Consider the following 56,005-nt stretch of genomic DNA (forward strand, 5'->3'; position numbering starts at 1 on the left):
TGGCACGCTGTTGAGTTCTCAAGGAACGGACGCTTCCTTCGAGCCGCCTTCCAGCGGGCCCTCCGGGCGCTTCGTTCTTTCGTGTTTCGAGCTTACCAGATCCGTTTTCCGGTTCTTAACCGGCGCTTTTCGCATCCGAAATCTGATGTTAACCGCCGACTCGCGGCGACTCGACCAACCATAGCGGGTCCCCGGCCGGAGCGCGAATCGACCCACGCCGGGCGTCACCCGGCCGGACGCGTGATTTGTTGCTCTCGCGAGCATATACAGCAATGGTCCCGATTCGCCAAGATGCCTGTAGAGTGCGGCGCATCGGCCAAGAGGACTAGACCAGTAGTGGTCGGCAAGATGGCCGGCCGGGGAGGGCGGCGGCACTGCCGAACGCCCGGGAATGTCAACGGATGTCCGAAGTTGACATGATTTAGGCTTCAGTCGATCGCCCAGCCGCGTTCGCGGCCGCTCGTCTGTACTGCGCACTTGGGAGGCTCAACCATGACCACTGTGACGTCGCCGCTGACCGGCAAGGTCGTCGGGCTCGCCGGCGTGCCGGACCCCGTCTTCTCGGGTGCGATGGTCGGCCCGGGCACCGCGATCGACCCCGTGCGTGAGCAGACCGAGGCCGTTGCTCCGGTCGACGGCGTGGTCGTGTCCATGCACCCGCACGCGTTCGTCGTCGTCGACGCGGACGGGCACGGCGTCCTGACCCACCTCGGCATCGACACCGTTCAGCTGAACGGCGAGGGCTTCGAACTGCTCGTCAGCAAGGGCGACACCGTCACCCGCGGCCAGGCCGTCATCAAGTGGGACCCGGCCGCCGTCGAGGCCGCCGGCAAGTCGCCGATCTCCCCGATCGTCGCCCTGGAGGCCTCGGCCGACGCGCTGGGCGAGGTTCTGGAGAGCGGGGAGGTCGCCGTCGGCGACGCCCTGTTCAGCTGGAGCTGACCTCTCCCCTCTTCTTTACCCGACACATCCGCCCCACCGCTCCGGTCGGGGCGGCCCGGCACACAGCGGTACCCGGCGGGGCCGCTTCGTCTACGGAGAGCAGGCATGGAGAAGACGCTGCGCGGCGTGGGTGTCAGCCACGGGGTCGCGATCGGCCAGGTGCGGCACATGGGGACGGCGGTGCTGGAGCCCCCGGCCACCCAGATCCCGACCGAGGACGCTCCGCGTGAGCAGGCCCGCGCCCAGGCGGCCGTCGAGGCGGTGGCCGCGGACCTGATCGCCCGCGGCAACCTGGCCGGTGGCGAGGCCCAGGCCGTGCTGGAGGCCCAGGCGCTGATGGCGCAGGACCCGGAGCTGATGGCCGACGTCTCCCGCCGGATCGCCGTCGGCAGCAGCGCCGAGCGCGGCGTCTACGACGCGTTCGCCGCCTACCGGGCGCTGCTCGCCTCCGCCGGGGAGTACCTGGCGGGCCGGGTGGCCGACCTGGACGATGTCCGCAACCGCATCGTCGCCCGGCTGCTGGGTGTGCCGATGCCGGGTGTGCCGGACAGCGACGAGCCGTACGTGCTGTTCGCCCGGGACCTCGCGCCGGCCGACACCGCGCTGCTGGACCCGACGCTGGTGCTCGGCTTCGTGACCGAGGAAGGCGGGCCGACCAGCCACAGCGCCATCCTGGCGCGGGCCATGGGCGTGCCGGCCGTGGTCGCGCTGCCGGGGGCGACCGAGGTCGCCGAGGGCACGGTCGTCGCCGTGGACGGCAGCTCCGGTGACGTGCTGGTCGAGCCGAGCGAGGAGAAGACGGAGGAGCTGCGCCGGGTCGCCGCCGAGCGCAAGGCCGCGCTCGCCGCCTCCTCGGGCCCGGGTTCGACCTCCGACGGGCACAAGGTGCCGCTGCTGGCCAACATCGGCGGTCCGGCCGACCTGCCGTCCGCCCTGGAGGCGGGCGCCGAGGGTGTCGGGCTGTTCCGCACCGAGTTCCTCTTCCTGGACGACTCGGCGAAGGCGCCGAGCGAGGAGAAGCAGGTCGAGGCGTACCGCAAGGTACTGGAGGCGTTCCCGGAGAACCGGGTCGTCGTCCGGGTTCTCGACGCGGGTGCGGACAAGCCGCTGGACTTCCTGACCCCTGCCGACGAGCCCAACCCGGCGCTGGGCGTGCGCGGTCTGCGCACCCTGCTGGAGCACCCGGACGTGCTGCGGACCCAGCTGCGGGCGCTGGCGAAGGCCGCCGAGGGCCTGCCGGTGCACCTTGAGGTGATGGCCCCGATGGTGGCCGACCGCAAGGACGCCAAGGAGTTCGCCGCGGCGTGTCGCGAGGCGGGGCTGAGCGCCAAGTTCGGCGCGATGGTGGAGATCCCCTCGGCCGCGCTGCGGGCGCGCTCGATCCTCCAGGAGGTCGAGTTCCTGTCCCTGGGCACCAACGACCTCGCCCAGTACACCTTCGCCGCCGACCGGCAGGTCGGTGCGCTGGCCCGGCTCCAGGACCCGTGGCAGCCGGCGCTGCTCGACCTGATCTCGGCCGCCGCCGAGGCCGCGCAGGCCGAGGGAAAGAGCTGCGGCGTCTGCGGCGAGGCCGCCGCGGACCCGCTGCTGGCCGTGGTGCTGACCGGTCTCGGTGTCACCAGCCTGTCGATGGGCGCGGCGTCGATCCCCTATGTGCGGACCGCGCTGGCCAAGTACACACTGGCGCAGTGCCGCCGGGCCGCCGAGGCGGCGCGGGCGGCGGACAGCGCCGAGGAGGCGCGGGCCGCGGCGCAGCAGGTGCTGTCGGGCGAGTGACCGCCTGACACCCGCCGTCGGGGAAGACGGAGTAGACGGAGAACATCCCGAGGGGCCCTTCCACTGTGGCTGTGGAAGGGCCCCTCCGGTGTGTCCCTCCGGTGTGGCGGCGGCTACTTGGCGGCGGCGCGGTCGCGGCGCAGCTGCTCGAACCAGCGCAGGTGGTCGAGGTTGTCGACGGAGCCGGGGTTGACGGCCTGGTCGAGCGGGGTGCCGGAGAGCAGGCGCTTCACCGGGACCTCGATGCGCTTGCCGGTCAGGGTGTGCGGCAGGCCGCGGACGGCGATGACCTCGTCCGGCACGTGGCGCGGGGAGAGTTCGGTGCGCAGCGAAGTGCGGATGCGGCCGATGAGGTCGTCGTCGAGTTCGGCGCCGGGGGTGAGGACGACGAACAGCGGCATCCAGTAGCCGCCGTCGGGCTCCTCGAGGCCGATGACGAGGGACTCGGCGATCTCGGGGAGACGCTCGACGACCTCGTAGATGTCCGAGGAGCCCATCCGGACGCCCTGGCGGTTGAGGGTGGAGTCGGAGCGGCCGTGGATGACGACGGTGCCGCGGGAGGTGACGGTGATCCAGTCGCCGTGGCGCCAGACTCCGGGGTACATGTCGAAGTAGCTGTCGTGGTAGCGCGTTCCCTCGGGGTCGTTCCAGAAGCCGGTGGGCATCGAGGGGATGGGCTTGGTGACGACGAGTTCGCCGACCTCGTCGGTGAGCGGCCGGCCGTTGACGTCCCAGGACTCCACGGCGGCGCCGAGGCAGGGGGCCTGGATCTCGCCGAGGTGGACGGGGAGGGTGGGGACGCCGCCGACGAAGCAGGAGCAGACGTCGGTGCCGCCGCTGACGGAGGCGAGCCAGACGTCCTCCTTCACCTCGTCGTAGATCCAGCGGAAGCCGTCGGGCGGCAGCGGGGAGCCGGTGGTGCCGATGCAGCGGACGGCGGAGAGGTCGAGGTCGCGGCCGGGGTGCAGGTCGGCCTTGCGGCTGGCGATGACGTAGGCGGCGGAGGTGCCGAGGACGGTGGCGCCGGTGCGGGCGGCGACGGACCAGAGGGCGCCGGTGACGGGATGGCCGGGGCTGCCGTCGTAGGTGACGATCGTGGATCCGACGAGGAGGCCGGCGATGAGGAAGTTCCACATCATCCAGCCGGTGGAGGTGTACCAGAGGAAGCGGTCGTCGGGGCCGAGGTCGAGGTGGAGGCCGGCCTGCTTGAGGTGCTCGACGAGGATGCCGCCCTGGCTCTGCACGATGGCCTTGGGCAGGCCGGTGGTGCCGGAGGAGTAGAGGACCCAGAGCGGGTGGTCGAAGGGGACCGGCTCGAACACCGGCTCGGTGTGGTCGGCGACCAGGTCGTCCCAGGTCAGCGCTCCCTCGGGGGCGGGGCCGCCGAGCAGGGGGACGTGCACGACGGTGCGCAGCGAGGGGAGTTCGCGGCGGAGTTCGGCGACCACCCCGGTGCGGTCGTGGTCCTTGCCGCCGTAGTGGTAACCGTCGACGGCGAAGAGGACGACGGGCTCGATCTGCTGGAGGCGGTCGAGGACGCTGCGGGCTCCGAAGTCGGGGGCGCAGCTGGTCCAGACGGCGCCGACGGCGGCGGTGGCGAGGAGGGCGACGGCGGCCTGCGGGATGTTGGGCAGGTAGGCGCCGACCCGGTCGCCGGGGCGCACGCCGCGTGCCCGGAGGGCGGCGGCGAGGGAGCCGACCTGGCGGCGGAGCTCGGCCCAGGTGAGGACGACGGGCTCGTCGGTGGTCTCGTCGAGGTGGAGGATCGCGGGGCGGTCGGCCTTGGCGGCGTCCTCGCCGGCGCGCAGGGCGTGTTCGGCGTAGTTGAGGCGGGCGCCGGGGAACCAGCGGGCGCCGGGCATCGCGGGGTCGGCGAGGACGGCGTCGGGTGCCTCGGTGAAGCGGACGTCGTACCACTGGGTGACGGCGGTCCAGAAGCGGTCGAGGTCCTCGACCGACCAGGCGTGCAGGGCGGCGTAGCGGGCGGCGGCCTGCTCGTCGTCGGCGGCGGGTGCGAGCGGCGCGGCCGGGGCGCCGTGGTGCTCGGCGGCCCAGGCCTGGAAGGCCACGATCCCGGTGCCGGCGGCACGAGCGGGGTTGGGGCGCCAGAGCGGCTGGTCCTGGGGTGGGGTGCTCACGGTGGTGGTCTCCCGGCCGGTGATGAGGGCGGACGGGGGTGCTTGTGGCAGGGCCCGCGTCCGGTTGGGGGCTGTTGGAGCAGACCCTGCCATGTGATCGGCCGGTGCGCCAGGGTCTTCCCGGTGCTCGGAAGCGGCCCGGGCGCCTGGTCAGAGACGGGCGAACTCGCCGTTGAACCAGGAGCGGGAGACACGGGTGTGGAAGGGGAAGGCGAGCGGGGTCTCGGGGGTGGCGAGCTGCCAGCCGTCGGTCTCGTCGGTGGGGACGGAGGGCGGGAGGAGGGTGAGCGGGCGGGCGGGGAGCAGGCCGAAGAGGCAGAGGAAGCCGCCGTGGGTGTCGGAGTCGGTGGCGACCAGGGTGATGTCCGCGGCCTCGGCGAGGATGCCGGTCTCCTCGCGCAGTTCGCGCACGCAGGCCTGCTGCCAGCTCTCGCCGTAGTCGATGTAGCCGCCGGGGAGGGCGAGTTCGCCGTAGCCGGGTTCGATGGTGCGGCGGATCACCACCAGGCTCGGGGCGGTGTCGGCGGTGGTGACCGGGAGGAGGGTGACGACGACGGGCAGCGGGTTGCGGTAGCTGATCTCGGTGCAGCGGGGGCACGTCCGGGGCCAGGCGGAGGTGCCGGGCGGGTAGGGGGTGCCGCAGAAGTGGCAGTGGGAGTTGGCTTGGTGGCGCACCGTGCCGGCCTCGTAAGTCGTCATGGCCGGATGGTAGTGCGGCTGGGTGGGGCAGGGGTCGCGGTCGGCGATCGCGGTCAGGGACTGCGGTCAGGGACTGGGGTCGGGGTCGCTGCGGGTGGGGCGGAGCAGGGCGGGGTGGAGCAGGCGGGCGTCGCCGGCGTGGTAGGTGCGGGCGCGGGGGCCTCCGCGGGCGCCGCCGCGGTCGGTGGTGGTGCCGGTGCCCTCGACGAAGCCGGGGACGGAGAGCACCTTGCGGTGGAAGTTGCCGGGGTGGAGCTTCTCGTCCCAGACGGCCTCGTAGACGGCCCGCAGCTCGGGGATGGTGAAGTCGTGGTGGAGGAAGGCGGTGGCCAGCGGGCTGTACTCGATCTTGGCGCGGGCGCGGTCGAGGCCGTCGGCGAGTATCCGGGCGTGGTCGAAGGCGAGCTCGATCGGGGTGAGGTCCGCCGGTTCGGTCGGCTCGGACGGCGCCGCGGGCTCGGTGGGGCCGGTGCGCCCGCCGACGCCACCCCCGTGGGTGTCGGCGGGCGCACAGGCGGTCTCGGACCGGCCCGGGGGCCGGAGGTCGAGGGCGGTGACGGGGTGCCAGGCGGCGTGCGCCGCGTCGGTGCCGGCCCGCGGGTCGGGCAGGTCCGGGGCGAAGGCGAGGTAGGCGACGGAGACCACGTGCATCCGCGGGTCGCGCTCGGGGGTGCCGTAGCTGCCGAGCTGTTCGAGGTGGATGCGGCTGAGGCCGGCCTCGGCGCCGACGGTGCCGTGCAGGCCGGTCTCCTCGGCGAACTCGCGGGCGGCGGCCTCCTCGAGGCTCTCCTCGCCGGCCCGCAGGAAGCCGCCGGGCAGCGCCCAGCGGCCCTGGTAGGGCGGGAGGGCGCGCTCGACGAGCAGGACGTGCAGGCGGCCGTGGCGCAGGGTGAGGGCGACCACGTCGACCGTGACGGCGACCGGGGCGTAGGCGCGCGGATCGTAGGCGGCGAGCCATTCCTGCTCGGTGGTGTCCATGTGCGCGCTCCTCTCACCCGGTGCGGCCGGTCGGGCGTCCTTCTCGGATTGAGCACAACGTAGCGACCCGTTGACTCCGCGGCAAATCATTTTCCGGCCACTCCCCCGCACTCCCCCGCGCACCGGCTCCTAGGCTGTGAGCAGGACGTTCGCCCGAGGAGGCCCCGATGGACGCACCGGACGCACCGGACGCCCCCGGCGCACCCGCCGCACCGGGCTTCGCCGCCGCGTTGGCGGCCGGGCCGCTGGTACTGGACGGCGGGCTCTCCGAGCAGCTGGCGGCGGGCGGGTACGACCTGACGGGCGCGCTGTGGTCGGCGCGGCTGCTGGCGGACGCGCCGGAGGCGGTCCGGGCGGCGCACCGGGCGTACTTCGCGGCGGGCGCGCGGGTCGCGATCACCGCGAGCTACCAGGCGAGCTTCGCCGGCTTCGCCCGGCGCGGGATCGGCCGCGCCGGGGCGGCCCGGCTGCTGGCGCGCAGCGTGGAGCTGGCGCGGGAGGCGGCGCGCGGGCTGCCTGGGCCGCGCCGGTGGGTGGCGGCGTCGGTCGGACCGTACGGGGCGGTGCTGGCGGACGGGTCGGAGTACCGGGGCCGGTACGGGCTGACGGCGGCCGAGCTGGAGGCCTTCCACCGGCCCCGGCTGGAGGTGCTGGCGGCGGCCGGCCCGGACGTGCTGGCGCTGGAGACGGTGCCGGACGTCGAGGAGGCGCGGGTGCTGCTGCGGGCGGTGCGCGGGCTGGGGGTGCCGGCCTGGCTGTCGTTCGGCGCGGCGGGCGGGCTGACCCGGGCCGGGCAGCCGCTGGCGGAGGCGTTCGCGCTGGCCGCGGAGGTGGACGAGGTGGTGGCGGTGGGGGTGAACTGCTGCACGCCCGAGGACGCGGACCGGGCGGTGGGCCTGGCGGCGCGGGTGTCCGGCAAGCCGGTGGTGGTCTATCCGAACAGCGGCGAGGGCTGGGACACGGCGAACGGGGCGTGGTGCGGCGAGCCGACCTTCTCGGCGGACCGGGTGGCCGGGTGGCTGGCGGACGGGGCCCGGCTGGTGGGCGGCTGCTGCCGGGTCGGGCCGCCGGGGATCCGGGCGGTGGCCGCGGAGGTGGCGACGGCGGTGGCCGCGGAGGTGGCCGCGGAGGTGACGACGCGGGCCGCGCCGACCCGGGCCGCCGGACGGCCGGACTGATCCCCCACCACCGGGGGCGCAGGGGCCGCCCCGGGCGGGGTTACCGAGGGGGAAGGTGCACGGACCGGGGACGGCCTGGCAGACTCGTGCCGTCACCACTGCGGTCGACAATGTCGACCGCCCCGTCAGTGCGGAGGTTCCCATGCCCGGCCCGATCCAGTCGCTCTCCCGGGCCGCCGCGATCATGCGCCTGCTGGCCGGCGGCGAGCGCCGCCTGGGCCTGTCGGAGGTCGCGACGGCACTGGGCCTGGCCAAGGGCACCGCGCACGGCATCCTGCGCACCCTCCAGCAGGAGGGGTTCGTCGAGCAGGACCCGGAGAGCGGCAAGTACCAGCTGGGCGCCGAGCTGCTGCGGCTCGGGCAGAGCTACCTGGACGTCCACGAGCTGCGGGCGCGGGCCCTGGTGTGGGCCGACGACCTGGCCCGGGCGGCCGGCGAGACCGTCTACCTGGGGGTGCTGCACCAGCGCGGGGTGCTGATCGTGCACCACGTGTTCCGGCCGGACGACACCCGGCAGGTGCTGGAGGTCGGCTCGATGCAGCCGCTGCACTCCACCGCGCTGGGCAAGGTGCTGCTGGCCTACGACCCGGTGGCGCGCGGCGAACTGGGCGACGGCCCGTTCGAGCCGTACACCGCGCGGACGCTGACCGAGTCGGCGGACGTGGACGCCGAGGCGGCGCTGATCCGCGAGCGCGGCTGGGCGGACTCGGTGGAGGAGACCTGGGAGGGCGTGGCCTCGATCGGCGCGCTGATCCAGGACCGGCGGCGCAACCCGGTGGGCGCGGTCTGCATCAGCGGCGCGGTCGAGCGGGTCTGCGAGGACGGCTTCGTGAAGCCCTCGCTGGTCGCGTCGGTGCGCAGCGCGGCCCGTGCGATCTCCCGGGACCTGGGCGCCGGGCGGTTCTGAGCAGCCGGCCGCGGAGCCTGCCGGAACCCCGGCGAAACGTTCACGCAGAGGCGCGGACGGGCGAAATGCCCGCCCGCGCCTTACCGTTTTGTCCAAAATTCCGATAGTCCATCCGGTAGCGCGAGGCAGCGCGACGAGCCAAGGGTCACAGCTGCGTAACCCGGCCTTGACGAGAGGGCGGCCCGGGGAGGAAGCTTCCGCATGACGGTCGACATTGTCGAACGATGGCCGAGCGAATCGCACCCACAGAGCGCTCACCCGCCCGACGGTCCGCCCGGCCCCTGCCCCCACCCTCATCTCCGGGCCATATGGACAAGGGAGTCTTTGTGTCCGCGTTCTCCAACGGCGACGTTTTTGTCGGCGAAACCCTCGGCACCGCCGCGCTGATACTCCTCGGCGGCGGCGTCTGCGCCGCCGTGACCCTCAAGAAGTCGAAGGCCCTCAACGCCGGCTGGCTGGCGATCACCTTCGGCTGGGGCTTCGCGGTCCTGATCGCCGCCTACATGTCCGCTCCGAAGTCCGGCGCCCACCTCAACCCGGCCGTCACCATCGCGCTCGCCGTGAAGAGCGGTGAGTGGAGCCAGGTGCCGCTCTACCTCGGCTCCCAGCTGCTCGGCGCGATCATCGGCGCCGTGCTCGTCTGGGCCACCTACCTCGGCCAGTTCCAGGCCAACCAGGAGCCGACGCTCGGCATCTTCTCGACCGGGCCCGAGGTCCGGAACCCGGTCCAGAACGTCCTCACCGAGGTCATCGGCACCTTCGTGCTCTGCTTCGCGATCCTCACCATCGGCACCAACAACGGGCTCTCGCAGTCCGGCACGGGCACGCTGATGGTCGCCTTCACCGTGGTCGGCATCGGCCTCTCGCTGGGCGGCCCGACCGGCTACGCGATCAACCCGGCCCGCGACCTCGGCCCGCGCATCGCGCACTCCCTGCTGCCGATCCCGAACAAGGGCGGCTCCGACTGGTCCTACGCCTGGGTCCCGGTGGTCGGCCCGATCATCGGCGGCCTGCTGGCCGGCGGCCTGTACAACGCCATGTTCTGAGGCCGGGTTCGAACCCGCCGCGCACGGGGACTGACCACGGAGTCAGGCCCACCCACCCCGCAAACCCCCAGAGACCCGAGCCGAGGACCCTCATGACCCCCACGGGCAACTACATCGCCGCGATCGACCAGGGCACCACCTCCAGCCGCTGCATCATCTTCGGCGCCGACGGCCGGATCGTCTCCGTCGACCAGCAGGAGCACCGGCAGATCTTCCCCCAGCCCGGCTACGTCGAGCACGACGCCACCGAGATCTGGACCCGGGTGCAGTCGGTCGTCCGCGGCGCGCTGGAGAAGGCCGGCCTGACCAGGGACGACATCCGCGCCATCGGCATCACCAACCAGCGCGAGACCACCGTCCTGTGGGACCGGAAGACCGGCGAGCCGGTGCACAACGCGCTGGTGTGGCAGGACACCCGCACCGAGGCGCTCTGCCGCGAGCTGGGCCGCAACGTCGGCCAGGACCGCTTCCGCCGCGAGACCGGCCTCCCGCTGGCCAGCTACTTCGCCGGCCCCAAGATCCGCTGGCTGCTGGACAACGTCGAGGGCCTGCGCGAGCGCGCCGAGGCCGGCGACATCCTCTTCGGCACCATGGACACCTGGGTCATCTGGAACCTCACCGGCGGTGTCGACGGCGGCAAGCACGTCACGGACGTCACCAACGCCAGCCGCACCATGCTGATGAACCTGCACACCCTGCAGTGGGACGAGAAGATCGCCGAGTCGATGGGCGTGCCGATGGCCGTCCTGCCGGAGATCCGCTCCTCCGCCGAGGTGTACGGCGAGGCCGTCGGCGACCTGGCGGGCGTGCCGGTCGCCTCCGCGCTCGGCGACCAGCAGGCCGCGCTGTTCGGCCAGACCTGCTTCGACGAGGGCGAGGCCAAGTCCACCTACGGCACCGGCACCTTCCTGCTGCTCAACACCGGCGAGAAGGTCGTCAACTCCTACCACGGCCTGCTGACCACGGTCGGCTACCGGATCGGCGACCAGAAGCCGGTCTACGCCCTGGAGGGCTCGATCGCCGTCACCGGCTCCCTCGTCCAGTGGCTGCGCGACCAGCTCGGCATCATCTCCACCGCCGCCGAGATCGAGACCCTGGCCAACACGGTCGAGGACAACGGCGGCGCCTACTTCGTCCCGGCCTTCTCCGGCCTGTTCGCCCCGTACTGGCGCTCCGACGCCCGCGGTGTGATCGCCGGACTGACCCGGTACGTCACCAAGGGCCACCTGGCCCGGGCCGTCCTGGAGGCCACCGCCTGGCAGACCCGCGAGGTCGTCGACGCCATGCAGAAGGACTCCGGGGTCGAGCTCACCGCCCTCAAGGTCGACGGCGGCATGACCAGCAACAACCTGCTCATGCAGAACATCGCCGACGTCCTGGACGCCCCGGTCGAGCGCCCGTACGTGGCCGAGACCACCGCACTGGGCGCCGCCTACGCGGCCGGCCTGGCGGTCGGCTTCTGGAGCGACCTCGACACCCTGCGGGCCAACTGGCACCGCGCCGCCGAGTGGACCCCGCGGATGGACGAGGCCACCCGGGAGCGCGAGTACAAGAAGTGGCTCAAGGCCGTCGAGCGCACCATGGGCTGGGTGGAGGAGGAAGAGACCAACTGATCGCGACGCCGGTCGGGGCGCCTGCCCCGGCCGGCCCGCTCCCGTTTCACACCGGCCCGCCGCACCGGGCCGACCGGCCTCTCCGCAGGGGCCGTACGCACACCGAGAGGAGTAGCGGCGCCGCCCGACCCGCGCGCCGTACACACACCATGGCAACCATTCCGACCCTGGGCGCCGAGCTGACCGCCGGCCGCACCGCCTCCCGCGCCGAGACCCGCGAACTGCTCGGCAAGGCCACCTACGACCTGCTGGTGATCGGGGGCGGCATCCTCGGCACCGCCGTCGCCTGGACCGCGTCCCAGGCCGGCCTGAAGGTCGCCATGGTCGACGCCGGCGACTTCGCCGGCGCCACCTCCAGCGCCTCCTCGAAGCTCGTCCACGGCGGTCTGCGCTACCTGCAGACCGGCGCGGTCAAGCTGGTCGCCGAGAACCACAAGGAGCGCCGCGCGCTCTCCACCGACGTCGCCCCGCACCTGGTCAACCCGCTGACCTTCTTCGTGCCGGTCTACAAGGGCGGCCCGCACAGCGCGCCCAAGCTCGGCGCCGGCGTGTTCCTGTACTCCGCGCTCTCCGCCTTCCGCGACGGCATGGGCCGGGTCTCCACCGCCGCGCACGCCGCCCAGCAGGTGCCCGCGCTGCGCACCGAGGGCCTGCGCTCGGTGGCCGTCTACGGCGACCACCAGATGAACGACTCGCGCGTCGCGGTGATGACCGTGCGCGCCGCCGTCGAGGCCGGCGCGGTCGTGCTCAACCACGCCGAGGTCACCGGCCTGCGCTTCACCGGCGGGCGGGTCACCGGCGCCGAGCTCAAGGACCGCATGGACGGCACCGAGTTCGGCGTGGACGCCCGCCTGGTGCTCAACGCCACCGGCCCCTGGGTCGACCACCTGCGCCGGATGGAGGACGCCGGCGCCGCGCCGTCGATCCGGCTGTCCAAGGGCGCCCACGTGGTGGTCAAGCGCCGCTCCCCGTGGCGTGCCGCGCTGACCATCCCGATCGACAAGTACCGCGTCTCCTTCGCCATCCCGTGGGAGGACCACGTCCTGCTCGGCACCACCGACGAGGAGTACACCGGCGACCCGAAGGACGTCCGGGCCACCGAGGCGGACGTCGACCAGATCCTCGGCGAGGCCGGGCACGCGATCCGCGACGAGCACCTCGACCGCGACCTGATCACCTACACCTTCGCCGGTCTGCGGGTGCTGCCCGGCGGCCCGGGCGACACCGCCGCCGCCAAGCGCGAGACGGTCGTCACCGAGGGCAAGGGCGGCATGCTGTCGGTCGCCGGCGGCAAGTGGACCACCTACCGCCACATCGGCCGCACCGTGTTGGAGAAGCTGGCCCACGTGCCCGGCACCTCGCTCGGCGAGGACATCTCCCCGATCGCCCCGACCGTGCCGCTGCCGGGCGTCGGCGCGCCGAACGCCGTGGCGCACCGCCTGCTGATCGACCGTGAGCCCGGCTCGCGGATGGAGCCGCTGGTCGCCAAGCACCTGGCCGGCCACTACGGCACGCTGTCCTTCGACATCGCCCGGATGATCGACGAGAACCCGGAGCTCGGCCGGCCGATCCACGAGGACGGCCCGGACGTCTGGGCGCAGGTCGCCTACGCGGCCGACCACGAGTGGGCGTACACGGCGGACGACGTGCTGCGCCGCCGCACCACGATGACCGTCCGCGGCCTGGACACCCCGGAGGTCCGCGCCGAGGTCGAGGCTTTCCTCGCGAAGCGCGGAGCCAAGTAGGCACGGGCACGTTCCGGACTCGACGGGCGGGCACCCCAGGGCTGGGGGTGCCCGCCCGTCGGCGTGGACGAACGAACGGGCGGGCGCTCCACGAGGGAGCGCCCGCCCGTTCGGCGTGCTGCGGGACGACCCGCTAGATGACCAGGCTGAGCGGCATGATCAGGGCGATCGCGACCACCGAGATCACCGTCTCCATCGCCGACCAGGACTTCAGCGTCTGGCCGACGCTCATCCCGAAGTACTCCTTCACCAGCCAGAAGCCGGCGTCGTTGACGTGCGACAGGAACAGCGAGCCGGCACCGATGGCCAGCACCAGCAGGGCCGCGTGGGTGGAGGACATGTCCGCCGCCAGCGGGGCCACGATGCCGGCCGCGGTGATGGTGGCGACCGTCGCCGAGCCGGTGGCGAGGCGGATCAGCACCGCGATCAGCCAGCCGAGCAGCAGCGCCGAGATGTGCCACTTGGACGACCACTCGCTGACCGCGTTGCCGACGCCCACGTCGATCAGGGTCTGCTTGAAGCCGCCGCCGGCGCCGACGATGAAGACGATGCCGGCGATCGGGCCGAGCGACTTGCCGACGGTGTCGGAGATCCGGGCCCTGTCGAAGCCGGCGGCCTTGCCCAGGGTCACCATGCCGAGCAGGGTCGCCGCGAGCAGGGCGATCAGCGGGGAGCCGACGAAGTCGAGGACCCGCTGCGGCAGCGCCTTGGGGTCGTCGATCACGACGTCCGCCAGCGCCTTGCCGAGCATCAGCACGACCGGCAGCAGGATGGTCGCCAGCACGGCGCCGAAGGACGGGGTGTGCTCGCGCTCCGCCGTCTCCACCGGGGTGGCGGCCTGCGGGATCTCCAGCGGGCCGACCCAGCGCTCGGCGACGCGGGCGAACAGCGGACCGGCGATGATCAGCGTCGGGACGGCGATCAGCAGGCCGAGCGCCAGGGTGATGCCCAGGTCGGCCTTGAGCGCGTCGACGGCGACCAGCGGACCCGGGTGCGGGGGCACCAGGCCGTGCAGCACGGACAGGCCGGCCAGCGCGGGGATGCCGATCCGCATCAGCGGGACGTTGCCGCGGCGGGCCACCAGCAGCACGATCGGGATCAGCAGCACCACGCCGACCTCGAAGAACAGCGGCAGGCCGAGCACGGCGGCGATCAGCGCCATCGCCCAGGGCAGCGCCTTGGGCCCGGAGCGGGAGAGCACGGTGTCGGCGATGATGTTCGCGCCGCCGGAGTCGGCGAGCAGCTTGCCGAGCATCGCGCCCAGGCCGATCAGCAGGCCGACGCCGGCCACGGTGGAGCCGAAGCCGGTGGAGAAGCTGGTGAGCAGCTTGTCGAACGGCGCGCCCGCGACGGCGGCCAGCAGGCCGGAGCCGAGGGTCAGGGCCAGGAACGGGTGCAGCTTCAGCTTGGTGATCAGCAGCACGATGGCGCCGATGCTGAGCAGCACCGCGATCAGCAGCTGGCTGTCGCTGCTGGTGTGCGGGAGGGCCGGTGGGGCGGCCGCGAGCACCGCGAGGGTGGGGGACGGGGTCACGCGAGGTCTCCATTGACGGGCCGCAGCAGGGCGACGGCCTTCTCGACGAGTTCTTCGGGGGTCGGCCCGACGTCCAGGACGGCGCCGCGCTCGTCCGGGCCGAGGGGTTCCAGGGCGGCGTACTGGGAGCCGAGCAGCGCCGGCGGCATGAAGTGGCCGGTGCGGTGGGAGAGCCGGTCCTCGACCAGCTCGGTCCGGCCGCTCAGGTGCAGGAACCAGGCGTCCGGGCAGGCCGCGCGCAGCAGGTCGCGGTAGCCGTGCTTGAGCGCCGAGCAGGTGACCACGCCGCCGGTGCCGGCCTCGGTGCGCTCCTTCAGCCAGGCGCCGATGGCGCGCAGCCAGGGTTCGCGGTCCTGGTCGTCCAGCGGGATGCCGGCCGACATCTTGGCGATGTTGGCGGGCGGGTGGAAGTCGTCCGCCTCGGCGAAGGGGAGCCCGAGGCGGTCGGCCAGCAGGCGGGCCAGGGTGGTCTTGCCGACACCGGAGACGCCCATCACCACGATGGTGAGGGGCGCACTGGGGGTGTCGTGGTTCTCGACGCTGAGAGCCATGTGGGTGGTGCTCCTTCGTTGCCTGGCCGCCACTATCGCCTCAAAGATATGACGTATTCAAGTAGCAGAAACCAAATCGTCATACTTTTAATCCCGCCGGTTCGACGGCCGGGGGCGGCGGCACCGGGCGGACGGCCGAGGTCTAGGCTGGCGGGATGGAGATCCAGGGGCTGCCCGGCCGACTGCTCGCCGAACTGGGGCCGGCCATCGCGTCCGGGGAGCTCGCCGAGGGCGCGGTGCTGCGCGCCGAGGAGCTGGAGGAACGGTTCGGGGTCTCCCGGACGGTGGTCCGCGAGGCGGTCCGGATCCTGGAGGGGATGCACCTGGTGGCCTCCCGCCGCCGGGTCGGCATCACCGTGCAGCCCAAGGCGGACTGGGACGTCTTCGATCCGCTGGTGATCCGCTGGCGGCTGGCCGGCGCCGACCGGCCCGCCCAGCTGCGCTCGCTCGGCTCACTGCGGCTCGCCGTGGAGCCGGCCGCGGCGGCGCTCGCGGCCCGGCACGCCACCGACGACGAACGGCGCCGCCTCAGCGCGCTGGCGGTCGAGTTGACGATGACCGCGCGCGCCGCCGACCTGCCCGCCTTCCTCCAGCACGACATCGACTTCCACGCCATCGTGCTGCAGGCCTCGCGCAACGAGATGTTCGCCCACCTCCGGGAGACCGTCGGTGCGGTGCTGACCGGCCGGACCGAGTACCATCTGATGCCCCATCAGCCGGAGCCGTACGCGATCCGGCTGCACCGCGAGGTCGCCGAGGCGGTCTGCGCGGGGGACGCCGAGCAGGCGGAGCGGGCGATGCGGACCATCGTCGAGGGCGCGCTGGCCGAGCTGAACGAGCAGCTCGACTGACGGGTGGCTCGGTCGGCGGCCGACTCGGCCCACGGGGCAGACCGGGATCCGATGGACTGTTCGACACCTTCCGGGCCGGATCGAACGATTTGATGTCGGTTCGGGGGATTCGCGCGCATGGTCCGGGTACGACAGGGCAGAGTGGAGCGCAGGGGGCGTAGACTCGGCGCCCGCCGCGCTCGTGTCCGCCGCCCGTCCGCGCCTGGGGGTCGCCCGATGCCAACCGCCCGCCGTCGCCGCCGTCTTCCCGACGAGGTCCGCAGGGCCGTCGTCCGAGCGGTGCTCTGCCTGTCCTTCACCATGGTGGGCGTCGTGGTGGCGACGCTGTCCTCGTACGCCGACAGCTGGTTGATGACGCCGGCCCTGATGGCGATGGGGGTCGGGGTGTTCGGAACGATGTGGTGCCTGCTGGAGATCCTGATCTCCCGCCAGGTCGCCGCCCAGCGGATGCGCGCGCCGAACTCCGCCTCGCCGATGGCCGGCAGCCGCGCCCCGGTGGGGCACCCGCAGCAGTCGCCGCCGCGCCCTCCGCAACCGCGGCCCCAGCAGCAGCCGTACCCGCCGTACCAGCAGCACCCGCAGCGCCCCCGCCAGCCGCAAGCGCAACCGCCCCACCAGCCCCCGGCCGGGCCGCCGTACCCGGGCGGCCCGGCGCCGCGTCAGGCGGGGCTGACCACCCGGTAGTGGGTGGTCAGCCGGCCGTCGTCGTCCAGCAGGTGGAAGGCGAGCATCGGCGGCTGGTCGAAGGCGATGCCCGCGCCGCCCTCGCAGGGCAGCGTCACGGTGGAGGCCACGCCCGGCGCGACCAGCACCGGCAGCCCCGCGAAGACGGTGGCCGCCGCGGTGTGCGCGTGACCGCAGAGCAGCGCCCGCACGCGGGGGTGGCGCTCCAGCACCTCGGCCAGCCGGTCCTCGCCGAACTGCCGGATCGGGTCCACGTACGGCAGGTGCAGGGTGACCGGCGGGTGGTGGAAGGCCACCAGGGCGGGCACCTCGGTCCGCCCGGAAGCGAGTTCGCCGTCCAGCCAGCCGAGCGTGGCGTCGTCCAGCAGGCCGTCGTGCCGGCGGGGGATCGAGGAGTCCAGCATCAGCACGTCCACCCCGGGCAGCGCGTGCAGCCGGTTGACCGGGCCGCCGGACGGCGCCTCGCCGAGCAGCACCTCCCGGTAGGGCTCGCGGACGTCGTGGTTCCCCGGGCAGATCAGCACCGGGTGCCGGGAGGTCAGCACCTTCGCGACCTCCCGGTACTCGGCGGCCAGCCCGTGGTCGGCGAGGTCTCCGGTGACCAGCACGGCGTCCAGCGGGCCGGGCAGCGCGTCGAGGTACGCCACCACCTGCTCGGCCCGCCGCCGGGCGCGCTCCCCCGCGTCGCCGCGGTGGTCCTGGCCCAGGTGGATGTCACTGAAGTGAGCGATCGTCAGCATGCCACCACGCTAGGGCCCGTCACGAGGAGGTGGGAACCTCCGCCGGGCGCTTGAACATCCGAGTGGCGGTGATCTCGCCGTGGATGGCCGGGCCGTCCGGGTCCTGCGGGGCGGGCAGGCCCGGCCGCAGGTGCTCCTCCACCGAGATGTACTTGAGGCCGGCCCGCAGGTCGGCGTCGTTGCGCAGCCGGATGACCAGCGGGAACTCGGCGAGCGCGGTGGTGTCGAACAGGCCGGTGGTGTAGATCAGCTGGACGCCGAGGGCGTCGGCCACCGCGCGCTGGAGCTCCAGCAGGTAGGTGGCATTGGCACGGCCGATCGGGTTGTCGAGGAACAGCGTGCCCGCGTGCCGCAGCTGGGACTGGCCGCGGTCGTTGGCGCGCAGCGCCGCCATCGTGCAGTACAGCGCGATGGCCGCGGTGAGCAGCTGGCCGCCGGAGAACACATCGGACATCTGGCCGACGCTCACCCGCTCGGCGCGCAGCACCGCGTCCGGCTTGAGGATCTCGACGGCCACGCCCTTGGGGCCGATCGCGGCGGCGACGCCGCGCAGCAGCAGGGACATGCCGTCGCGGCGCAGGTCGCTGTTCTTGCGGACGGCGGCGCGGGTGGCCTCGTCGATGACCTCGCCGAGGCGCTCGACCAGGCTCGCCTGGTCCGGGTCCTCGAAGCGGATCCGCAGGAACTCCTGACCGGACCACTCCCCCAGGCCCTCGGGCAGCCGGGAGAGCCGCTGGGCGGCGCGCAGGGTGGCCAGCGAGGACTCGACCAGGCCGCGCAGCCGGTCGACGATCGAGCCGCGGTTGCGTTCCAGCTGGGCGAGTTCGTCGGTGAGCACGCGCAGCCGGGGCGCGAAGGCGGCGGCCCAGTTGGCGGCGTGGTCGGGCAGCGCGGAGGCAGGAAGTTCGCGGATCTGCTGGCGGGCGGGGGTGCGCACGGCCTCGTAGCGGGCGGCGTTGGCGTGCCGGACCAGGGCGTCCGAGGCGTCGCGGACGGCGAGTTCGGCGGAGGACAGCTCGCCGGCGGCGGTGCGCAGGGCACGGCGGGCCTCGGCGGCGGCGGTGCGGGCGTCGGCGAGCGGGCCGAGGTAGGGCTCGACCAGGGTCTCGGAGTCGTCCTGCTGCTCGCGCAGGCCGTCGCGGAGCTGGCCGGCGTGCTCGTCGAAGTCGGCGGCGGCGGTCTGGGCGGCGTCGAGGGTGCGCTGGAGGTCGGCGTGCGCGGTGCGGGCGGTGTCGACGGCCTCGCGGCGTTCGGCGAGCCGGCTGGTGGCGCTGCGCAGCAGGGTCTGGGCGTGCTCGGGGTCGGCGGGGACGAGGTCCTCGGGCAGCTCGGTGTGCGACTCGCCGTCGGCGGGGGCGGAGCGTTCGGCCTCGCCGCGCAGCCGGCCGAGCTGCTCGCTGGCGGCGGCGGCGCGGGCCTCGATGGTGGCGACGAGTTCCTCGGCGCGGGCGGCGGCGGCCTGGCGGGCCGGGCCGTCGGCGCCGTCGGGGCTGTTGAGCAGTTCCTCGGCGCGGCTGCGGACCTTGTTGGTGAGGCGGTCGAGTTCGGCCGCGGCGGCGGCCTCGTCGCCCTCGGCGCGGGCCTGTTCGGCGCGCAGGTCGGCGCCGACGCCGACCTTCTCGTAGAGCTGGGCGGCGGAGCGGTAGGCCTCGCGCAGCTCGGGCAGCGCGGCGGGGGCCGTTTCGGCGGGCTCGTCGGACTGCTCGGCGGCGGAGATCTCGGCCCGTTCGGCCCGCAGCGCGCGTCCGGTGCGACGGGCGTCGTCGGCGGCACGCTGAACGGCGCGGCGGTCCTCGTCGCAGGTGCGGGCGCGTTCGGCGCAGACGGCCTGACGGCGGTCGCACTCGGCGGCGTCCTCGGCGAGTTCGCGCCGGCGGCGGCTCCAGTTGGCGCGCTCGCGCAGCCGGAAGGCGAGGCCGGAGAGAGCGTCGGCGCGGCGGCGGGCGCGCTGGGCGACCTCCCGGTGCTCCTCGTGGGCGACGGCCGCGGCGGCCTGGTCGGTCTCGGCCTCGTCGTGCTCGGCGCGCAGCGTGGCGAGGGCGGCGGCGGCCTGCTCGGCGTGCTCGCGGGCGGCCTCCGCGGCGGCGGCGAGTTCGGCGAGGGTGCCGGGCGGGCAGCTGGCGTGCCAGGAGGCGAGGCGGGCGGCGAGCGCGCGGTCACCGCCGAGGCGGGCGGCGAGTTCGCGGATGTGCTCCTCGCGGGCGGTGGCGCGGGCGCGCAGTTCGCGGCGCTCGTCGTCGGCGGCGGACTCGTCGTGCATGGCCGGGTTCGGCGGCACCAGGAAGAACGCGGGCTCGTCGGTGATCGGGGCGATCAGCGAGGCGGCGGCGCCGACGGCGACGGTGGAGCGGGGCAGCAGGGCCGCGGAGCGCAGCGCCTCGCGGGCCCGGTCCAGGGAGTTGGGGTCGGTGACGACGACGCCGTCGACGAGCTCGGGGCGGGCGGCGAGGATCGCCTCGTGGTCGGCCGGGTCGACGGACTGGGCGAGGTAGCGCCAGCCGGGCAGTGCGGGGATGCCGTGCTCGGCGAGGTACTCGACGGTGGCGAGCACGTCGGGGCCGGGCGGCAGCAGGCCGCCGTCGCCGAGCGCGGCGAGGATCCGGGAGTCGTCGGCGGCGGCGGTGCGCAGGTCGAACAGGGTGCGTTCGGCGGTGGCGATGGCCTCGTCGAGCAGTTCGCGCAGGTACTCGGCGTTGCGGTCGAGGACGGCGGGGGTGAGGAAGCCGGCGTCCTCCTCGGCGCCGTCCTGGTAGGGGGTGAGCGAGAGCAGGTCGGCGAGCCGGGGCTCGGTGGCGAGCAGGGCGGCGGTGCGCTGCTCGGTGGCGAGCGCCTGGGCGGCGGCCTTGCGGGCGTCGGTGGCGCGGGCGGCGGCGAGTTCGGCGCGGCCGGTGGCGGCGGCGGTCTCGCGCAGCCGGGTCGACGCGGACTCGGCGGCGGTGCGGGCCTGGGCGAGGGCGGCGGCGGCGGACTTCTCGACGTCGGCGGCGTGCAGGGCGGCGCGGGCCGGGTCGACGTCCCCGTCGGTGTCGATGAAGCCGGCCTCGACGGCGGCGGCGGTCTCCTGCTCGACCTCGGCGAGGCGCTGGCGCAGGTGCTCGGCCTCGCTGCGGGCCTTCTGGGCGGCGGTGGCGGCCTCGGTGGCGTCGCTCTGGGCCTTGGAGCCGTCGGCCTGGAGTTCGGCGGCGCGCTGCTCCTCGGTGTCGGCACGCTCCTCGGCCGCGGCGGCGGCGCCCTCCAGGGCGCGGGCCAGGGCGGTGGCGGCGCGGGCCCGGGCGGCGAGCGCGGGGGCGGCGTCCAGCTCGGCCTCGCGGATCGCGACGGCGACCCGGCTCACCCGGTCGGCGGCGGCGCGGTGGCGCAGCACGGCCTCGGCGGCCTGCCAGGCGGAGTGCAGGGTGCGGGCGTCGGTGAGTTCGCGGCGCAGCGCGGCGGCCTCGGAGGTGGCGGCGGCCAGGGCCAGCGAGGCGTGCCGGTGGGTGAGTTCGGCGGCGATCAGGGTGTGCCGGGTGCGGTCGCTCTCGGCGGCGGTGACGGCGCCCGCGGCGGCGGCGACCTCGACCGCGAGGTCCTCGGCGCGGTCGCGTTCGGCGGCGGCGCGGGAGGCGAGGGCGTGGGCGAGCCGGCGGGTGCGGCGTTCGGCGGTGCGGTGCGCCTCGCGGACGGTCTCGCGGGCGGTGGTGGACTCGGCGATCCGCTCCAGCAGTTCCAGGGAGCCGGCGGTGAAGTCGCGTTCGGCGGTGAGTTCGGAGCGCAGGCCGAGCTTGGCGGCGAAGCCGTGGACGAGGTCGGCGAGGCCGTCGGTGTCCCGGGTGTCGGTGACGGCGCGCAGCAGCAGGTCGGTGAAGTCCTTGTCCTGCTTGACCGCGAAGAGGCCGGCCGCCTCGCCCTCGTCGGCGTTCATCTCGCGCTGGTAGCGGAAGAGTTCGGGGTCGAGGCCGAGCTCGCCGAGGTGTTCGGTCCAGCGGTCGTGGCCGTCCTCGAAGACCAGGTCGAGGTGGGGGTGGGCCTTGCCGGCCTCGGTGAGGGCGTCGCGGAAGCCCTTCATGGTGCGGCGGCGGCCGCGGGCCTTCTGGTCGCCGGCCAGGCTGACCCGCTCGGCGACCGGCAGGGAGTCCAGGGTGAGGCCGGCGCCGGGGCGGAAGGAGTACCAGGTCTCGGCGAACTTGCGCGGGTCGGAGGAGACCTGCCGGCCGCGCCACTCACTGACCTTGCCGACCACGATCAGCTCGCCGGTGACGGTGTGCTGCCACTCCAGGGCGACGTGGCCGCAGTCGTCGGCGAGCAGGAACTTGCGGAGCACCCCGGAGCTGGCGCCGCCGAGAGTGTTGCGGTGGCCGGGGAGCATGACCGAGAAGATCAGCTTGAGCAGGACGGACTTGCCGCCGCCGTTCTCCAGGAAGAGCACGCCGGCCGGGGCCGGGCGGCGGACCGGGCCCTCGGTGTCCTCGCCGAACAGGCCGATCTGCTGGGGAGCCGGATCGGCGACGGGCTCGCCGACGCCGCGCAGGTCGAGCACCGTGTCGGCGTAGCGGGCGCCGGCCGGTCCGATCGAGTAGAGGCGGACCCGGTTGAGCTCGTACATGTGCGGCGGTTCTCCAGGAGGCGGGTGGGTCGGAGGATCGGAGGTGCCGGCGGGGAGCGGGGGTGCCGGCGGGGTCGCGGTGCGGCCGGGGAGGGTCGCGGTGCGGCCCGGGGGCTAGAGCGAGTGGAACGGCAGCCCGGCGTCGGCGACCAGGTCGTCCCCGGTGTCCGGGGGCAGCAGGGAGGCGGTGCCGTCGGAGACCGGGACGACGCCGAGGTCGAGCAGTTCGGCCATGGCGGCGGTCCCGGCCAGGTCGCGGACCTGGAGCTGGTAGCGGGCGGTGGTGCGGTAGGTGCCGCCGGCGTCGTCGGAGACCTTCTGCAGGAACCCGGAGTCGACCAGGAACAGCACGGCCTTGGCGACGATGCCGATGGTGGAGCCGGAGAGCCGGCGGGCGTCCTTGGTGGCGCCGGTGGCGGTGCGCCGGGCCCAGACCCGCCAGGCGGCCTCCAGGCCGGGGGCGTCGCTCTGCGGGTCGGTGTTGTCGCCGTCGGCGGCGGCCTGCTCCTCCAGGCGGCGGCAGGCCTGGCGGACGAAGGAGTCGATGCCGTTGACGGTGATCCGGCCGAGGTAGCCGTCGTCGGCGAGGTCCTCGGGGCGTGGGAAGGCCATCGCGGCGACGGCCAGGTGGGCGAGGCCGTGCAGGAAGCGGTCGGTGGACTCGGAGGCGGCGCGGCGCGAGTAGTCGCCCATCCGGACGGCGAAGAGGGAGTCCTCGGCCGCGGCGACGGCCATGCCGGCGCGCGGGGAGACCTCCAGCACGACCAGGCCCATGCCGGTGGCGACGGCGTCGGCGAGACGGGCGAAGGGCGGGTCCTCGCGGTGGCGGCGGACCAGTTCGGCGTACTCGGCGTCGCGGGCGGGGAGCAGCTTGGCCTGGAGGCCGAAGGAGACCAGGCGGGCGGCGTCGGCGACGTCGGCCGGGGTGATCGGCGCGGGGGCGGCCGGTTCGGTCTCGGGCGCCCAGGACGTGTCGTGGTGGGTCGTCACGGGCGGTGCTCCTCGGGGGCGTTGCGGGGGTGCGGGTGGGTGGGTGCGGGCGGATCGACCGGCGTCGGCCCGGAGGGGGTCAGCCGGCGTCCTTGCGGTCGGCGGCCATGCCGACGGCGTCGAGCAGGGCGCTGCCGACGACGAGGTCGGCGCCGCCGAACTCCCGGTCGTGCAGCGGCGTGCCGTCGTCGACGGCGAAGAGCAGCCGCTCCTCGCCCTGCCGGTAGGCGGTGCCGACCGGCGGGCTGGCCGCGTGCACGGCCAGCAGGGCGACCAGGTACGGGAGTTCCGGGTCCTGCGCGCGGGCCTCGGCGAGCAGGCCGGAGAGCCGGCGGGGCGCGTCGGCGGGCAGGTCCAGCAGGTCGAGGGCGGCTTCCAGCTGGGCCTCGGAGAACCGGCTGTCGTCCGGGGTGGCGACGAGGTCCGGGTCGGGCAGCTCGGCGCCGAGGTGCTCGCGCTCGACCGGCGGGGTGAGCAGCAGGTCGACCAGGTCGGCGACACGTACCGAGACGGGCGTGCGCAGGCCGGTGCCGCGGGCGAAGAAGGCGCCGGTGGGGCGGACCGCCTGGGCTATCGGCAGCCGGAGCACCGGGGCGAGCAGCTGGCCGTAGAGGTCGATGCCGCTGCGGGCGCCGGGGGTGGCGAAGGCCTGCCGGTCCTGCTCGGCGCGGAACAGCGGGCCGGCCTCCAGGAGCCTGGTCTGCAGCTGGGTGTGGCGGCGGATGCAGTCCTTGACGATGTCGACCAGCTCGGCGGCCCGGCGCTTGTGCTCCGGCTCCTCGGCCTCGTCGCGGGCCTTGCGGATGTTGGTGAGGATCGCGTTCTCGTGCCGGTAGCGGTCGGCGATGTGGTCCAGCGCCTCGTCGATGAGGTCCGGGATCGCCCGCATCCAGTCGACGGCGCGGACGTTGCGCCGGGTGGCCTCCAGGGCGCGGCGCAGCGTCTCGGCGTACTGGACGGTGCGGTAGCGGGCCTGCTCGGCGGCGAGCTGGGCGTCGGCCAGGCGGCCGCGCCGGATCAGCACCTCCAGCTTGACCTCGGCGGCGATCTGGGCGGAGGTGACGTCGGTGTCCAGGGCGCCGACCAGGACGTTGACCGCCTCGTCGGTGGTGCGCAGGTAGACGCCGCCGTCGGGGCCGGGGACCTCCTCGATCAGCTTGAAGTCGTAGTCGCGGCGGACGTACTCGCCCTCGGCGCTGAAGGTGCCGTAGACGGCGCGGAAGCCGCGGTCGACGCTGCCGACGTTGATCAGCGACTCCAGCACCCAGCGGCCGACCCGCTGGTGCTCGGCGGTGGAGCGGCCGGGCGCCTGGGCGGCGACCCTGGGCAGCAGCCGGGCGAGCACCAGCTCGCGGTCGGCGCCGGTGTCGAAGTCCATGTTGAGGGTGACCAGGTCGATCGCGGCGAGTCCGACCTCGGCCATCGCGTAGCCGCCGTACTCGCCGGCCAGCATCACCTTGCGGCTGTCCAGGTCGTGCAGCGGGGCGGTGCAGGCCAGCGCCTTGAGCCGGCGGGCCAGGCCCTCGTCGGCGGCGGGGCCCTGCGCGGGCCGCGCGGCGGCGACGGCGGACCCGGCGGGCGGCCGGGGGCCGTGCTCGGTGGGCTGGTCGGCGATGACGGTCACGGGGGACAAGACTAGAGGCAGGGGCCGACATCGACCGAAACGGACCTTTCGGACAGTCGCCCGGGCGGGACCGGAGGCCGGACCGGAGGCGGGAGCGGAGGCCGGACCGGGGGCGGGGGCGACGGCCGGACCGGGGGCGGGGGCGACGGCTGGGCGCAGGGGCCCGAAGAGCAGGTTGAACGCGTTCAATTTCAGGGTCTAGAGTCGCTCCCGAGCAGGCGGGAGAAGCCCGGCCTGCCTCCTCGGCATGTCCTCGACATGCCCCCGGTCCGGGGGGTGGACGCAGATGAACGACGCGACCGACGGCGAACGGGCGGCCCTGCGGAAGGTCCGGCGATGGCTCTGGATCTTCGTGGTCTGCCTGGTCCTGAGCGGACTGACGGCGTTCCCGCTGGAGAGCGAGACCCGCTGGCTCGCCGAGCTGGCCGCCGGCCCCGGAGCCCCGGTGACCGACCGCTTCCCCGCCCTGCTGGAGTGGATCGAGCGGGTCCGCGACGGCCTGGCCGAGACCAACGCCCGCTACCCCTTCCTCGCCTACGGCACCGACTGGCTCGCCTTCGCCCACCTGGTGATCGCGGCGGCGTTCTGGGGACCCCTCCGCGACCCGGTGCGCAACGTCTGGGTGATCCGCTGGGCGGTGCTCGCCTGCGCCGGGATCATCCCGCTGGCACTGATCTGCGGACCGCTGCGGGGCATTCCGCTCTACTGGCGGTTTGTCGACATGTCGTTCGGGATCGTGGGCGTCGTCCCGCTGCTCCTCGTCCTTCGCGCGCTGCGGCCGCTGGTCGAGCGGGCGGAGGCGACCGGACACCCCCGGCCGGCCTGACCGGCCCGCACAGCCGGGCGCAGGAGTGACGCGCGGCGCGCCCCGGCGCAGGCCCTACCATCTGCCTCAACAGCTGCTGGAAGGCGGACGGGCGTGGCCGATGCGGTGATCGATCTCAATGCGGACCTCGGCGAGGGGTTCGGACGCTGGACGCTGACCGACGACGAGGCCCTGCTCTCCGTCGTCACCAGCGCCAACGTCGCCTGCGGCTTCCACGCCGGGGACCCCTCGACCATGCGCCGGGTCTGCGCGCTGGCCGCCGAACGCGGCGTCCGGATCGGCGCCCAGGTGTCCTACCGGGACCTCGCGGGCTTCGGCCGCCGGGCGATGGACGTGCCGCCCGACGAACTGGCCGACGAGATCGCCTACCAGATCGGCGCCCTGCAGGTCTTCGCCCGCGACGCCGGCTCCCGGGTCTCCTACGTCAAGCCGCACGGCGCCCTCTACAACCGGGTGGTCGCCGACGCCGACCAGGCGGAGGCGGTGGTCACCGGGATCCTGCGCTCCGGGGCGGCCGGCGACGGCCCGCTGCCGGTGCTCGGCCTGCCGGGCTCCCGGCTGCTGACGGTCGCCGAGGGCGTCGGACTGCCGGTGGTCACCGAGGCCTTCGCCGACCGCGCCTACACCTGGGCCGGCACCCTCGTCCCGCGCCGCGAGCCCGACGCCGTGATCCACGACCCCGAGAAGGTCATCACCCGCGCGGTCGGCATCGCCCGGGACGGCACCGTGGAGGCCGTCGGCGGCGAACCGATCGCCGTCGAGGCGCGCTCGCTCTGCGTCCACGGCGACACCCCCGGCGCGGCCCAGCTCGCCTGGCGCATCCGCGGCGCCCTCGCCTCGGCAGGCGTCCGGGTGGAGGCGTTCGCGTGACCGACCGCGCCGGGGCGCCCGACCCGGCCAGCCCGGAAGCAGCCGACCCGGTTACGGCCGTCGGGCCGGTCGTCCGGCCGATGGGCGAGCACGCGCTGCTCGTGGAGCTTGCGGGCGCCGCGGAGGTCACCGCCTGGTACGGCTGGCTGCGCGAGCGCCGGGCCGCCGGCGAGCTGCCGCCGGTCGAGGAGATCGTGCCCGCGGCCCGGACCGTGCTGCTGGACGGCGTGGCGGACGTCGGCGCGCTGACCCGGCTGCTGCGCACGGCGCGCCCCGGCGCGGCGTCGGCGACCGCCGGGCCGCTCGTCGAGGTGCCCACCGTCTACGACGGCGCGGACCTCACCGAGGTCGCCCGCCGGTGGGGCGTCTCCCCCGAGGCGGCCGTACGGATCCACACGGAACCCGAGTACGTGGTGGCGTTCTGCGGATTCGCCGCCGGCTTCGGCTACCTCACCGGCCTGCCCGCACGGTACGAGGTGCCGCGCCACGCCACCCCGCGCACCAGCGTCCCGGCGGGCTCGGTCGCGCTGGCCGGCCCCTACACCGGTGTCTACCCGCACCCCTCCCCCGGCGGCTGGCAACTCCTCGGTCGCACCGCCCTGCCCCTCTGGAACGCCACCCGCACCCCACCCGCCCTCCTCGCCCCGGGCACCCGCGTCCGCTTCACCCCGCTCCGCGGCGACACCCCATGACGGACGCGGCGACGGCGGGCCGGGCTGATGCCCCGTCGGACGCGCGGGACGACGGCGCCCTCGACAGGCGGCCGGACGGCAGAACCGATCCGCCCGGGCGGCAACCGCCACCGGGATCCGGTCCCTCCGGGAAGGAACAGCGTGACCGCCACCACCAGCACGCCGCCCGTACCCCGCGCCCAAGCGCCGCAGCTCCCGGGAGGGTCGGCGTGACGGGTGCGATGGTGGTGGTGCGCTCGGGACCGTTGAGCACCGTGCAGGACCTGGGGCGGCACGGGGTCGCGCATCTCGGGGTGCCGCGGGCGGGGGCGTTGGACGAGCCGGCGCTGCGGGCGGCCAACCGGCTGGTGGGAAACGAGCCCGGGGCGGCGGCCGTGGAGACCACGCTGGGTGGGATCGCGGTGCGCGCGTTGCGGCCGCTGACGGTCGCAGTGGCCGGCGCGCCGTCGCCGGTGCGGGTGAACGGGCGGCCCGCCGCCTGGGGCGCGCCGGTGACGGTGCCCGCCGGGGCGGTGCTGGACGTCGGTGCCGCGACCGCCGGTGTGCGCGCGTACCTGGCGGTGGCGGGCGGGGTCGCCGTCGAGCCGGTGCTCGGCAGCCGCTCGGCCGATCTGCTCTCCGGGCTCGGCCCGGCCCCGCTGGCCGTCGGCGACGAGCTGCCCGTCGGCCCGCGCCCGCCGTTCGGGCCGCTGCCGGAGCTGGTGCCGCTGCCCGCTCCCCCGGCCGTGCTGGCGCTGCGACTTCGGCTCGGGCCGCGCGCCGACTGGTTCACCCCGGACGTCGCGGACCGGCTGGCCCGCGCGACCTACCGGGTCGCCCCGGCGAGCAACCGGATCGCGCTGCGCACCGAGGGCCCGCCGCTCGTCCGCGCCCGAGTGGGCGAACTGCCCAGCGAGGGCATGGTGTTGGGCGCCGTTCAGGTTCCGCCGGACGGGCTGCCGGTGGTCTTCCTGGCCGACCACCCGACCACCGGCGGCTACCCGGTGGTCGGTGTCGTACCGCTCGCCGACCTCGCCGCCGCCGCGCAGGCCCGACCGGGCACCCCACTGCGCTTCGCCGTCCTCCCCGGACGTCCGGCCAGGAGCGTGGGTCAGTAAGGAGCAAGCGGCTCCGCTGCCGTGATGGGCGGATCGGTCGCGGCGGGCTCGTCGGGGCGTGTGGGGCTGGCGAAGGTCTGCCCGCGGGTGTCCGACCGACGGGGCTCGTGACGCGGCCGGGGCGGCCCGGCTGGTCAACCGGCCCGGGCGGCGATCCCGGCGCTTCCGGCGCTTCCTCGGCGCGGGCGCCGTCCTCGCCACGCAGGACGAGATCATCCCGTACGAAGGATCACGAGACACAGGTGGGTTGCCGGTCACAGAGACACGCTCCTAGCGGCGCAGGAAGGTCCCGCCGTCGATGACCCAGAAGCTGGCCGGAACCGCGCCGCACTTGACGACTTCGGAGTGCATCGTGGGGCTGGTCCGCTTCCAGCCGACCCGACGCTCGCCCTGTTCGTCGGTCGGGTAGAAGGTGAGGCCGGCCTCGGGGTGCCGGCCCTCCTCGAAGAGGTACGGCTCGCCCCCGAGCGGCGTGATCACGATCTGCGAGATGGGCCCGGTCACGGTGATGGCGCCGTTCCCGTCGACGGTCAGGCAGTCGACGTCGAACTCGGCCCGGGTGGTGCCGCTCGTCTCGAACACGTGCTGCACCACGGCGTGCCCCCGGGGGTGGCCGTCGACCGTACGGGCGCTGACCTGCGCGGTGAGCCGCTCGCCCGGGTTGGGGCCCGGGCCGTACTCGTTGAGCAGGGTCCAGCTGCGCAGCGCGAGGTGCTGGGCCGGCAGGGGGGTGGCCGGCGCGGCCGCGGCGGTGCCGGCCGTCCCGGCCGCGAGGGCCACGGCCGCGGTCGTGAGCGCGATGACGGTGGTGAGCTTTCGCATGGTCAATCCTCGCTGGAGAGAAGGGAGTCGGGCTGTTCCCGACTGCCTCCAACCTCCCAGCTCACCCCCGGTCGCGGCCTCCGCCGCGGGGAGGGACCAGCTCCCCCCAGCGGGGGAACTGCTGCTCCTCCGCCCGACGCACCGCGCGGCGCGGTCTATCACGTCCAGGGCGGCGGCGGAGCCGCTTGCCCGCTACTGACCCACGCTCCTAGCGCCCCAACAGGGCTGAGGCAATGACCCGTTGACCGTCGTCGATGAACGGCTCACCGTCCTCGACGCCCCAGAGGACGTTCTGCAGGACGCGCGCGAGGGTCCAGCGGACGGCCCGGTCGCGGTCCAGGGCGAGGCGGTCGGTCATCAGGTCGAAGCGGCGGCGCAGGGCGCGCGGCAGGTCGCCGGTGGCGGCGAGGTCGGACCAGCGGTTGCCCAGCGCGGGGAGGAGTTCGAACCCCGGGTCGCCGGCGAGGGGCTTGGGGTCGATGGCGAGCCACCGGGCGCGGGCGCCGGGAGCGGACGGGGCGAGCACGTTGCCGTAGTGCAGGTCCCAGTGCAGCAGCCGGTCGCCCGGCTCGGGCCGGACCTCGCGCAGGGCGGCCGCGAGGTCGGCGAGCAGCCGGCGGTCGGCCTCCTCGGCCAGCCTGCCGCGCGCCTCCGGGACACCGGCCAGCATGGCGTCCGCGACCTCCGCCAATCTCCGCACTCCTGAAGGAGCTTGACATATCGTCAATTCCGCCAGCAGCTCGGCGATGACGGCGGTGGCGGCCAGGTCGTCGGGGACGTCGAGCAGGGAGCGCTCGGGGTCGAGGCGTTCCAGCAGCATCGAGCCGGTGGCCGGGTCGTGGTCGAGCAGCCGGACGGCGCCCCGGCCGCCCCAGGCGCGCAGGGCCAGCGGTTCGCCGGCCGTCTCCTCGTCCACATACTGGAGCTTGAGCACGGCGCCGGTGCCGTCGACCCGTCGGACGGGCAGGACGAGGCCGACCACGCCGTGCGCGGGCGCGCCGTCGGGCCGCAGCTCCCAGCGGTCCGCCAACTCCGAAGCGAGCGCGGGCAGTCGGTCGACCCAGTCGCGACCCTCCGCCCCGAGGAACCGGACGAGGGAGGCCGCCAACGCCTCGGGCACCTGGATCGGCACAGCGGGCACACTCCTCACGGCGAAACGACTGGACGACACGGCAGCAGAACGACACGACGGCACCGACGCTACGCCACCGCGGCGGCGACAGCCCTGGCGAAGCCCTCCGGATTGTCGATCATGATGTTGTGCCCGCAGTCCGGCACCGCGTCGAGCACCACGCCCGCCGCCCGGAGCCCCTCCGCGCCGGCCGGCTCGCCGTCGGCCGCGGGGTGCAGGAAGGTGCGCGGCAGATCCAGGCCGTACAGCTGCTCGCGCAGGGGCGGCACGGTCGCCCGGCAGCGGTGGACGGCGCTGCGGTGGAGCGCCTCGGGGCCCGCGAGCCGCATGGTGGCCCACCAGAACGGGCCCGCCCACCGCTCGACCTCCTCCCGGCCGCCGGCCAGGAACTCCTCCTCGGTGAACGTGGCGATCCCGCTGCTGCCCGGGCCGCGGGCGGGGGCGACCGGGTCGATGACGGGGTCGACCAGCACCAGCCCGGCGACCAGCCCGGGGTGCCGGTGGGCCAGCGCGATCGCGACCGCGCCGCCCAGGCTGTGGCCGATCACCTCGACGCGCTCCACCTCCGCCGCGCGGACGGCCGCGGCGACGGCGTCGGCGTGCGCCTCCAGCGTGTAGGGGAAGTCGGCGGGCCGGTCGCTGATGCCGAAGCCGAGCAGGTCGAGCAGCAGCGAGCGGTGGCCGGTGAGCAGCGGGTGGGCGGCGGCCGCGGCGTAGTAGACCGGCGAGCTGGCGCCGAGGCCGTGCAGATAGAGGCGGACGGGCTCCCGGCCGGGGATCTCCACCCAGCGGATCCGGTCGCCGTTCGGGGTGACGGTGGCATCGCGCACGGTCGTACTCCTCCTGCGGTTCGTCGGGACGGCGCCGCGAGTCCTTCGAGGCGCCAGAGAGACCATACCTCGATCCCGAGGTATAACAACATCGAGATATCGACGGCCGGATCTGAGAGAGTGGGCCCATGCTGAAGCTCGCGATCCTCGGGTTCCTCCACGACCGGCCCCTGCACGGCTACGAACTGCGGCGCCACCTCGCCGCGCTCACCGGGCACGTGCGGCCGATCAGCGACGGCACGCTCTACCCGGCGATCAAGCGGCTGGAGGCCGACGGCCTGCTGGTGCGCGCCACCGAACCCGGCGCGGCGGCGGCCCCCCGGCACACCCTGCGGCTCACCGGCGCCGGCCGGGCCGCCCTGCTGGAGCGGCTGCGCACCCCGGAGGACCTGGACGTCAGCGACGAGAACCGCTGGTTCACCGTGCTCGCCTTCCTGCGCCACCTCGACGGCGAACCGGCCGCGCAGGCCGCCGTGCTCCGGCGCCGCCTCGCCTTCCTCGGCGAGCCGGCCAGCTTCTTCTACGACGGCAGCCGGCCGATGGGCGCCGAAGAGGTCGCCGACCCGTTCCGCCGCGGGATGCTGCTGATCGCCCGCGCGACCACCACCGCGGAACTGGACTGGCTGCGCACCACCCTCGCGGAGCTCGACCGGGCGGCCTGAGCGCACCCGCAGAACGCCGCGGCCCGCGCCTGCCCCCTCCACCGGGGGCGGGCGCGGGCCGCGGCGTTCGGTCCGGGCGGCGCGGGCGAGCGGTCAGTGCTGGTGGTAGGCGTGCACCACGGCGTGACCGCGCCCCTTGCCGATCATCCACTTGTTGACCGGGACGGTCAGGACGAAGGCCAGGAGCAGCGAGCCGGCCAGCGCCAGCCAGAACAGGAGGTCACCGAGACCGGCGTCCATGGCGCCGGGGACGGTCATCATCACGGTGTTGTCGATGATCTCCATGACGATGATCGAGACGGTGTCGGCGGCCAGCGCGACCTTGGCGGCGGCGCGGACGTCCAGGCCGGCCTTGAGCACGCCGCGCATGGTCAGCGCGTAGCCGAAGACGAAGGCCAGCAGGATCGAGAGCACCACGGTGGCGCCGTTGTGCAGCCCGAAGGCGGTGCCGAGCACCATGCCGAGGATCTCGCCGATGGCGCAGCCGGTGAGGCAGTGCAGGGTCGCCTGCGCCGCGGCCGCCCAGGTGGTGGCCCCGCCGCCGTGCCCACCGTGTCCGTGCTGCGCGTGGCCCTCGTGGCCATGGTGCTCGTGGTGCTCGTGGCCGGCGTGCTGCTGGTGGTCGTGCTGGGCGGGATGCGCCATGTCGTCCTCCACGTGCTCGTTCCCTGTGGCCGTGCTGCCCGGTTCGTCGATGACTCTATACCCCCCTGGGGTATCTGCCAAGCACGGTTGCGCACGCCCTCTTCCCACCCCGCGCCCGCCGTGCTCGGATGGTTCGCATGGCTGACGAACGACACTCCCAGCACCGCGAGGGCTACCGCGGCACCGGCCCGGGCACGATCACCCCGGACGGCTGCGCGGTCGACATGTACGCACGACTGCCCGTCAACGACGAGCCCGAGCTGATCGCGGGCGCCGTCCCGCCCGGCGCGAGCCTGCTCGAACTCGGCTGCGGCGTGGGCCGGATGACCCATCCGCTGCTGGAGCGGGGCTTCCGGGTGACGGCGGTGGACGAGTCCGCCGAGATGCTGGCACGGGTCCGCGGGGCGCGCACCGTGCGCAGCCCGATCGAGCACCTCGACCTCGGCGAGCGCTTCGACGTCGTACTGCTCGCCTCCTTCCTGATCCACGCCGGCAGCCTGGACGTCCGCCGGGGCCTGCTGGACACCTGCCGCCGGCACGTCGCCGAGGACGGCTGCGTGCTGATCCAGCGCGAGGGCGAGGACTGGCAGGCGCGGGCGAAGGTGCCGCGCGAGCGTCCGCTCGGGACGGACGGGCTGGTCCGGGTGGCCTCGGCCACGCCGGTGGCCGAGGGCGTCAACCAGGTGCACGTGGAGTACGAGTTCCCGGACGCCACGTGGACCCAGACCTTCCTGTCGCGCCCGATGGACCGGGCGGAGTTCGAACAGGCGCTCGCCGAGGCCGGGCTGGCCGTCGACTCCTATCTGACCGAGGACCGGGTCTGGGTGCGGGCCCGGCCGGTGGCCGGCTGACCGGTCCGGGGGCACCGGTCGCGGGAACGGCCCCGAAAGTGGGGGCGGGCGACAGGCCGTCACCTGAACGGCGTAGCATCAGGCGGACGCCGGGCCCGCGCGCGGCCCGTAGCGCCGGGCGGGACCGGTGGTTCGCCTGCCATCGAGCCGCGCCGCTGGACCGCGCCGGCCGGTTCGCAGGGCCGTTCCCGCACCGACCAACAAGGAACGCTTCATGCGCATCGAGCGACGGATACCCCGGGCGGGTGTCCGGTGATCGAGTGGTTCCACGGGGCCGTCCTCGGCCTGATCCAGGGACTCACCGAGTTCCTGCCGATCTCCTCCAGCGCCCACCTCCGGGTCTTCCCCGCCCTGCTGGGCTGGAAGGACCCGGGAGCGGCCTTCACCGCCGTGACGCAGCTCGGCACCGAGACCGCGGTGCTGATCTACTTCCGCCGCGACATCGCGGCGATCGTGAAGACCTGGACGCTCTCGCTGTTCAAGCCCGCGCTGCGCTCGCACCAGGACGCGCGGATGGGCTGGTTCGTGATCATGGGCACCCTGCCGATCGGCATCCTGGGCAAGCTGTTCCAGGACACCATCGAGCAGGACCTCCGCGACCTGCGGATCATCGGCAGCACGCTGATCCTGTTCGGCGTGATCCTGGCGGTCGCCGACCGCACCCGGGCGATCCGGCACGCCAAGCCGATCACCGACCTGACCCTGCCGCACGCGGCCGGCTACGGCATGGCCCAGGCGCTCGCACTCATCCCGGGCGTCTCGCGCTCCGGCGGCACCATCAGCGCGGGCCTGCTGCTCGGCTACAGCCGCGAGGCGGCGGCCCGGTACTCGTTCCTGCTGGCGATCCCGGCGGTGCTGGCCTCCGGCGTCCTGGAGCTGTTCAAGATCGGCGAGGGGCCGGCTCCGGCCTGGGGCCCGACCATCCTGGCCACCCTGATCGCCTTCGTGGTCGGCTACGCGGCGATCTCCTGGTTCCTGAAGTACATCTCGAACAACAGCTTCATGCCGTTCGTGATCTACCGCATCGCGCTCGGCATCCTGATCATCGTCCTGGTCTCCGTGGGCACGCTGGCCCCGGACGCCGGCGTGGTCGCGAAGTAGCGGCGAACGAGAACCGCGTTCCATTCGGGAGCAGCAGAGCGGGCCGGCCCACCTCCACGGTGGGCCGGCCCGCTCTGCTGCTGCCGCGGAGCACACGCGGCCGGTGCGCGGAGTCTCGGCGGAGCCTTGGCGCAGGCGGCGCGCTAGCGGCGGCGTTCCCGGGCGGCCGTCAGCCGGCCCCGGACGGCGGCGTGGACCTCGGCCTCCTCGGCCGGGTCGGCGGCGAGGCGGCGCAGGCGCTCCAGCACACGGGCGTCGCCGGTGGTGGCGACGTGTCTCGCGGCGAGCTCCCGGGTGGACTCCTCGCAGTCCCAGAGGCACTCGACGGCCGGCCCCTCGGGGAAGTGCACGTCGGTCGCGGCGAGCGCCCGGGCGGCGCGACCGCGCAGTTCCGAGGAGACGGCCTCCCCGTAGATGTGGCGCAGGACCGGGACGGCTCCGGCGGCGGCCAGCCGCCCCGCGCCGTCGACCAGCGTCCCGAGCCCGGCGTCGGTCCCGGACACCCCGTGGACCGAGACCCAGCGGCGCAGCCCGCCCACCACCAGGGGGCCGTCGGCGGGCTCCCCCGCGTCGGCCAGCAGCCGGACGGCCGCCTCGCCGAGGGCGCTGTCGGCGCCGCCGGTGGCCGGGTCGGCCCAGCGGCGGGCCTGGGCCAGCGCCTCCGGGCCGCGCATCCGGCCGAGCAGTTCCAGGGCGAACCGGACCATCCGGTCGTCCACGTCGGCGGCGGCCACCTCGATCAGGCCGGCCGCGGCCGGGTCGCACTGGTCGACGAGGTAGCGCAGGGCGGCCCGGCGGGCACCGGGCAGACCCGTGCGGGCCGCCTCCAGCACAACGCCGAGGTCCTCGGGCCGCACCACGGCGGCCAGGCAGCGGGCGGCCGCGGCGGCGCGGCGGTCCACCGCGTCGGGGCGGGCCGGGGAGCCGGCGTCACGGGACGCCTCGGGGCGGACCGGGCCGCCGGCGAAGGCCGCGGCGCCGAGGCCGCCGAGCTCGCCCTGGTCGGCCCAGGCCAGTACGTCGGCGGTGGACCAGCCGGGGGTGACGCCGCTGCGGTTCAGCTGGCGCTGCCACAGGTCGAAGGGGGACTGCTCACTGGCCGCGGCCACTCTGGGGTGGTAGGCGGCCCAGAGCCGCCAGGGCCTGGGCTCGTAGGCGCCCCGAATGGTCTCGCGCAGCTCGGCGTCACCCTCGGGGCCCGGCGCGAAGCGGTCCAGCACGGCGGTCCCGAGCAGCAGCAGGCCGCGGTCGTCGTCGCGCAGCGCCAGCTCGTCCAGGGCCCAGGCCCAGTTGGTGCCGGTGGCGGCGTACTCGCGGAGCATGAGGAGGGCGTCCCGGCGGCCGTACGCGGCGAGGTGGCCCAGGACGGACAGCGCGAGGCCGGTGCGGGCCTCGTCCTCGTCGAGGAGGTCCTCCGGGGAGTGGAGGTGGTCCTCGATGCCGTCGAGCGACGCCTCCAGCTCCATGTAGAGGCGCGCGTAGTAGAGGGAGCGGTTCTCGACCTGCCAGTCGGCTCGCGGGTCCCTGGTGACGCACTCCTCCAACGCGGCGATGGCCTCGGTACGGTCGGCGGCCAGCGCATGGAGCTGCCCGTCACCGCGACCTCGCTGCAGGAGGCCGAGGAGGCTGGCACTGGGTGCTATCACTGGCTCGAACATGAGGTCAGCATCCGTTGCGGCGGTCGTAGTGGCAACGGGATTTCCGTCGCCGGGGTCTCTGGTCGGTACTGCGGTGGGCGCCCGGGCGCCGGAATCACCGAAGGTTACCGCTTCGGACAGCCCGTCGCACACAGGGCGACCGGGCCTTTGTGCGCACTGGCATATGCCGGGGGAACTTTGGCGGCGTTCTGTCCAAATCGCCCACGGACGTCGGACCGCTGTGCGACAGTCGATCCCACCATCGCCGGCCGACCGCCGCGCACGGATGACTGGACACACCATGCCCATGACACCGACGCCCGGCCGCGACACGGTCGCCGCCGCCGAATGGGACCTGCGCACCGACCACGTGCACTGGTCCGCCGAGGCCTACCGACTGCTCGGCTGCGACCCCGGCCACGGCCCGCTCAGCCTCGACCGGCTGCCCGACCGGCTGAGCGAGGCGGACCGGCCGCAGCTGCGCCGGATGATGACCGACGCGCTGGTGCACGGCCGGTCCGCCGTCGGCACCCTCCAGGTCCGCCACCCCGGTGGCGGACACGGCATGGTCGAGTGCGCCGGCGAGCCCGTGCTCGGCAGCGACGGCACGGTCACCGCCCTGCGCATGCTGCTGCGCCCGGCCCGCGCCTGCTGACCGCCCGCCCGGCCCCCGGACGCCCCGAGGCCCCGGGCCCGGGCCCGGCCGGGATCAGGCGAACCGGGACCGGTTCTTCTCCGCCGCCACCCGCAGCTCCTGCCCCAGCTCGTCCCGCAGCTCGTCCACCGCCGGCACCCCCCGGTAGCGCGCGGTCAGCCGGTACATCTCCCGCAGCCGGTCCCACGTCCGGTGCGAGGAGTTCTGGCCGATCAGCCGCAGCACCTCCCTGACCTGCGCGTCCGCCGCCTCCGGCTCCCCGGTGAGCCAGTGCACCGAGGCCAGCGTGATCCGGTCGAACAGCGCCGAGCGCAGCTGACCGGTCCCCTCCCGCAGCCGGATCACCCGCTCGGCGTGCCGGCGCGCCTCACCGGCCGCCGAGAGGTCGTGCTCGGCGAGCGTGCGCAGCACCAGCGCCTGCATCCCGCGCAGCTCCGCCTCGTCGAAGACCTGCATCCAGGACGGCGGCGGACCGTCCGGGTCCTCCGCGAAGAGGTCCTCCGCCTCCCCCAGCAGCCGCCAGGTCGCCTGCGACTGCCCGACCGACGCGTGCGCCCACGCCTCCACGGTGTTCAGCATCGCCCGGGTGCTCGGCAGCATCCGGCCGCCGCTCGCCCGCGCCGCGGCCATCAGGTCGATCGCGTCGTCGGCCCGCCCGAGGTGCACCATCTGGCGCGCCGCCCGGGAGAGCGCCTCCCCCGCCCGCGGCCGGTCGTCGGCCTCCTTCGCCGACTCGGCGGCCAGCGTGAAGTACTTCTGCGCGGTCGGCTCCAGCCCCACGTCGTGCGACATCCAGCCCGCCAGCACCGCGAGGTTGGCCGCGACCAGCCACAACCGCCGCTCCACGGAGGCACTGTGGCGGTGCGTCAGCAGCCCTCCCACCTCGTTGAGTTGACCGACCACCGCCTTGCGCTGCAGGCCGCCGCCGCGGGCCGCGTCCCAGGCCCGGAACACCTGCACCGAACGCTCCAGCGCCTGCACCTCCTCGGCCCCCACCGGGCCCGCGTCGTACAGGTCCACCACCGGCCGGACACCGCCCTGGGTGACCACCTGTCGCGGACCGGGCGCCGAGGCCGCGTACGCGACCGCCTCCCCGCCCAGCCAGCCCTTCAACGAGTCGGCGATGACCGCCCCGGCCGTGAGCGCGGCGCCCGCACCCACCAATCCACGTCGGTTCAGCATGAGGTCCATTCCCGTGAACTCGGTGAGGACCGCGGCCGTCCGATCCGGCTCCCATGTCGACGTGGTGGCGGACTGCCCCGCTCCGGTCCTGGTGGGCCGGTGTCGCTCCAGACCGAGGTCCTCAGTGGTGACGACACGGCCGAGCCGCTCCGTGAACACGGCTGCCAGTACCCTCGGCACCGGATCGCGCGGGATCTCCCCCTGCTCGATCCACCGCCGCACCCGCGAGGTGTCGGTGGACAGCTGCTGCTGCCCCATCGCGGCACCCCGCCTGTTGACCAGCCGGGCCAGCTCGCCCTTCGACCATCCGGTCAGGACGAACAGATCGGCGAGTCGGGTGTTGGGTCCCCTGCTCAAGTGAAGCCCCCAGGATTCCTCGGCTGGTCCGAGGCTAGAGGCTCCGTCAGGTACCCGGCGAGCATTCGCCAGGCTTCGCCAGGGTCCGCCACATTACCAACCACCGTCGTCCGGGTGTGATGTAGAGGTGCGCCACCCCGCCTCCGGGTCGGGCGGCGCCCCAGACCGGTTCGGGGAGTTCCCCCGTGCGGGTTCCGGGGCGCTCCCGGTCCTCACCCGAGGGGGTGGCGCGGCCGGGTGGCGCGGGGGCGCCGGGCACGGCCGCGGCAGAACCGGCCGACCGCATTCCCCAGGGTGCGGACGGCCGGTCCACCGCCGCAGCACGGGGTTCCGGCCCCGGCGTCCGTGCCCGGCGCCCGCGCACCACCCACCGGACCGAACAGGGGCCCGCCGCCGGACCAGGAACCCGGCGGCACGGCCCTCCCCGCCCCCGCGGGCTCATCCGAGACGGACCAGGAAGGGATCTCCCTCACCCCATGTACTCCTCAGCGACCTCCCCGACGCCGACCGCGCCCCGGACCGCGCTGCGCCCCCCCACCGCAGCCGCCGGCCGTCCCGGCCCGAAGCAGGTCCCGCCGCCGTCCCGGCCGGCCGCCCCGCGCGGCGCCGCCGACGGCCGGCCCGCGGACCCCCGGGGCCAGGCCGCCCGGGCCGCGCTGGGGCTCCGCTCGCCCGAGGCCGCCGGACCCCGTGTCCCCGGGGCCCGGATCCCCGCCGCCCGCCCCGGCGACGGCCGGCTGCTGCGCCCGCCGGTCCGGCCGGGCCAGCCCGCGGCACAGGAGCGGATCGACCCCTCGGCGCTGCAGACGCCGTCCGTCCGGGCCGCGCTCGCCGGCGTCTCGCGGATATGTCCCGCGTTCACCCCGCGCCAGGTGCTGCGCGAGGGGAGCCGCCACATCCTGGTGGCGGGCACCATCGGCCGGGCGCCGGTGGTGGCCAAGTGCCTCTCCCCGCAGGCGGTGCGGAGTGAGTACTTCGAGCAGCTGGTGGCCGATTTCCACCACGAGGTGGCGGTCTACCGGGCCTTCGTCCGGCACCGCCCGCCGGTGCGGCTGCCCCGGCTGGTGGCGGCCGACCACGACCGCTGCGTGCTCGTCATGGAGCGCGTGCCCGGCCGCCCGGCCGCCCGGGAGCGCCACCCGGCCAACGCGCCCACGCCGGGCGAGGTGCGGGCGCTGCTCACCGCCGTTCGCACGCTCAACCTGTGGCGGCCACCGACCGACGTGTTCCAGCCCCGGCTGGACTACCAGTTGGAGATCGCCCGCTACCACTCGGTGGGCCAGCTCACCGACCGGGACGCCGGGGACCTGCGCGGTCTGCTGCACGGCCTCGGGCACGCCCCGCTCCAGCTCTGCCACGGCGACGCGCTGCTCAGCAACATGCTGCTGGCGCCGTCCGGCCCGGTGCTGGTCGACTGGGAGCAGGCCGGCTGGTACCTGCCCGGCTACGACCTGGCGGTGCTCTGGAGCGTGCTCTCCGGGGACACCGCGGCGCGCCGGCAGATCAGCCAACTCGCCCAGAGCGGCGGCACGCTGGCCCGGGACGCGTTCCTGGTGAACCTGGTGCTGGTGCTGATGCGCGAGATCCGGCTGTACGACGTGCCGGGCGCCGGCGAGGAGCAGCGGATCATGATCCGCCGGCTGTACGACGACGCCGCGCTGGCCCGCCGCGCGGTCCGGGCCGCCGTCGGGACGAGGTGACGCCGGCCGGCCGCCGGCGTCCGGTCAGGGCCGGGCGCCGCGTTCCAGGGCGGCCCGGCCCGCGGCCTCCAGGACGGCCTCGTCGGGGGCCAGGTGGACCCGGCTGCTGAGCGCGTCCCGCAGGTAGCGCTCCAGCGGGTGACGGCGGCTCAGTCCCGGGTTGCCGGTGAGCGAGACGGCCTGCTGGACGGCGGATATCGCGGCCCGGGTGGCCAGCAGGTGGGCCGGTCCGGTCCGGGCGACGGCCTCCGGCTCGGCGCTGTCCACCCGGGGGGCCAGCCCGTGGACCAGTTCCTCGGCGCCGATCAGCTGGGCCTCGATCTCGCCCAGCGCGCTGCGGTAGCGGGGCAGGCTGCCGAGCGGCTCGGTGAGATTGGCCGGAGTTCGCTGGTGCAGGAAGCGGACCAGCCAGTCCTGGGCCGAGCGGGCCACCCCGACGGCCACCGCGGAGAGCGCCAGATCGTGCCAGGCGCGGGCGAGTTCGGCCGCCGGGACGGCCCAGGGCGCGTCCCCGGCGGCGGTCGAGGCGGCGGTCGAGGCAGAACCGGGGCGCGCGGCAGAACCGGTCACGCCCCTTCCGGCGCCGCCCTTCGGCGGGTTCAGGCCGAGCGCGAGCTCGGCGGGCACCCGCACCTCGTCCAGCACCACGTCATGGCTGGCACTGGCCCGCAGGCCCAGCTGGTCCCAGGTCGGGTCGACCTCCAGCCCCTCGCTCTCGCCGCGCACCAGGAAGGTGCCGGTCCGGGGCTCCGGTTCGTCGGTCCGGGCGGTCACCGCCATCCAGGCGAGAGCCTCGGCACCGGCGCAGTACGTCTTCCGGCCGGTGAGCCGCCAGCCCGTGCCGTCCCAGCGGGCCACCGTGGCCGGCGGCTCGCCGGCGCGGGCGCCGGGCTCCGCGTGCAGGGTGTTGACCAGGGCCGGTCCGCGCCGGGACTCGGTGAGCAGCCGCCGGTAACCGGCCACCGGCCAGCCGGCGGTCCGCGCCTGTTCGGCGTGCTGGAGCAGGGTGAAGGCGGTGACCACGGCCACCGAGGCGTCCCCGCGCCCGAGTTGGGACAGCACCTGGACGGTGTCGGCGAGCGTGCCGCCGGGTCCGCCGTACCGCCGGTCGACGGTCAGGGTGAGCAGTCCGGCCTCGTGCACGGCCTCGATGCCCTGGTAGGGGAAGGTTGCGTCGCGGTCGTGCTCCTCGGCCCGGGCGGCCAGCAGGTCGACGACCCGGGGCAGCCCCGCGAGGGCGGAGGCGACGGGCGACGGAACGGCGGGCGACTGATCGGCAGCGATGGTGCTCATGGGGCTGGTGCCTCCGGGCGGCAGCGTGGGCTCTGACTCCTCGACACACCCGCAACGGGCGCGCGGTACCGGTAGGCGACCCCGGAGGTCGGCGGAATTCCCGCCCCCGGAACCCGGGTTCAGCGGAAGACCCGCCCCCGGACCGGCGCCGGCTGTTCGGCCGACCGCCCGCCGCCTCGGGGACGAATCCCCCTCAGTGGCCCGGACACGCCGCGCTGGCGGTGCGCCGCAGGTCGAGGTAGCTGCGACGGGTCAGCAGCAGGGGACGGCACGACATGTCCGCGACTTTACGAAGCCGTGATCGAGGCCGTCAAGCAGCGCCCGAGGCCCGGAACGAACGGGGTGACGGGAGTGCGACGAGTGCCGGACCGGGCGACCGGAACCCTGCCCTCCGGGGCACGGTTCCCGTACCCGTCAGCCCTGCTGGAACATGTCCGCGGGCAGCGGCTTGAGCAACTGGTAGAGGTCGTCCGAAATCGGTCGGTCCCAGGAGGCGATGGTGACCTGCACGCCGTCACTCCGGCCGAACTGGGCGCAGAAGACCCGGCCCTCGCTGACCTTGACCTTCTTCACGATCAGCAGGTCGTCCCCGAGCATGACCGGGAAGTCCTCCGCCGAGACGAAGTCGACCGGTTCCTCGTCACCGAGGGCGGCGAGCAGCTGACGCACCTCGAAGGGCACGCTGTCGCCGGTGTCCCGGGCCGGCGAACCCTCGGGGAGGTTGCCGATGAACATCGCCGGGCCTCTGCCGCCGAACAGGTCGTAGCGCAGGAAAATCCCCTGGCAGGAGCCGTCCGGGCCGGTCATCATGGCCGCACCGAAGTCGCCGGGCCAGTCGCCCGGGTCCATGGCGAGCACGTCGAAGTCCGGGCCGGTGGGCTGACCGGAGCGACGGCGGAGAAAAGACATGGGAACATCGTACGTGCCCGGCACACCACGCTCGCGGGGTGGGTGGGACGCCGGACGGAGATCCACGCTCAGAGACCAATGTTGACTCTGAGCAACCGTCCGGGCTACGTTCGGTTCAGCACGACAGCCGTTCTGGGTTTCACCCTTCGGGGGGACGGCCTGTCGCAACGCGGCCCTACACGCGTTTCCCTCACTGTGCACACCGTCGTGTCGATCCGCCGAGCACCCAGCTTCGAGGTGGCACACAGCACAGCACACAAGCCAACAGTTCCATGCATCACAAGCAAGGTCCGCGGGGCCCCGGCCCGTCGCTCCCGCGGATCTGCTCGGGACGCCGCCGCGTGGGGGCGTGCGGGTCCCGGGCACCGGCACCGACATCCGAGTCGCTCTCGGATTCGGCGCCATCCTCCCGGCGACTACCGGCCCCTCGTGGGCCGGGAACGGCCGACGCACCCCCGGTGCGCAGGGGATGACTGGGAGGAAACCCGGCAGCGCTGTCGGGTTGCACAGCAGGCGCCGTGTCTGGCCGCGTGGGGGCGGTGGGCACGGCGTCTGCCTGTGCTCATACTCTGAGCTGCGTTTGTCCAGCAGTCAACAGAAATTATGACGGGGCACGCTCAAATGTGATCGGAACGATGATCCCCGGAGACCTTCGGGAAGACCTTCGGCACCGAGACCTTCGACACAGCCTCCGGATCCGGCCGGACGCCCCGAGGGGCGTCCGGCCGGATCCGGTCAGGTGAGGTCGAACTCGCCGTCCCGCGCGCCGAGCACGAAGGCCCGCCACTCCCCGGGCGTGAACACCAGGACCGGGCCGTCCTCCTGACGGCCGTCCCGCATCCCGATGTAGCCGTCCACGAAGGCGATCTGGACGTCGCCCACGCCCTGGCTGCTGCACAGCCAGGTCGCCCCGGTGAAGTCCACCTTCGGCTTCCCGTTCGCGCCGAGCTCCGCCGCTCCGGCCGGCTCCGTCCCGACCCCGGCCGACTCCACCCCGGTCCCGCTGTTGGCTGCCACTGCTGGTCTCTCCTCCCGACGGCCTGAACGGCCCCAGCCTAGTCACCCGCGCGGCCCCCGGTCAGCGGGATCGGCAGGACTCCCCCGGCCGGGGCCGACGGACCGTCAGCGGGCCCGGCCCGCCGCCGGAAGCGTGTCCCACGCGGGCGGGCGGCGGGCGAACTGCCAGAGTGTGGGGAGCCCCCACCGAGCACGCCCGCCCGAGCACCCCACCGTCCAGCCCCCACCGAGCGCCCGAGGAGCAGCCGATGAGCCGCCGGGACGGCAGCCGCGCCGATGTCATCCCCATCTCCGACGCCCCCTCGGCCCACCCTCCGGCGCCCCGCACCCCGCCCGCCCCTGCCCCGCAGCCCCGGCCCGCCCCGGGTCGGCCCCCCACGCACGGCCGGGTCGGCGTCGTCCTCGTCTCGCACAGCCAGGAACTCGCCGACGCCGTGCGCGCCCTCGCCCTCGCCCTGACCGACGACGGCTCCCCCGCCCCGGTGGCCGCGAGCGGCGGGGACCTGGTGGCCGGCCCCGGCATCAGCGCCGTCCTGGTCGCCGCCGCCACCCGCCGGGTCGACCAGGGCCACGGCGTGGTCGTGCTGGCCGATCTCGGCGGCGCGGTGACCACCGTCCGCAGGCTGCTCGCCGACGCCGACGAGCACGGCCTGCCGTTCCCGGTCCGGTTCGCCAACGCCCCGTTCGTCGAGGGCGCGGTGGCCGCGGTGGCCACCGCCACGGCCGGCGGCGACCTCGCGGCGGTGCTGGACGCCGCCGAGGAGGCCTACCGCCAGCCCAAGGGCTGAAACCCTCCGCCCCGGGCCCGCCGTGTCCGCTTCCGGCCGTTCTCCGGGATCCGGCCCACGGCGGGTGACCGCGCGGCTACCATCGGCGCAGGACCGGCCGCGGGGCCGGCCGTGAGGGGGGAACCTCAGCCATGCGCGTGGTCGTCACCGGCGGAGCCGGATTCATCGGGGCCAACCTGGTCCGGGCCCTGCTGGCCCGGCCCGAGGTGGACCAGGTCCGGGTCGTGGACGACCTCTCCACCGGGCACAAGACCAACCTGGACGGCACCGGCGCCGTGCTCCACGAGGGCTCCGTCCTCGACCCGGCGCTGCTGGACGAGGCCTTCGCCGGCGCCGACGCCGTCGTCCACCTCGCCGCGCTGCCGTCCGTGCCCCGCTCGGTGGCCGACCCGCTGGCCAGCCACCACGCCAACGCCACCGGCACCCTGGAGGTGCTGGAGGCGGCCCGCCGCGCCGGGGGCCTCTACGTGGCCGCCGCGTCCTCCTCCTCCGTCTACGGCGCCAACCGCGAGCTGCCCAAGCGGGAGACCATGCGCACCGCGCCGATGAGCCCGTACGCGGTCAGCAAGCTCGCCACCGAGTCCTACCTGGCGGCCTACCACCACTGCTACGGGCTCGGGGTGCTCCCGCTGCGGTTCTTCAACGTCTTCGGCCCGCTGCAGCCCGCCGGGCACGCCTACGCGGCCGTGGTCCCGGCCTTCCTGGACGCCGCGCTGGCCGGGCGTCCGGTGACCGTGCACGGGGACGGCGGGCAGAGCCGGGACTTCACCTTCGTCGGCACCGTCACCCAGGTGATCACCGAGGCGGTGCTGCGCCGGGTGGTGCACGCCGACCCGGTCAACCTGGCCTTCGGCACCCGCACCTCGCTGCTGGAGCTGATCGGCGAGCTGGAGTCGGTGCTCGGCCACCCCGTCGAGGTGGCGCACGTCGACCCGCGGCCCGGCGACGTCCGGGACTCGCAGGCCGACAACGCGCGGCTGCGCGAGCTGTTCCCGGACGTCCGGCCGGTGCCGCTGCGCGAGGGGCTGGAGCGGACGACGGACTGGTTCCGCGGGCTGTAGGACGCGTTCGGGCCTCGGGCCTGCGGTCAGGGGCGCGGCAGGCCGTTCCACTCGAAGCCCGCCTCGGCATGGCCGGCCACCGCCCGGTGGATCCAGGCGAGTTCCTTCTCCCCCATCGGCGGCAGTGCGTCCAGGGCGTACCAGCCGACCGCCAGGGTCTCGTCCTCGTCCAGCCGGACCTCGCCGCCCGTCGGCCGGCAGTGGAAGACGAGCTCCAGGTACTGCGTCATGTCGCCGTTGGGGTAGGTGATCTCCGGCGAGACGGTGACCGCCACCAGCCGCTCCGGGACGGCGATCACCCCGCTCTCCTCCAGGCACTCGCGGACCGCGCCGTCGGCGGGCTGCTCGCCCGGGTCGAGGATGCCGCCGGGCGGCGTCCAGCTGCCGTCGTCGGCGCGCTGGACGAGCAGCACCCGGCCGTCGTCGTCCAGGACGACCGCGACGACGGCGCTGAGCCAGAGCATGCGGGGGCCGACCACGGCGCGGAGGTCGGCGAGGAACTCGGGAATGGCCATGGCCCGCACCCTATCCGGGCGCCGCCGGGTCAGTCCCGGCGCAGCGGGCGGGCCGGGGAGCCCACCACCACCTCGCCGGGCGGCACGTCCCTGGTGACCACGGCCGCCGCGCCCACGAAGGCGTGCTCGCCGACCTTGCGGCCCTGCAGGACCACGGCGTTGGAGCCGACGGTGGCGCCGTCCGCCAGCAGCACGGCGCCCGAGACGTTGCCGCCCGGGTAGACCGTCACCCGCTCGCCGAGCACCGCGTCGTGCCCGACCGTCGCGTTGTAGTGGACCTGGCTGTGCGCGCCGAGCCGGACGCTGCTGGACACGTACGCGCCGCCCATCACCAGGCAGCCCGGGCCGAGCACGGTGTCCGGGGCGATCAGCGCCCGGGGGTGGACCAGGGTGACCGGTGCCGCGCCGAGGCCGTCCAGCAGGGCGGTGAGCCGCCGCCGGACGGCCGGGTCGGCGATCCCGACCAGGTAGCGGTCGCCGGGTGCGAGTTCGGCGGGCCTGCGGACCGGCAGGCCGCGGACGGTGGCGCCGTGCCGGTGGTCGTCGAGGAAACCCGCGACCGGGACGCCGGCCGCGAGCGCGGTGTCCAGCGCCTCGCGGCCGACGCCCCCGGCGCCGGCGATCCAGAGCCCGTCGGGGGCGGTTTCGGGGAGCACGGGGGCCATCCTGCCCGTTCCGGTGCTCAGGACGCCTCCTCGACGGCCGCGTGCACGGGCGACGGCCGGGACGGGGCCGTGCGCACCGGCGGGACCGGCCGGGGCGCCGTGCTCTGCCGGGGCAGGCCGATCACGGCGGGGGCGCGTTCGACGGCGGGCACCCGGTGGTCCGGGGCCGCCGGCACCGGGGCGCCGGTGTCGGCGGGCTCGGTGGGCGCCGGGAAGCCCGGGTTGACGCCACCGGCCGCGGTGATCCCGGCCGGACGCAGCAGCACCTTGACGGTCAGCAGCAGGATCCGCAGGTCGAGCCCGAACGAGCGGTTGCCCACGTACCAGAGGTCGAGCTCGATCCGCTCGGGCCAGGTGATGGAGTTGCGGCCGCGCACCTGGGCCCAGCCGGTCAGGCCGGGCCGGACGTCGAGCCGTCCGCGCTGCCGGGTGGAGTAGTGGACGACCTGCTCGGGCAGCGTGGGCCGGGGCCCGATCACGCCCATCTCGCCGCGCGCGACGTTCCACAGCTGCGGCAGCTCGTCCAGGCTGGTGCGGCGCAGCAGCTCGCCGAGCCGGGTGATCCGGGGTGCGTCCGGCTCCTCGGGGAAACGCCTGTCCCGCATGGTGCGGAACTTGAGGATCTCGAACTCCTTGCCGTGCAGCCCCGTCCGGGTCTGCCGGAAGAGCACCGGTCCGCCCATCGTGCAGCGGATCAGCAGGGCGATCAGCAGTCCCAGCGGAATCGCGACGATCCCGGCCAGGACAGTGACCACGAGGTCCCCCCCTCGCTTCATGACGGTCCTTCCCCCCTGATGCGGTTGTGGGTCGTGGGCAGGCTCAGCCGACCGTCCAGGGCAGTCCCTTGGCGCGGGCGACGGCCGCGTAGGTCGCCAGCGAGACGGCGGCGACCGCCCGCTGGTCGAACTGCGCCGTGGCGCGGCGGCGGGCCGCCGCGCCGAGGCGCTCGCGCAGGCCGGGCTCGGTGAGAAGCCGGTCCAGCGCGTCGGTGAGGGCCCGGGCGTCGCCGGGCGGGGCGAGGAGCAGGTGCTCGTCGTGGGTGCCGATCTCGCGGCAGCCGCGGATGTCGCTGAGCACCATCGGCAGGCCGCCGGCGGCGGCCTCCATGGCGGAGCGGGAGAACCCCTCCCGGTAGGAGGGGAGCACGAAGACGTCGAGGGCCGCGTAGACGGCGGGCATGTCGCCGCGCGGGCCGAGGAAGGAGACGCCCGACTCGGCCCCGTGGGCGTCCGGCTTGTCCGGGTCGTCCGGGCCGATCCAGACGAACCGGGCCTTGCCGGCCAGCGCCCGGGCCGCCTGCGCGTACTCCCGGATGCCCTTCTCGGCGACCCGCCGGCCGACCCCGCCGACCAGCAGCTCGTCCGGCCCGACGCCGAGTTCGGCGCGCAGCCCGGCGCGGACGCGGGTGTGTTCGCCCGGGTCGGTGGCAAAGCGGGTGAGGTCCACGCCGTTGCCGACCACCCGCGAGCGGCGGGCCGGGACGGCGCGGGCCAGGGTGCGGCGGTCCTCGCCGTTCTGGTACAGCTCGGCGTGCGAGAAGCGGGCGGCGAAGGCCTCCGCGCCGAGGACGAACGCCCGTTTGGCGAGCGGGTCGTGGGCCTGCGCCCAGAGCCCGTGGCAGGTGTTGACGACGACCGGCACGCGGGCGAGACGGCCGAGCACCCGGCCGAGCACCCCGGTCTTCGGGTTGTGGGTGTGCAGCACGTCCGGGCGGATCCGGTCGAGCACGGCGAGCAGTTCGCGGGCGGCGACGGCGTCGGCGCGCGGCTCCCAGGCCCGGGTCAGGGCGTGCAGCGGCTCGTGGCGCACCCCGATCGCCTCCAGCTCGGGGACGTACGGGCCGGGCGCGCTGATCCCGTACGTGTGGAAGCCGGCCTCCAGATCGACCTTCAGCTCGGTGGCGAGCAGCAGTTGCAGGCTCATGTCGACGGTGGTGAGGTGGGCGACCCGCAGCGGGCGGCCGCCGGGGCCACGAAGGCGCGGCGGGATCCGGCTCTCAGGCACGGGCGCCCACCGCCTTCGCGGTGGCGACGATCCGGGCGTAGGCGAGCTCGGGGAGCAGCCGGCCGTGGAGCTTGGCGCGGAAGAAGTCGATCGGGTCGGTGCGGCGCACCGGCACCCGGCGCAGCCGGACCGGGTCCACGCCGGGGGTGTTGCGGCCGACCTCGCCGGTCGCGGCCGTCCGGAAGCGGGCCCGCAGGGCCGGTTCCATGTGCGGGACCGGCACGCCCCAGGTGTAGGCGTAGTGGCTGGGGCGCACGCCCAGGTGCTCCTCGACGTCGTCGCCGCAGGCGTCCAGCTCGGCGGTGGAGAGCAGTTCGGGGCGGGCGTGGGTGCGGGTGTGGTTGGCGACCGTGCACAGGCCGGAGGCGGTCATCTCGCGCAGCTGCGCCCAGCTGAGCGCGGGGGCGCCGGTGGCCTTGGCGGTGGAGCCCTCCCAGCGCATCTCGCCGCCGACGTGGCCGCTGGCCAGGTAGACGGTGAACGGCAGGCCGCGCTCGCGCAGCAGTGGCCAGGCGTTGTCGTAGACGTCGGCGAAGCCGTCGTCGAAGGTGAGGACGACGCCCGGGGTGCTGCGGCCGGCCTCGATCCGGTCGGTGGCCTCGTCCAGGGAGACCACCCGCCCGGGCGGCAGCGCGGCGAGCAGGTCGGCCTGGGCGGCGAAGTCGGCGGCGGACACGTCCAGCTCGTCCGGACTGCCGCCGCCCACCCGGTGGTAGATCAGCACGGTGGCGCCCTCGCCGGGGCTGGTTCCGGCCCGGCGTGCCAGCTGGCGTTTCACCTGGGCCCTGATGCCCCCGCCGGCCGGGGCCGTTCCGGGCGCGGCGGTGCCGCTCATCGTTCCCCCCTCTGCGGCGCCCTCCCCGGCGCCGGCAAGTGGCCTCGCATCCGGGGCGGTTGGCGCCCCGGACGGACATCACAGTAGGGGGAACTGTGGGGCTGGTGCCCTGGAATTGTGAAAGAAGCGAGAAGGAGTTGGCAGATGGGCTGAAAACCTGCCGATCTGACCGGTTGAACTCGATCGGGTGAGCGATGTTCGAGTGATTCCGAACGCGGGCCCGGGGGCGGCCCGTCGGCAGTCCGTTCTCAGGCCGCCGCGCGGCGGCGACGGAACAGCGCGAAACCGATCCGGCCGAGCAGCAGCACACCGGCCGCCAGGCAGCCCGCCACCGCCATCGCCCACGCCGGGCCGTCACTGTCCGGAACCACGACCGCCACCACGATCCCCAGCGCGAGGCAGGCCAGGCCCACCAGCGCGAGCGGCACCTGGTGGGTGACCAGCGGGCCACCGTGACAGTACCGGGCCATCCGGGTCGCGCCGCGCGGGGAGAAGTGATCACGTTCCGCATCTGCCATGAGCCCAAGGTACCCCGGCACCGCCGCACCGGCAGCACGCGCGGAGCGATCGGGCGGGCACTCCGAGTGACGATCGCGAGGGGAGGGGCGGGTGTTCGGGGAGGTGTTGCGAAGGCCTTCCGGAGGACTTCTGGAGGACTTCCGGAGGTACCCGGGAGATGCCCGGGCGGCGTCCGGAAGCTGTCCCGGGTTCGTTTCGGGGTGATCCCGGAATGGTTCCCGGTGTGCGAAAAAACCTTGCCCGTCCGGTACAACCATCAACGGGGCGTAGCTGTCTCCCTTACATTGAGCGATCCAGGAGCCGTCCGCGGTGCGGGTTGGGAGTCCCCGCCGTGGACCGGAGATACCCAGGGGGCGGAGCCGCCGTGCCCTGGAGTCGGAGGCCGGGCTCCGCCCTCCGGCGGTACCGCCACGCCGCATCGGCGACCGAGGGGGAACCGTGCCGCAGTCCCATTCCACGACGTCGACCTCCGGCCCCACGGCCCGCACCAGGGCCGTGGTGACCGCCCTGTCGGACCTGCGGCCCCCGCCGACCACCGCAGCACCGCCCGGACCCGACACCGTGACGATCGACGGGCAGCCGATCGTCACACCGCCGGCCGCGCGGCCGCCCGCCGTCCTCCCGTCGGGCGGCCGGGCCCTGCGCTCCACCGCCACCCGCACCTGCTCCCCGCCCGTCCACCGGTCGGCCGAGCCCGAGCGGGTCGACCATCCGGCCGGCCACTCGGCCGACGCGCGCGGTGAGTGGCTGCGGTTCGCCCCCGTCCAGCCGCTGTTCCGCGCCCGGGCGGCGCAGCGGCTCGCCGTCCTCGCCTACCACGGGGTGACCGACCCCCGCTCGTTCGGCGCCCAGCTGGACCGGCTGCGAGGACTGGCGACCCCCGTCTCGCTCGCCGCCGTGCAGCAGGCCGTCGCCGAACGGCGCCCGCTGCCCGCCCGCAGCGTGCTGGTGACCTTCGACGACGCCGACCGCAGCGTCCTCACCCACGCGCTGCCCGCACTGATCGAACGCGGCATCCCGGCCGCCGCCTTCGTCATCTCCGAACTGATCGGCACCGAGAAGCCGTTCTGGTGGCACGAGGCCGACTTCCTCGCCCGGCACGGCGGCCGCGCCCGCTCGCTCGACTGCGGCCACCCCTCGCAGCTGCTCCGCCGGCTCAAGGCGATGCCCGACCCGGACCGCCGGCGCAGCCTCCACGAGCTGCGGGTCAGCGCCGACCGGCGCCCGCCCGGCCAGGAACAGCTCACCCCCGCCGACCTGCTCGCCCTGCGCGAGGGCGGCGTCGCCATCGGCAACCACACCCAGGGGCACCCGTGCCTGGGCCGCTGCGACGACGCCACCGTCCGGACGGAGATCACCGGCGCCCACGAGGCCCTCACCCGCTGGCTCGGCGAGCCCCCGATCGCCTTCGCGTACCCCGACGGCGGCCACGACGTCCGGGCCGAGACCGTCCTGCAGGAACTGGGCTACCGGCTGGGCTTCCTCTCCGACCACCGCCTCGGCCCCCGGCTCCCCACCCACCCCCTCCAGATCAGCCGCCTCCAGGTGGACTCCACCACCAGCACCCGTCGGTTCGACACCATCCTCTCGGGTCTCGAACCCGCCTACCGCCGCTGGCGCGGCCACGCCGCCTGACCCTCCCCTCACCCCGCGCAGGAAGTCGCCCCACCGACTTCCTGCGCCGCCCCGGGAAGTCGACCCCGTCGACGGGCCACCCACCCACGCGACCTCGCGGGGGCTCTCGCCCGCCGCGCCACCGAAAGTCGACCCCGCCGACTTTCCACGCCACCACAGCCACCACAGCCACCCCGGCTACCGGCCGACCGGCACTCCCGCCGTCAGAAGCCGGTCACGCCGACGCCCAGGCCGCAGCCCCCGCCCGCCGCTGTCGCTGAAAGTCGGCTCCGCCGACTTCCTGTGCGGAACGGCTGTCCAGCCGCCGAGGGCCGCAGGCCTGGGACCGTCCCGGCGGGCGGTGCCGTCACATCGGACGGGAGGCCGTGAGGAGACCGGCCTCCACGGGGTCGGCGAGAGCCACCGCGCGGGCCGCAGGCCGGGAAGCACCCCGGTGAGCGGTGCCACGAGGGCGGCGGGAGGGACCGTGGCGGGCGCCGCGGCGCGGGGGTCAGGCGGTGGGGGCGGTGAGGGGGAGGGTCTGGGGGTAGGCGAGGGCGGCCGGGGGGAGGGTGGCGGGGGTGCCGGCGTGGAGGACGGTGAGGGTGCCGGTGCCCTCGCGGGTGGGGTCGAGGACGCGGCGCAGGGCCTGCGCGGCGACCGGGTCGGCGGAGCCGTGCAGGGTGAGCGAGGGCAGGGAGGTCGGGGCGACGGCGGCGCGGATGCGGTCGGCGACCAGTTCGTAGTGGGTGCAGCCGAGGACGACGGCCGCCGTGCCGGCCGGGGTGCGGACGGCCGCGGCGGCGATGGCCGCCTCGACGGCCGCGTCGTCGCCGTGCTCGACGGCGTCGGCGAGCCCGGGGCAGGCGACCTCGGTGACGTCGGCCGTTCCGGCGAAGTCGCGGATCAGCCCGCGTTGGTAGGCGCTGCCGGTGGTGGCGGGGGTGGCCCAGATGGCGACCGGGCCGCCGAGGGCGGCGGCCGGCTTGATCGCCGGGACGGTGCCGATGACCGGCAGCGCGGGCTCCAGTTCGGCGCGCAGGGCGGCGAGCGCGTGCACCGAGGCGGTGTTGCAGGCGACGATCAGCGCGTCCGGCCGGTGCGCGGCGGCGGCCCGGGCGCAGCCGAGCGCGAGCTCGGTGACCTCCTCGGGCGTGCGCGGCCCCCAGGGCATCGAGGCGGGGTTGGAGGAGAGCACCAGATCGACGTCCGGACGCAGCGCCCGGAGTGCGGCGGCGGCGGCCAATAGGCCGATTCCCGAGTCCATCAGTGCGATCTTCACGGGTCAAGACTTTAGTCGATGGCCCGCGCCGGGCCCCGCGTGCGGCAGACTGCCCGGGTGACCGTCCTGCTGTGGATCGCCGCACTCTCCCTGCTGGTCTGGCTCTGGCTGGCGGGCTGCCACGGGTTGTTCTGGCGCACCGACGTCCGGTTGCCGCCGCGCCGGCCGATGGAGCGCTGGCCGCAGGTGGCGGTGGTGGTGCCGGCCCGGGACGAGGCCGAGGTGCTGCCGCTGTCGCTGCCGGGCCTGCTGGCGCAGAAGTACCCGGGACGGGCCCGGGTGGTGCTGGTGGACGACCACAGCACGGACGGGACGGGCGCGCTGGCGCGTTCGCTCGCCGCCCCCGGTGGCCTGGAGCTGACGGTGACCACCCCTCCCCCGCTGCCGCCGGGGTGGACGGGCAAGCTGTGGGCGCTGCGGCACGGGGTGGAGCTGGCCGGTCCGGACGCCGAGTACCTGCTGCTGACGGACGCGGACATCGCGCACGGACCGGACTCGCTGGCCGAACTGGTGGCCGCCGCGCAGGGGAACCGGCTGGACCTGGTGTCGCAGATGGCCCGGCTGCGGGTGGAGACCGGCTGGGAGCGGCTGATCGTGCCGGCCTTCGTGTACTTCTTCGCCCAGCTGTACCCGTTCCGGTGGAGCAACCGGCCCGGTGGACGGACGGCCGCGGCGGCGGGCGGCTGCTCGCTGGTGCGGCGCGAGGCGCTGGAGCGGGCGGGCGGGGTGGCGGCGATCCGGGGCGCGGTGATCGACGACGTGTCGCTGGCCCGGGCGGTGAAGGCCACCGGGGGCCGGACCTGGCTGGGGCTCGCGGAGCAGGTGGACAGCGTGCGGCCGTACCCGCGCCTCGCGTTGCTGTGGCGGATGGTGTCGCGCAGCGCGTACGCCCAGCTGCGGCACTCGCCGGTGCTGCTGCTGGGGACGGTGCTGGGGCTGGCGCTGGTCTACCTGGTGCCGCCGGTGGCGACGGTGGCGGGGCTCGCGGGGGGCGCGTGGCCGGTGGCGGCGGCGGGCGGGGCGGCCTGGGCGCTGATGACGGGGACCTTCCTGCCGATGCTGCGCTACTACGGGCAGCCGCCGGCGGCCGCGCTGCTGCTGCCGTTCACCGCCTCGCTCTACCTGCTGATGACGGTCGACTCGGCGGTGCAGCACTGGCGGGGCCGGGGCGCGGCCTGGAAGGGCCGGACGTACTGAACCGGGGTGGGCCGCACCGGCCGGACGGACCGTCGGACGATCTCCCGGCTCGCACCGGACGAGGAGGCCCGGGCGCCCGCCGGTGGCGCGACGTCGCCCGCGTCACCGCCCCAGCAGCCGCAGCGCGGCCGGCTTGGTGAACTCGTACCGGGTCATCTGCTCCAGGTCCTTCAGCCAGCCCACCGCGCGGCCCGGCCGGGCCAGCACCCGGGCGTAGAGGTCCTCGAAGGAGCTGGTCACGCTCGCCAGCGAGAACCGGCCGACCACCCACTGCCGCCCCCAGTCGCCCAGTTCGGCCCGGCGCGCCGGGTCGTCCAGCAGCCCGCGCAGCTGTCCGGCCAGCGCCCCGGGGTCGCGCGAACCGTCGCCGAAGCCGTACATGCAGCGCGAGGCGTGCGGCTCGACCAGCGGGCCCGGCTCGTGCACCGCGGTGTAGCCGGCCGCGCCGTGCACCACCACCGGCTTGCCGAAGGCGAGGCCGCGCAGCGCCGACCCGCCCATGCCGAGGACGACGTCGGCGGCCTGGTAGGCCGGGCGCGGGTCGGCCAGCTGCCCGGGGACCAGCACCGCCCGGCGGCCGAGCGCCGCGTTGACGGCGGCCGCCCGGGCGCGCAGCGGCTCCAGGCTGGGGCCGGCGCCGACGATCACCAGCCGCACCCGCGGGTCGTCCAGCTGCCGGACGGCGTCCACGGTGAGCTCCGCGCCGGCGTCCTTCTCCAGCGCGGGGACCAGCCGGGTGACGATGGCCAGCAGCAACTCCTCGTCACCGATGCCGTGTTCGCGCCGGAACGCCGCCCCGTCGACCAGCCCGGGGGCGTCCGTGGCGGTGTTCACCGGCGGCTCGATGAGGCTGACGTCCCGGTGGCCGAAGGCCCGGCCGTCGCCCATCAGCGCGCCCAGGCCCAGCACCAGCGGCTGGTGCCGGGGCAGGCCGCGCAGCATCCGGATGCCGTAGAAGGTGGTGACCACCGGCAGCCGGCCGTAACGCCCGGGCCCGAAGTAGGAGTTGCGGGCCGCCCGGACCTCCCAGGCGTGCAGCAGCTGGCTGCCGTGCTCGGCGGCCAGCCGGCCCAGCCGTCGCCGGACGTCGGCGTGCGGGGTGTCGGGACCGCCCGCCACCACCACGTCCAGGCCGTGCCCGGCGGCGACGTCGACCAGCGGCGCCGGGCCGGCCACGCCCTGGGCGAACAGCACCGGATCGTGGCCGCGGTCGCGCAGGGTGCGGGCGATGTCGACCGCGTTGAGCTGGGCGCCGCCCAGGGCCAGGTTGTTGAGATGGACGAGCACCCGGACCGGTCGCACGCCTCACTCCTCCCAGTGGTGCGGGACGAAGACCGGCGCGGCCAGCACGACGGCGCGCGGCGGGGAGTCCAGCATCGGGCCGAAGACGTCGAACTGGCCGGCCGAGTGCCAGCTCATCAGCGTGCCGCCGTCGGTCCTGCCGATGCTGTAGACGCCGGTCCACAGCGTGTACCGGCCGCGCGGCAGCGGCAGCCGGGGGATCACGCAGGTCACCTCGTGGTCCCCGCCGGTCAGCCGGATCTCGTGGCTGATCTGGAAGATCGGGCTGGAGGTGCCCTCGCTGACGCCCAGGTGCAGGGTCGCGTCGCCGCGGTAGTCGCCGCCGAGGGTGAGCTCGACGGTCATCGGCTCGTCGGTGGTGAGGCTCTCCCGGTCCGCGCCGCGCACCTCGTGCTTGAGCAGCTGGACCGGCTCGCCGGTGCGGCCGCCGGCCTCGGACTGCGCCTCGATCGAGTCGCGGTAGCCGGCCATCGCGTCCTTGATCCCGGCGTCCACCCGGATCGAGCCCTGCTCCAGCCAGATGCCGCGCCGGCAGATGGACTCCACGGCGGGCAGGTCGTGCGAGACGAAGACGATGGTGGTGCCCTGCTCGGCGACCTCGCGCATGCGGTCCAGGCAGCGCTGCTGGAACACCGCGTCGCCGACCGCCAGCACCTCGTCGACCAGCAGGACGTGCGGCTCCAGGTAGGCGGCGACGGCGAAGCCGAGGCGCATCTGCATGCCCGAGGAGTAGAACTTCACCTGCCGGTCGATGGCCCCGCCGAGCCGGGCGAACTCCACGATGTCGTCGAAGCGGGTGGCCACCTCGCGCCGCCGCAGGCCGAGCAGCGCGCCGAACAGGTAGATGTTCTCCCGGCCGGTCAGGTCGGGGTGGATGCCGGCCCGGATCTCGATCAGCGCGCCGATCCGGCCGCGCACGTCGATCACTCCGCCGTACGGGTACATCACCCGGGTCAGCATCTTGAGCAGGGTGGACTTGCCGGAGCCGTTGGAGCCGATCAGGCCGACCGACTCGCCCGGCTCGATGTGCATCGAGATGTCGCGCAGCGCCCAGCGCCAGTCCTCGCCCTTCTCGCCGCGCAGCCGGCGGGCCATGGACTCGACCTTGTCGCGCAGCAGCATCCGCTGCTGGTCGGCCTTGAAGCGCTTCCACACCTGGTCGGTGCGGATGGTCCCGAGCGGGAGGGTCCGGCTAGGCGACATCGGCGATCCCCGTCTCCAGCTTCTTGAACAGCAGGTAGCCGCCGACCAGGAACACCACCGAGGAGACCGCGGCGATCGTGGTGAGCGCGGCGTCCGGCGCCTGCCCGTAGAGCAGGGCGTTGCGGTAGCCCTCGATCACGGCGCCGAGCGGGTTGACGCCGACG

General features: G+C 74.8%; 50 protein-coding genes (1 of these 50 cut by a window edge). 22 read left to right on the top strand and 28 right to left on the bottom strand.

The annotated features are described in order from the left end of the window. Nucleotides 1-492: 492 nt before the first annotated feature. Entirely contained in the window at nt 493-942 is a 450-nt protein-coding gene (locus ABZW10_RS25255; RefSeq protein ID WP_355369727.1) for a PTS glucose transporter subunit IIA, read from the top strand. Between the two features lie 105 nt (nt 943-1,047). Then, on the top strand, nt 1,048-2,718 hold the full coding sequence (ptsP, locus tag ABZW10_RS25260) for a phosphoenolpyruvate--protein phosphotransferase (RefSeq protein ID WP_355369729.1): 1,671 nt from the start codon (nt 1,048-1,050) through the stop codon (nt 2,716-2,718). A gap of 113 nt (nt 2,719-2,831) precedes the next feature. Here ptsP and ABZW10_RS25265 read toward each other — a convergent pair whose 3' ends face one another. The 3 genes from ABZW10_RS25265 to ABZW10_RS25275 form a co-directional block, all read right to left on the bottom strand. Further along, on the bottom strand, nt 2,832-4,856 hold the full coding sequence (locus ABZW10_RS25265) for an acetoacetate--CoA ligase (protein WP_355369731.1): 2,025 nt from the start codon (nt 4,854-4,856) through the stop codon (nt 2,832-2,834). A gap of 150 nt (nt 4,857-5,006) precedes the next feature. Beyond that, nucleotides 5,007-5,555 carry an NUDIX domain-containing protein gene (locus tag ABZW10_RS25270; RefSeq protein ID WP_355369733.1) on the bottom strand — a complete coding sequence of 183 codons (549 nt, stop codon included), beginning with the start codon at nt 5,553-5,555 and terminating at the stop codon, nt 5,007-5,009. 66 nt (nt 5,556-5,621) lie between these two features. Continuing rightward, nucleotides 5,622-6,533: an NUDIX domain-containing protein gene (locus ABZW10_RS25275; protein WP_355369735.1), complete on the bottom strand. Its 912-nt coding sequence runs from the start codon at nt 6,531-6,533 to the stop codon at nt 5,622-5,624. A gap of 167 nt (nt 6,534-6,700) precedes the next feature. Here ABZW10_RS25275 and mmuM point away from each other — a divergent pair, with 167 nt between their 5' ends. From mmuM to ABZW10_RS25300, 5 genes are all read left to right on the top strand, one after another. Further along, nucleotides 6,701-7,711: a homocysteine S-methyltransferase gene (gene mmuM, locus ABZW10_RS25280; RefSeq protein ID WP_355369737.1), complete on the top strand. Its 1,011-nt coding sequence runs from the start codon at nt 6,701-6,703 to the stop codon at nt 7,709-7,711. A 142-nt stretch (nt 7,712-7,853) separates the two neighbouring features. After that, the gene (locus tag ABZW10_RS25285; RefSeq protein WP_355369739.1) at nt 7,854-8,618 is read left to right on the top strand and encodes an IclR family transcriptional regulator; all 765 of its coding nucleotides are present in this window, start codon (nt 7,854-7,856) and stop codon (nt 8,616-8,618) included. Between the two features lie 326 nt (nt 8,619-8,944). After that, nucleotides 8,945-9,664, top strand: a complete 720-nt coding sequence (locus tag ABZW10_RS25290) for an MIP/aquaporin family protein (RefSeq protein ID WP_355369741.1) — start codon at nt 8,945-8,947, stop codon at nt 9,662-9,664. Nucleotides 9,665-9,756: 92 nt separating this feature from the next. After that, nucleotides 9,757-11,277 (top strand): glycerol kinase GlpK, encoded by a 1,521-nt coding sequence (glpK, locus tag ABZW10_RS25295; protein WP_355369743.1) that lies wholly within the window; start codon nt 9,757-9,759, stop codon nt 11,275-11,277. A gap of 149 nt (nt 11,278-11,426) precedes the next feature. Further along, complete coding sequence (locus ABZW10_RS25300) at nt 11,427-13,022, top strand: glycerol-3-phosphate dehydrogenase/oxidase (RefSeq protein ID WP_355369745.1); 1,596 nt, start codon at nt 11,427-11,429, stop codon at nt 13,020-13,022. A gap of 133 nt (nt 13,023-13,155) precedes the next feature. On the opposite strand, the gene ABZW10_RS25305 is transcribed toward ABZW10_RS25300, so the two are convergent. After that, on the bottom strand, nt 13,156-14,556 hold the full coding sequence (locus ABZW10_RS25305) for a gluconate:H+ symporter (protein ID WP_355369747.1): 1,401 nt from the start codon (nt 14,554-14,556) through the stop codon (nt 13,156-13,158). Next, nucleotides 14,553-15,107 (bottom strand): gluconokinase, encoded by a 555-nt coding sequence (locus ABZW10_RS25310; RefSeq protein ID WP_355369749.1) that lies wholly within the window; start codon nt 15,105-15,107, stop codon nt 14,553-14,555. The genes ABZW10_RS25305 and ABZW10_RS25310 overlap by 4 nt, the downstream gene beginning before the upstream one ends. A 155-nt stretch (nt 15,108-15,262) precedes the next feature. Here ABZW10_RS25310 and ABZW10_RS25315 point away from each other — a divergent pair, with 155 nt between their 5' ends. Next, complete coding sequence (locus ABZW10_RS25315; protein WP_355369751.1) at nt 15,263-15,958, top strand: FCD domain-containing protein; 696 nt, start codon at nt 15,263-15,265, stop codon at nt 15,956-15,958. Nucleotides 15,959-16,174: 216 nt separating this feature from the next. Then, nucleotides 16,175-16,642: a hypothetical protein gene (locus ABZW10_RS25320; protein WP_355369753.1), complete on the top strand. Its 468-nt coding sequence runs from the start codon at nt 16,175-16,177 to the stop codon at nt 16,640-16,642. On the opposite strand, the gene ABZW10_RS25325 is transcribed toward ABZW10_RS25320, so the two are convergent. The 4 genes from ABZW10_RS25325 to ABZW10_RS25340 all read right to left on the bottom strand — a co-directional run bounded on the left by ABZW10_RS25325 (nt 16,618) and on the right by ABZW10_RS25340 (nt 24,473). After that, nucleotides 16,618-17,382 (bottom strand): metallophosphoesterase, encoded by a 765-nt coding sequence (locus tag ABZW10_RS25325; RefSeq protein ID WP_355369755.1) that lies wholly within the window; start codon nt 17,380-17,382, stop codon nt 16,618-16,620. The two genes, ABZW10_RS25320 and ABZW10_RS25325, sit on opposite strands and share 25 nt — an antisense overlap. A gap of 19 nt (nt 17,383-17,401) precedes the next feature. Beyond that, nucleotides 17,402-21,964, bottom strand: a complete 4,563-nt coding sequence (locus ABZW10_RS25330; protein ID WP_355369757.1) for a hypothetical protein — start codon at nt 21,962-21,964, stop codon at nt 17,402-17,404. Nucleotides 21,965-22,078: 114 nt separating this feature from the next. Next, entirely contained in the window at nt 22,079-22,954 is an 876-nt protein-coding gene (locus tag ABZW10_RS25335) for a hypothetical protein (protein ID WP_350791373.1), read from the bottom strand. A 79-nt stretch (nt 22,955-23,033) separates the two neighbouring features. Continuing rightward, the gene (locus ABZW10_RS25340) at nt 23,034-24,473 is read right to left on the bottom strand and encodes a hypothetical protein (RefSeq protein WP_355369872.1); all 1,440 of its coding nucleotides are present in this window, start codon (nt 24,471-24,473) and stop codon (nt 23,034-23,036) included. 391 nt (nt 24,474-24,864) lie between these two features. Here ABZW10_RS25340 and ABZW10_RS25345 point away from each other — a divergent pair, with 391 nt between their 5' ends. The 4 genes from ABZW10_RS25345 (at nt 24,865) to ABZW10_RS25360 (ending at nt 28,063) form a co-directional block, all read left to right on the top strand. Continuing rightward, nucleotides 24,865-25,404 (top strand): hypothetical protein, encoded by a 540-nt coding sequence (locus ABZW10_RS25345; protein ID WP_355369759.1) that lies wholly within the window; start codon nt 24,865-24,867, stop codon nt 25,402-25,404. A 93-nt stretch (nt 25,405-25,497) separates the two neighbouring features. Then, nucleotides 25,498-26,274 carry a 5-oxoprolinase subunit PxpA gene (locus tag ABZW10_RS25350; RefSeq protein WP_355369761.1) on the top strand — a complete coding sequence of 259 codons (777 nt, stop codon included), beginning with the start codon at nt 25,498-25,500 and terminating at the stop codon, nt 26,272-26,274. Nucleotides 26,275-26,354: 80 nt separating this feature from the next. Continuing rightward, the gene (pxpB, locus tag ABZW10_RS25355; RefSeq protein ID WP_355369874.1) at nt 26,355-26,966 is read left to right on the top strand and encodes a 5-oxoprolinase subunit PxpB; all 612 of its coding nucleotides are present in this window, start codon (nt 26,355-26,357) and stop codon (nt 26,964-26,966) included. Between the two features lie 221 nt (nt 26,967-27,187). Then, the gene (locus ABZW10_RS25360; RefSeq protein WP_355369876.1) at nt 27,188-28,063 is read left to right on the top strand and encodes a biotin-dependent carboxyltransferase family protein; all 876 of its coding nucleotides are present in this window, start codon (nt 27,188-27,190) and stop codon (nt 28,061-28,063) included. A 270-nt stretch (nt 28,064-28,333) separates the two neighbouring features. Here the strand turns inward: ABZW10_RS25360 and ABZW10_RS25365 are convergent, their stop codons facing one another. The 3 genes from ABZW10_RS25365 to ABZW10_RS25375 all read right to left on the bottom strand — a co-directional run bounded on the left by ABZW10_RS25365 (nt 28,334) and on the right by ABZW10_RS25375 (nt 30,847). Then, nucleotides 28,334-28,885, bottom strand: coding sequence for a hypothetical protein (locus ABZW10_RS25365; protein ID WP_355369763.1), 552 nt, complete (start codon nt 28,883-28,885; stop codon nt 28,334-28,336). A 208-nt stretch (nt 28,886-29,093) separates the two neighbouring features. After that, nucleotides 29,094-30,026, bottom strand: coding sequence for an aminoglycoside phosphotransferase family protein (locus tag ABZW10_RS25370; protein WP_355369766.1), 933 nt, complete (start codon nt 30,024-30,026; stop codon nt 29,094-29,096). A gap of 59 nt (nt 30,027-30,085) precedes the next feature. Then, the gene (locus tag ABZW10_RS25375) at nt 30,086-30,847 is read right to left on the bottom strand and encodes an alpha/beta hydrolase (protein WP_355369768.1); all 762 of its coding nucleotides are present in this window, start codon (nt 30,845-30,847) and stop codon (nt 30,086-30,088) included. 128 nt (nt 30,848-30,975) lie between these two features. Between ABZW10_RS25375 and ABZW10_RS25380 the strand changes: the two genes are divergently transcribed. Beyond that, nucleotides 30,976-31,509 (top strand): PadR family transcriptional regulator, encoded by a 534-nt coding sequence (locus ABZW10_RS25380; protein ID WP_355369770.1) that lies wholly within the window; start codon nt 30,976-30,978, stop codon nt 31,507-31,509. Between the two features lie 93 nt (nt 31,510-31,602). Here the strand turns inward: ABZW10_RS25380 and ABZW10_RS25385 are convergent, their stop codons facing one another. Further along, entirely contained in the window at nt 31,603-32,154 is a 552-nt protein-coding gene (locus tag ABZW10_RS25385) for a DUF4396 domain-containing protein (RefSeq protein ID WP_355369772.1), read from the bottom strand. A gap of 137 nt (nt 32,155-32,291) precedes the next feature. Between ABZW10_RS25385 and ABZW10_RS25390 the strand changes: the two genes are divergently transcribed. Both ABZW10_RS25390 and ABZW10_RS25395 read left to right on the top strand, forming a co-directional pair. After that, complete coding sequence (locus tag ABZW10_RS25390; protein WP_355369774.1) at nt 32,292-33,005, top strand: class I SAM-dependent methyltransferase; 714 nt, start codon at nt 32,292-32,294, stop codon at nt 33,003-33,005. Between the two features lie 252 nt (nt 33,006-33,257). After that, nucleotides 33,258-34,106, top strand: coding sequence for an undecaprenyl-diphosphate phosphatase (locus tag ABZW10_RS25395; protein ID WP_355369776.1), 849 nt, complete (start codon nt 33,258-33,260; stop codon nt 34,104-34,106). A 143-nt stretch (nt 34,107-34,249) separates the two neighbouring features. On the opposite strand, the gene ABZW10_RS25400 is transcribed toward ABZW10_RS25395, so the two are convergent. After that, entirely contained in the window at nt 34,250-35,764 is a 1,515-nt protein-coding gene (locus tag ABZW10_RS25400; protein WP_355369778.1) for a HEAT repeat domain-containing protein, read from the bottom strand. Between the two features lie 286 nt (nt 35,765-36,050). On the opposite strand from ABZW10_RS25400, the gene ABZW10_RS25405 reads away from it, so the two are divergent. Next, nucleotides 36,051-36,398 (top strand): PAS domain-containing protein, encoded by a 348-nt coding sequence (locus ABZW10_RS25405; RefSeq protein ID WP_355369780.1) that lies wholly within the window; start codon nt 36,051-36,053, stop codon nt 36,396-36,398. Nucleotides 36,399-36,452: 54 nt separating this feature from the next. On the opposite strand, the gene ABZW10_RS25410 is transcribed toward ABZW10_RS25405, so the two are convergent. Then, nucleotides 36,453-37,937, bottom strand: a complete 1,485-nt coding sequence (locus ABZW10_RS25410) for a hypothetical protein (protein ID WP_355369782.1) — start codon at nt 37,935-37,937, stop codon at nt 36,453-36,455. Nucleotides 37,938-38,413: 476 nt separating this feature from the next. On the opposite strand from ABZW10_RS25410, the gene ABZW10_RS25415 reads away from it, so the two are divergent. Continuing rightward, nucleotides 38,414-39,637: a phosphotransferase gene (locus tag ABZW10_RS25415; RefSeq protein WP_355369784.1), complete on the top strand. Its 1,224-nt coding sequence runs from the start codon at nt 38,414-38,416 to the stop codon at nt 39,635-39,637. A gap of 24 nt (nt 39,638-39,661) precedes the next feature. On the opposite strand, the gene ABZW10_RS25420 is transcribed toward ABZW10_RS25415, so the two are convergent. The 3 genes from ABZW10_RS25420 to ABZW10_RS25430 all read right to left on the bottom strand — a co-directional run bounded on the left by ABZW10_RS25420 (nt 39,662) and on the right by ABZW10_RS25430 (nt 42,832). Then, a complete protein-coding gene (locus tag ABZW10_RS25420) occupies nt 39,662-40,930 on the bottom strand; it encodes an acyl-CoA dehydrogenase family protein (protein WP_355369786.1) in 1,269 nt (422 codons plus the stop codon). 414 nt (nt 40,931-41,344) lie between these two features. Further along, nucleotides 41,345-41,839, bottom strand: coding sequence for a hypothetical protein (locus tag ABZW10_RS25425; protein ID WP_355369788.1), 495 nt, complete (start codon nt 41,837-41,839; stop codon nt 41,345-41,347). A gap of 735 nt (nt 41,840-42,574) precedes the next feature. Next, nucleotides 42,575-42,832 carry a DUF397 domain-containing protein gene (locus ABZW10_RS25430; RefSeq protein ID WP_355369878.1) on the bottom strand — a complete coding sequence of 86 codons (258 nt, stop codon included), beginning with the start codon at nt 42,830-42,832 and terminating at the stop codon, nt 42,575-42,577. Between the two features lie 272 nt (nt 42,833-43,104). Here ABZW10_RS25430 and ABZW10_RS25435 point away from each other — a divergent pair, with 272 nt between their 5' ends. After that, nucleotides 43,105-43,644, top strand: coding sequence for a PTS fructose transporter subunit IIA (locus ABZW10_RS25435; RefSeq protein ID WP_355369790.1), 540 nt, complete (start codon nt 43,105-43,107; stop codon nt 43,642-43,644). A 131-nt stretch (nt 43,645-43,775) separates the two neighbouring features. Continuing rightward, entirely contained in the window at nt 43,776-44,705 is a 930-nt protein-coding gene (locus ABZW10_RS25440) for an NAD-dependent epimerase/dehydratase family protein (protein ID WP_355369792.1), read from the top strand. Between the two features lie 26 nt (nt 44,706-44,731). Here the strand turns inward: ABZW10_RS25440 and ABZW10_RS25445 are convergent, their stop codons facing one another. The 6 genes from ABZW10_RS25445 to ABZW10_RS25470 form a co-directional block, all read right to left on the bottom strand. After that, complete coding sequence (locus tag ABZW10_RS25445) at nt 44,732-45,220, bottom strand: NUDIX domain-containing protein (RefSeq protein WP_355369794.1); 489 nt, start codon at nt 45,218-45,220, stop codon at nt 44,732-44,734. 29 nt (nt 45,221-45,249) lie between these two features. Next, entirely contained in the window at nt 45,250-45,876 is a 627-nt protein-coding gene (locus ABZW10_RS25450) for a NeuD/PglB/VioB family sugar acetyltransferase (protein WP_355369796.1), read from the bottom strand. Between the two features lie 26 nt (nt 45,877-45,902). Beyond that, nucleotides 45,903-46,661 (bottom strand): sugar transferase, encoded by a 759-nt coding sequence (locus tag ABZW10_RS25455; RefSeq protein WP_355369798.1) that lies wholly within the window; start codon nt 46,659-46,661, stop codon nt 45,903-45,905. Between the two features lie 43 nt (nt 46,662-46,704). Beyond that, nucleotides 46,705-47,889, bottom strand: a complete 1,185-nt coding sequence (locus tag ABZW10_RS25460; protein WP_355369800.1) for a glycosyltransferase — start codon at nt 47,887-47,889, stop codon at nt 46,705-46,707. After that, nucleotides 47,882-48,724: a polysaccharide deacetylase family protein gene (locus ABZW10_RS25465; protein WP_355369802.1), complete on the bottom strand. Its 843-nt coding sequence runs from the start codon at nt 48,722-48,724 to the stop codon at nt 47,882-47,884. The genes ABZW10_RS25460 and ABZW10_RS25465 overlap by 8 nt, the downstream gene beginning before the upstream one ends. A gap of 248 nt (nt 48,725-48,972) precedes the next feature. Further along, nucleotides 48,973-49,242, bottom strand: a complete 270-nt coding sequence (locus tag ABZW10_RS25470) for a hypothetical protein (protein ID WP_355369804.1) — start codon at nt 49,240-49,242, stop codon at nt 48,973-48,975. Between the two features lie 439 nt (nt 49,243-49,681). Between ABZW10_RS25470 and ABZW10_RS25475 the strand changes: the two genes are divergently transcribed. Further along, nucleotides 49,682-50,878, top strand: a complete 1,197-nt coding sequence (locus ABZW10_RS25475; RefSeq protein ID WP_355369806.1) for a polysaccharide deacetylase family protein — start codon at nt 49,682-49,684, stop codon at nt 50,876-50,878. Between the two features lie 490 nt (nt 50,879-51,368). Here ABZW10_RS25475 and ABZW10_RS25480 read toward each other — a convergent pair whose 3' ends face one another. Beyond that, the gene (locus ABZW10_RS25480; protein ID WP_355369808.1) at nt 51,369-52,139 is read right to left on the bottom strand and encodes an aspartate/glutamate racemase family protein; all 771 of its coding nucleotides are present in this window, start codon (nt 52,137-52,139) and stop codon (nt 51,369-51,371) included. Between the two features lie 18 nt (nt 52,140-52,157). Between ABZW10_RS25480 and ABZW10_RS25485 the strand changes: the two genes are divergently transcribed. Then, nucleotides 52,158-53,336 (top strand): glycosyltransferase, encoded by a 1,179-nt coding sequence (locus ABZW10_RS25485; RefSeq protein WP_355369810.1) that lies wholly within the window; start codon nt 52,158-52,160, stop codon nt 53,334-53,336. Between the two features lie 102 nt (nt 53,337-53,438). Here ABZW10_RS25485 and ABZW10_RS25490 read toward each other — a convergent pair whose 3' ends face one another. The 3 genes in view from ABZW10_RS25490 to ABZW10_RS25500 are tightly spaced (at most 3 nt apart) and all read right to left on the bottom strand, a layout consistent with a single transcriptional unit that may run on beyond the window. Continuing rightward, nucleotides 53,439-54,638, bottom strand: a complete 1,200-nt coding sequence (locus ABZW10_RS25490) for a glycosyltransferase family 4 protein (RefSeq protein WP_355369812.1) — start codon at nt 54,636-54,638, stop codon at nt 53,439-53,441. 3 nt (nt 54,639-54,641) lie between these two features. Then, a complete protein-coding gene (locus tag ABZW10_RS25495) occupies nt 54,642-55,841 on the bottom strand; it encodes an ABC transporter ATP-binding protein (protein WP_355369814.1) in 1,200 nt (399 codons plus the stop codon). After that, nucleotides 55,831-56,005, bottom strand: the 3' end of a protein-coding gene (locus ABZW10_RS25500; protein ID WP_355369816.1) for an ABC transporter permease. It continues 737 nt past the right edge of the window; only the last 175 of its 912 coding nucleotides appear in the window; the start codon falls outside the window, past its right edge; it ends in the stop codon at nt 55,831-55,833. Before ABZW10_RS25500 ends, ABZW10_RS25495 begins: the two co-directional genes overlap by 11 nt.

It is taken from the genome of Kitasatospora sp. NPDC004723 (assembly GCF_040609255.1).
Lineage (GTDB): Bacteria > Actinomycetota > Actinomycetes > Streptomycetales > Streptomycetaceae > Kitasatospora.

Excerpts from the sequence above, each read along its gene's own strand:
- ABZW10_RS25255 (WP_355369727.1), top strand. The coding sequence starts at position 493 with ATGACCACTGTGACGTCGCCGCTGACCGGCAAGGTCGTCGGGCTCGCC.
- ptsP (WP_355369729.1), top strand. The coding sequence starts at position 1,048 with ATGGAGAAGACGCTGCGCGGCGTGGGTGTCAGCCACGGGGTCGCGATC.
- ABZW10_RS25270 (WP_355369733.1), bottom strand. The coding sequence starts at position 5,555 with ATGACGACTTACGAGGCCGGCACGGTGCGCCACCAAGCCAACTCCCAC.
- ABZW10_RS25275 (WP_355369735.1), bottom strand. The coding sequence starts at position 6,533 with ATGGACACCACCGAGCAGGAATGGCTCGCCGCCTACGATCCGCGCGCC.
- mmuM (WP_355369737.1), top strand. The coding sequence starts at position 6,701 with ATGGACGCACCGGACGCACCGGACGCCCCCGGCGCACCCGCCGCACCG.
- ABZW10_RS25285 (WP_355369739.1), top strand. The coding sequence starts at position 7,854 with ATGCCCGGCCCGATCCAGTCGCTCTCCCGGGCCGCCGCGATCATGCGC.
- glpK (WP_355369743.1), top strand. The coding sequence starts at position 9,757 with ATGACCCCCACGGGCAACTACATCGCCGCGATCGACCAGGGCACCACC.
- ABZW10_RS25300 (WP_355369745.1), top strand. The coding sequence starts at position 11,427 with ATGGCAACCATTCCGACCCTGGGCGCCGAGCTGACCGCCGGCCGCACC.
- ABZW10_RS25310 (WP_355369749.1), bottom strand. The coding sequence starts at position 15,107 with ATGGCTCTCAGCGTCGAGAACCACGACACCCCCAGTGCGCCCCTCACC.
- ABZW10_RS25315 (WP_355369751.1), top strand. The coding sequence starts at position 15,263 with ATGGAGATCCAGGGGCTGCCCGGCCGACTGCTCGCCGAACTGGGGCCG.
- ABZW10_RS25320 (WP_355369753.1), top strand. The coding sequence starts at position 16,175 with ATGCCAACCGCCCGCCGTCGCCGCCGTCTTCCCGACGAGGTCCGCAGG.
- ABZW10_RS25325 (WP_355369755.1), bottom strand. The coding sequence starts at position 17,382 with ATGCTGACGATCGCTCACTTCAGTGACATCCACCTGGGCCAGGACCAC.
- ABZW10_RS25330 (WP_355369757.1), bottom strand. The coding sequence starts at position 21,964 with ATGTACGAGCTCAACCGGGTCCGCCTCTACTCGATCGGACCGGCCGGC.
- ABZW10_RS25345 (WP_355369759.1), top strand. The coding sequence starts at position 24,865 with ATGAACGACGCGACCGACGGCGAACGGGCGGCCCTGCGGAAGGTCCGG.
- pxpB (WP_355369874.1), top strand. The coding sequence starts at position 26,355 with ATGGGCGAGCACGCGCTGCTCGTGGAGCTTGCGGGCGCCGCGGAGGTC.
- ABZW10_RS25360 (WP_355369876.1), top strand. The coding sequence starts at position 27,188 with ATGGTGGTGGTGCGCTCGGGACCGTTGAGCACCGTGCAGGACCTGGGG.
- ABZW10_RS25365 (WP_355369763.1), bottom strand. The coding sequence starts at position 28,885 with ATGCGAAAGCTCACCACCGTCATCGCGCTCACGACCGCGGCCGTGGCC.
- ABZW10_RS25380 (WP_355369770.1), top strand. The coding sequence starts at position 30,976 with ATGCTGAAGCTCGCGATCCTCGGGTTCCTCCACGACCGGCCCCTGCAC.
- ABZW10_RS25385 (WP_355369772.1), bottom strand. The coding sequence starts at position 32,154 with ATGGCGCATCCCGCCCAGCACGACCACCAGCAGCACGCCGGCCACGAG.
- ABZW10_RS25390 (WP_355369774.1), top strand. The coding sequence starts at position 32,292 with ATGGCTGACGAACGACACTCCCAGCACCGCGAGGGCTACCGCGGCACC.
- ABZW10_RS25400 (WP_355369778.1), bottom strand. The coding sequence starts at position 35,764 with ATGTTCGAGCCAGTGATAGCACCCAGTGCCAGCCTCCTCGGCCTCCTG.
- ABZW10_RS25405 (WP_355369780.1), top strand. The coding sequence starts at position 36,051 with ATGACACCGACGCCCGGCCGCGACACGGTCGCCGCCGCCGAATGGGAC.
- ABZW10_RS25415 (WP_355369784.1), top strand. The coding sequence starts at position 38,414 with ATGTACTCCTCAGCGACCTCCCCGACGCCGACCGCGCCCCGGACCGCG.
- ABZW10_RS25420 (WP_355369786.1), bottom strand. The coding sequence starts at position 40,930 with ATGAGCACCATCGCTGCCGATCAGTCGCCCGCCGTTCCGTCGCCCGTC.
- ABZW10_RS25425 (WP_355369788.1), bottom strand. The coding sequence starts at position 41,839 with ATGTCTTTTCTCCGCCGTCGCTCCGGTCAGCCCACCGGCCCGGACTTC.
- ABZW10_RS25435 (WP_355369790.1), top strand. The coding sequence starts at position 43,105 with ATGAGCCGCCGGGACGGCAGCCGCGCCGATGTCATCCCCATCTCCGAC.
- ABZW10_RS25440 (WP_355369792.1), top strand. The coding sequence starts at position 43,776 with ATGCGCGTGGTCGTCACCGGCGGAGCCGGATTCATCGGGGCCAACCTG.
- ABZW10_RS25445 (WP_355369794.1), bottom strand. The coding sequence starts at position 45,220 with ATGGCCATTCCCGAGTTCCTCGCCGACCTCCGCGCCGTGGTCGGCCCC.
- ABZW10_RS25455 (WP_355369798.1), bottom strand. The coding sequence starts at position 46,661 with ATGAAGCGAGGGGGGGACCTCGTGGTCACTGTCCTGGCCGGGATCGTC.
- ABZW10_RS25465 (WP_355369802.1), bottom strand. The coding sequence starts at position 48,724 with ATGAGCGGCACCGCCGCGCCCGGAACGGCCCCGGCCGGCGGGGGCATC.
- ABZW10_RS25470 (WP_355369804.1), bottom strand. The coding sequence starts at position 49,242 with ATGGCAGATGCGGAACGTGATCACTTCTCCCCGCGCGGCGCGACCCGG.
- ABZW10_RS25485 (WP_355369810.1), top strand. The coding sequence starts at position 52,158 with ATGGCCCGCGCCGGGCCCCGCGTGCGGCAGACTGCCCGGGTGACCGTC.
- ABZW10_RS25495 (WP_355369814.1), bottom strand. The coding sequence starts at position 55,841 with ATGTCGCCTAGCCGGACCCTCCCGCTCGGGACCATCCGCACCGACCAG.